At 71.8% G+C, this 56,796-nt stretch carries 51 protein-coding genes (1 of these 51 only partly in view); 37 read left to right on the top strand and 14 right to left on the bottom strand.

Annotated features, from left to right (window positions below; translation table 11 throughout):
• The 8 genes from tsf to ACXJKB_RS18855 all read left to right on the top strand — a co-directional run.
• On the top strand, positions 1–744 hold the 3' portion of the coding sequence (gene tsf, locus ACXJKB_RS18890; protein ID WP_457191096.1) for a translation elongation factor Ts. It extends 69 nt beyond the left edge of the window; the window shows 744 of its 813 coding nt (coding positions 70–813); its start codon lies beyond the left edge, outside the window; it ends in the stop codon at positions 742–744.
• A 221-nt stretch (positions 745–965) separates the two neighbouring features.
• Positions 966–1,685, top strand: coding sequence for a UMP kinase (pyrH, locus tag ACXJKB_RS18885; RefSeq protein ID WP_457191094.1), 720 nt, complete (start codon positions 966–968; stop codon positions 1,683–1,685).
• Positions 1,686–1,748: 63 nt separating this feature from the next.
• On the top strand, positions 1,749–2,303 hold the full coding sequence (gene frr, locus ACXJKB_RS18880) for a ribosome recycling factor (protein WP_457191102.1): 555 nt from the start codon (positions 1,749–1,751) through the stop codon (positions 2,301–2,303).
• A 12-nt stretch (positions 2,304–2,315) separates the two neighbouring features.
• On the top strand, positions 2,316–3,215 hold the full coding sequence (locus tag ACXJKB_RS18875; protein WP_457191092.1) for a phosphatidate cytidylyltransferase: 900 nt from the start codon (positions 2,316–2,318) through the stop codon (positions 3,213–3,215).
• A gap of 23 nt (positions 3,216–3,238) precedes the next feature.
• Positions 3,239–4,018: an SDR family oxidoreductase gene (locus ACXJKB_RS18870; RefSeq protein WP_457191090.1), complete on the top strand. Its 780-nt coding sequence runs from the start codon at positions 3,239–3,241 to the stop codon at positions 4,016–4,018.
• An 84-nt stretch (positions 4,019–4,102) separates the two neighbouring features.
• Positions 4,103–4,450: a hypothetical protein gene (locus ACXJKB_RS18865; RefSeq protein ID WP_300045724.1), complete on the top strand. Its 348-nt coding sequence runs from the start codon at positions 4,103–4,105 to the stop codon at positions 4,448–4,450.
• 55 nt (positions 4,451–4,505) lie between these two features.
• Complete coding sequence (rlmN, locus tag ACXJKB_RS18860) at positions 4,506–5,642, top strand: 23S rRNA (adenine(2503)-C(2))-methyltransferase RlmN (RefSeq protein ID WP_457191088.1); 1,137 nt, start codon at positions 4,506–4,508, stop codon at positions 5,640–5,642.
• 105 nt (positions 5,643–5,747) lie between these two features.
• Positions 5,748–6,965, top strand: a complete 1,218-nt coding sequence (locus tag ACXJKB_RS18855; protein ID WP_457191086.1) for a glycosyltransferase family 4 protein — start codon at positions 5,748–5,750, stop codon at positions 6,963–6,965.
• Here ACXJKB_RS18855 and ACXJKB_RS18850 read toward each other — a convergent pair.
• Both ACXJKB_RS18850 and ACXJKB_RS18845 read right to left on the bottom strand, forming a co-directional pair.
• Positions 6,943–8,037: an LOG family protein gene (locus ACXJKB_RS18850; protein ID WP_457191084.1), complete on the bottom strand. Its 1,095-nt coding sequence runs from the start codon at positions 8,035–8,037 to the stop codon at positions 6,943–6,945. The genes ACXJKB_RS18855 and ACXJKB_RS18850 overlap by 23 nt on opposite strands.
• 246 nt (positions 8,038–8,283) lie before the next feature.
• The gene (locus ACXJKB_RS18845; protein WP_457191082.1) at positions 8,284–9,177 is read right to left on the bottom strand and encodes a serine protein kinase RIO; all 894 of its coding nucleotides are present in this window, start codon (positions 9,175–9,177) and stop codon (positions 8,284–8,286) included.
• A gap of 200 nt (positions 9,178–9,377) precedes the next feature.
• Between ACXJKB_RS18845 and ACXJKB_RS18840 the strand changes: the two genes are divergently transcribed.
• Together ACXJKB_RS18840 and ACXJKB_RS18835 are read left to right on the top strand one after the other, a co-directional pair.
• A complete protein-coding gene (locus ACXJKB_RS18840; protein WP_457191080.1) occupies positions 9,378–10,826 on the top strand; it encodes a M1 family metallopeptidase in 1,449 nt (482 codons plus the stop codon).
• A gap of 2 nt (positions 10,827–10,828) precedes the next feature.
• A complete protein-coding gene (locus ACXJKB_RS18835) occupies positions 10,829–11,437 on the top strand; it encodes a hypothetical protein (RefSeq protein ID WP_457191078.1) in 609 nt (202 codons plus the stop codon).
• 4 nt (positions 11,438–11,441) lie between these two features.
• On the opposite strand, the gene ACXJKB_RS18830 is transcribed toward ACXJKB_RS18835, so the two are convergent.
• A complete protein-coding gene (locus ACXJKB_RS18830) occupies positions 11,442–12,692 on the bottom strand; it encodes an AAA family ATPase (protein WP_457191076.1) in 1,251 nt (416 codons plus the stop codon).
• Positions 12,693–12,713: 21 nt separating this feature from the next.
• Positions 12,714–13,778, bottom strand: coding sequence for a tetratricopeptide repeat protein (locus tag ACXJKB_RS18825; RefSeq protein ID WP_457191074.1), 1,065 nt, complete (start codon positions 13,776–13,778; stop codon positions 12,714–12,716).
• Between the two features lie 26 nt (positions 13,779–13,804).
• Here ACXJKB_RS18825 and dxr point away from each other — a divergent pair, with 26 nt between their 5' ends.
• The 6 genes from dxr to ACXJKB_RS18795 all read left to right on the top strand — a co-directional run bounded on the left by dxr (position 13,805) and on the right by ACXJKB_RS18795 (position 19,641).
• Positions 13,805–14,890, top strand: coding sequence for a 1-deoxy-D-xylulose-5-phosphate reductoisomerase (gene dxr / locus ACXJKB_RS18820; RefSeq protein WP_457191072.1), 1,086 nt, complete (start codon positions 13,805–13,807; stop codon positions 14,888–14,890).
• A 51-nt stretch (positions 14,891–14,941) separates the two neighbouring features.
• The gene (locus ACXJKB_RS18815; protein ID WP_457191070.1) at positions 14,942–16,288 is read left to right on the top strand and encodes a M50 family metallopeptidase; all 1,347 of its coding nucleotides are present in this window, start codon (positions 14,942–14,944) and stop codon (positions 16,286–16,288) included.
• A 162-nt stretch (positions 16,289–16,450) separates the two neighbouring features.
• Positions 16,451–17,602 carry a flavodoxin-dependent (E)-4-hydroxy-3-methylbut-2-enyl-diphosphate synthase gene (ispG, locus tag ACXJKB_RS18810; RefSeq protein ID WP_457191068.1) on the top strand — a complete coding sequence of 384 codons (1,152 nt, stop codon included), beginning with the start codon at positions 16,451–16,453 and terminating at the stop codon, positions 17,600–17,602.
• 49 nt (positions 17,603–17,651) lie between these two features.
• Positions 17,652–18,503, top strand: coding sequence for a GNAT family N-acetyltransferase (locus ACXJKB_RS18805; protein ID WP_457191066.1), 852 nt, complete (start codon positions 17,652–17,654; stop codon positions 18,501–18,503).
• A gap of 89 nt (positions 18,504–18,592) precedes the next feature.
• Complete coding sequence (locus tag ACXJKB_RS18800; RefSeq protein WP_457191064.1) at positions 18,593–19,186, top strand: RNA polymerase sigma factor; 594 nt, start codon at positions 18,593–18,595, stop codon at positions 19,184–19,186.
• Complete coding sequence (locus ACXJKB_RS18795; RefSeq protein WP_457191062.1) at positions 19,183–19,641, top strand: hypothetical protein; 459 nt, start codon at positions 19,183–19,185, stop codon at positions 19,639–19,641. Before ACXJKB_RS18800 ends, ACXJKB_RS18795 begins: the two co-directional genes overlap by 4 nt.
• Before the next feature lie 21 nt (positions 19,642–19,662).
• Here ACXJKB_RS18795 and ACXJKB_RS18790 read toward each other — a convergent pair whose 3' ends face one another.
• Positions 19,663–20,952 (bottom strand): S8 family peptidase, encoded by a 1,290-nt coding sequence (locus ACXJKB_RS18790; protein ID WP_457191060.1) that lies wholly within the window; start codon positions 20,950–20,952, stop codon positions 19,663–19,665.
• 79 nt (positions 20,953–21,031) lie between these two features.
• Here ACXJKB_RS18790 and ACXJKB_RS18785 point away from each other — a divergent pair, with 79 nt between their 5' ends.
• Positions 21,032–23,617, top strand: a complete 2,586-nt coding sequence (locus ACXJKB_RS18785) for a CHAT domain-containing protein (RefSeq protein ID WP_457191058.1) — start codon at positions 21,032–21,034, stop codon at positions 23,615–23,617.
• A 185-nt stretch (positions 23,618–23,802) separates the two neighbouring features.
• Here ACXJKB_RS18785 and ACXJKB_RS18780 read toward each other — a convergent pair whose 3' ends face one another.
• Positions 23,803–24,807, bottom strand: a complete 1,005-nt coding sequence (locus ACXJKB_RS18780; RefSeq protein ID WP_457191056.1) for a hypothetical protein — start codon at positions 24,805–24,807, stop codon at positions 23,803–23,805.
• 124 nt (positions 24,808–24,931) lie between these two features.
• On the opposite strand from ACXJKB_RS18780, the gene ACXJKB_RS18775 reads away from it, so the two are divergent.
• Both ACXJKB_RS18775 and ACXJKB_RS18770 read left to right on the top strand, forming a co-directional pair.
• Positions 24,932–26,710: a proline--tRNA ligase gene (locus tag ACXJKB_RS18775; RefSeq protein ID WP_457191054.1), complete on the top strand. Its 1,779-nt coding sequence runs from the start codon at positions 24,932–24,934 to the stop codon at positions 26,708–26,710.
• Between the two features lie 5 nt (positions 26,711–26,715).
• Entirely contained in the window at positions 26,716–27,441 is a 726-nt protein-coding gene (locus ACXJKB_RS18770) for an HAD family hydrolase (RefSeq protein ID WP_457191052.1), read from the top strand.
• A 281-nt stretch (positions 27,442–27,722) separates the two neighbouring features.
• Here the strand turns inward: ACXJKB_RS18770 and ACXJKB_RS18765 are convergent, their stop codons facing one another.
• Together ACXJKB_RS18765 and ACXJKB_RS18760 are read right to left on the bottom strand one after the other, a co-directional pair.
• On the bottom strand, positions 27,723–28,157 hold the full coding sequence (locus ACXJKB_RS18765; protein ID WP_457191050.1) for a ferritin-like domain-containing protein: 435 nt from the start codon (positions 28,155–28,157) through the stop codon (positions 27,723–27,725).
• A complete protein-coding gene (locus tag ACXJKB_RS18760; protein WP_457191048.1) occupies positions 28,154–28,669 on the bottom strand; it encodes a hypothetical protein in 516 nt (171 codons plus the stop codon). Before ACXJKB_RS18760 ends, ACXJKB_RS18765 begins: the two co-directional genes overlap by 4 nt.
• Before the next feature lie 116 nt (positions 28,670–28,785).
• Here ACXJKB_RS18760 and rimP point away from each other — a divergent pair, with 116 nt between their 5' ends.
• The 9 genes from rimP to ACXJKB_RS18715 all read left to right on the top strand — a co-directional run bounded on the left by rimP (position 28,786) and on the right by ACXJKB_RS18715 (position 38,110).
• Positions 28,786–29,283 carry a ribosome maturation factor RimP gene (gene rimP / locus ACXJKB_RS18755; protein ID WP_457191046.1) on the top strand — a complete coding sequence of 166 codons (498 nt, stop codon included), beginning with the start codon at positions 28,786–28,788 and terminating at the stop codon, positions 29,281–29,283.
• Positions 29,283–30,260, top strand: coding sequence for a transcription termination factor NusA (gene nusA / locus ACXJKB_RS18750; RefSeq protein WP_300045661.1), 978 nt, complete (start codon positions 29,283–29,285; stop codon positions 30,258–30,260). Before rimP ends, nusA begins: the two co-directional genes overlap by 1 nt.
• Complete coding sequence (locus ACXJKB_RS18745) at positions 30,238–30,663, top strand: YlxR family protein (protein ID WP_457191043.1); 426 nt, start codon at positions 30,238–30,240, stop codon at positions 30,661–30,663. The genes nusA and ACXJKB_RS18745 overlap by 23 nt, the downstream gene beginning before the upstream one ends.
• 99 nt (positions 30,664–30,762) lie before the next feature.
• The gene (gene infB, locus ACXJKB_RS18740; RefSeq protein WP_457191042.1) at positions 30,763–33,597 is read left to right on the top strand and encodes a translation initiation factor IF-2; all 2,835 of its coding nucleotides are present in this window, start codon (positions 30,763–30,765) and stop codon (positions 33,595–33,597) included.
• Between the two features lie 134 nt (positions 33,598–33,731).
• Positions 33,732–34,214: a 30S ribosome-binding factor RbfA gene (gene rbfA / locus ACXJKB_RS18735; RefSeq protein WP_457191040.1), complete on the top strand. Its 483-nt coding sequence runs from the start codon at positions 33,732–33,734 to the stop codon at positions 34,212–34,214.
• Entirely contained in the window at positions 34,214–35,086 is an 873-nt protein-coding gene (gene truB / locus ACXJKB_RS18730) for a tRNA pseudouridine(55) synthase TruB (RefSeq protein ID WP_457191038.1), read from the top strand. Before rbfA ends, truB begins: the two co-directional genes overlap by 1 nt.
• 158 nt (positions 35,087–35,244) lie before the next feature.
• On the top strand, positions 35,245–36,105 hold the full coding sequence (locus ACXJKB_RS18725; RefSeq protein ID WP_457191036.1) for a hypothetical protein: 861 nt from the start codon (positions 35,245–35,247) through the stop codon (positions 36,103–36,105).
• Positions 36,106–36,185: 80 nt separating this feature from the next.
• Positions 36,186–37,121, top strand: coding sequence for a bifunctional riboflavin kinase/FAD synthetase (locus ACXJKB_RS18720; RefSeq protein WP_457191034.1), 936 nt, complete (start codon positions 36,186–36,188; stop codon positions 37,119–37,121).
• Positions 37,118–38,110: a hypothetical protein gene (locus tag ACXJKB_RS18715; RefSeq protein ID WP_457191032.1), complete on the top strand. Its 993-nt coding sequence runs from the start codon at positions 37,118–37,120 to the stop codon at positions 38,108–38,110. Before ACXJKB_RS18720 ends, ACXJKB_RS18715 begins: the two co-directional genes overlap by 4 nt.
• A gap of 101 nt (positions 38,111–38,211) precedes the next feature.
• Here ACXJKB_RS18715 and ACXJKB_RS18710 read toward each other — a convergent pair whose 3' ends face one another.
• Genes ACXJKB_RS18710 through ACXJKB_RS18695 form a run of 4 tightly spaced genes read right to left on the bottom strand, consistent with a single transcriptional unit; the run spans position 38,212 to position 42,357 of the window.
• On the bottom strand, positions 38,212–38,454 hold the full coding sequence (locus tag ACXJKB_RS18710) for an HPr family phosphocarrier protein (RefSeq protein WP_135840713.1): 243 nt from the start codon (positions 38,452–38,454) through the stop codon (positions 38,212–38,214).
• Between the two features lie 44 nt (positions 38,455–38,498).
• A complete protein-coding gene (locus ACXJKB_RS18705; protein ID WP_457191030.1) occupies positions 38,499–40,631 on the bottom strand; it encodes a PTS fructose transporter subunit IIABC in 2,133 nt (710 codons plus the stop codon).
• Positions 40,628–41,593, bottom strand: coding sequence for a 1-phosphofructokinase family hexose kinase (locus ACXJKB_RS18700; protein ID WP_457191028.1), 966 nt, complete (start codon positions 41,591–41,593; stop codon positions 40,628–40,630). Before ACXJKB_RS18700 ends, ACXJKB_RS18705 begins: the two co-directional genes overlap by 4 nt.
• A complete protein-coding gene (locus tag ACXJKB_RS18695; RefSeq protein WP_457191026.1) occupies positions 41,590–42,357 on the bottom strand; it encodes a DeoR/GlpR family DNA-binding transcription regulator in 768 nt (255 codons plus the stop codon). Before ACXJKB_RS18695 ends, ACXJKB_RS18700 begins: the two co-directional genes overlap by 4 nt.
• 100 nt (positions 42,358–42,457) lie before the next feature.
• On the opposite strand from ACXJKB_RS18695, the gene ptsP reads away from it, so the two are divergent.
• The 4 genes from ptsP to ACXJKB_RS18675 all read left to right on the top strand — a co-directional run bounded on the left by ptsP (position 42,458) and on the right by ACXJKB_RS18675 (position 48,237).
• A complete protein-coding gene (gene ptsP / locus ACXJKB_RS18690; RefSeq protein WP_457191024.1) occupies positions 42,458–44,149 on the top strand; it encodes a phosphoenolpyruvate--protein phosphotransferase in 1,692 nt (563 codons plus the stop codon).
• Between the two features lie 113 nt (positions 44,150–44,262).
• Positions 44,263–45,999: an alcohol dehydrogenase catalytic domain-containing protein gene (locus ACXJKB_RS18685; protein ID WP_457191022.1), complete on the top strand. Its 1,737-nt coding sequence runs from the start codon at positions 44,263–44,265 to the stop codon at positions 45,997–45,999.
• Positions 46,000–46,135: 136 nt separating this feature from the next.
• On the top strand, positions 46,136–47,644 hold the full coding sequence (locus ACXJKB_RS18680; RefSeq protein ID WP_457191020.1) for a PTS mannitol transporter subunit IICB: 1,509 nt from the start codon (positions 46,136–46,138) through the stop codon (positions 47,642–47,644).
• A gap of 158 nt (positions 47,645–47,802) precedes the next feature.
• Positions 47,803–48,237 (top strand): PTS sugar transporter subunit IIA, encoded by a 435-nt coding sequence (locus tag ACXJKB_RS18675; protein ID WP_378543272.1) that lies wholly within the window; start codon positions 47,803–47,805, stop codon positions 48,235–48,237.
• A 5-nt stretch (positions 48,238–48,242) separates the two neighbouring features.
• On the opposite strand, the gene ACXJKB_RS18670 is transcribed toward ACXJKB_RS18675, so the two are convergent.
• A complete protein-coding gene (locus ACXJKB_RS18670; RefSeq protein ID WP_457191017.1) occupies positions 48,243–50,372 on the bottom strand; it encodes a molybdopterin-dependent oxidoreductase in 2,130 nt (709 codons plus the stop codon).
• A 129-nt stretch (positions 50,373–50,501) separates the two neighbouring features.
• On the opposite strand from ACXJKB_RS18670, the gene ACXJKB_RS18665 reads away from it, so the two are divergent.
• From ACXJKB_RS18665 to ACXJKB_RS18650, 4 genes are all read left to right on the top strand, one after another.
• Positions 50,502–50,768 (top strand): DUF6458 family protein, encoded by a 267-nt coding sequence (locus ACXJKB_RS18665; protein WP_191196801.1) that lies wholly within the window; start codon positions 50,502–50,504, stop codon positions 50,766–50,768.
• A 209-nt stretch (positions 50,769–50,977) separates the two neighbouring features.
• On the top strand, positions 50,978–51,253 hold the full coding sequence (gene rpsO / locus ACXJKB_RS18660) for a 30S ribosomal protein S15 (RefSeq protein WP_056906479.1): 276 nt from the start codon (positions 50,978–50,980) through the stop codon (positions 51,251–51,253).
• Positions 51,254–51,525: 272 nt separating this feature from the next.
• On the top strand, positions 51,526–53,763 hold the full coding sequence (locus ACXJKB_RS18655; RefSeq protein ID WP_457191014.1) for a polyribonucleotide nucleotidyltransferase: 2,238 nt from the start codon (positions 51,526–51,528) through the stop codon (positions 53,761–53,763).
• A gap of 111 nt (positions 53,764–53,874) precedes the next feature.
• A complete protein-coding gene (locus tag ACXJKB_RS18650) occupies positions 53,875–55,185 on the top strand; it encodes a M16 family metallopeptidase (RefSeq protein ID WP_457191012.1) in 1,311 nt (436 codons plus the stop codon).
• Positions 55,186–55,188: 3 nt separating this feature from the next.
• On the opposite strand, the gene ACXJKB_RS18645 is transcribed toward ACXJKB_RS18650, so the two are convergent.
• A complete protein-coding gene (locus ACXJKB_RS18645) occupies positions 55,189–55,704 on the bottom strand; it encodes a class I SAM-dependent methyltransferase (RefSeq protein WP_191196803.1) in 516 nt (171 codons plus the stop codon).
• Positions 55,705–55,820: 116 nt separating this feature from the next.
• Between ACXJKB_RS18645 and dapB the strand changes: the two genes are divergently transcribed.
• Entirely contained in the window at positions 55,821–56,564 is a 744-nt protein-coding gene (gene dapB / locus ACXJKB_RS18640; protein ID WP_457191100.1) for a 4-hydroxy-tetrahydrodipicolinate reductase, read from the top strand.
• Positions 56,565–56,796 lie beyond the last annotated feature (232 nt).

Genomic DNA, 56,796 nt, shown 5'->3' with positions numbered 1-56,796 from the left:
AAGAAGGCGCTGACCGAGGCGGACGGCGACTTCGACAAGGCCGTCGAGCTGCTCCGCGTCAAGGGTGCCGCCAAGGCCGCCGCCCGCGGCGCCGAGCGTGAGACCGCTGCAGGCCTCGTCGCCACCTCCGGCAATGCCCTGGTCGAGCTCAAGAGCGAGACCGACTTCGTCGCCAAGAACGAGGACTTCATCGCCAAGGCGCAGCAGATCGCCGATGTCGCCGACTCCGTCAAGGCCGCCGACACCGCTGCCCTCAAGGCCGCCGAGCTCGACGGCAAGACCGTCGGCGAGGTCGTCGAGGACCTCGCCATCACCATCGGCGAGAAGATCGAGCTGGGCGAGGTCGCCTACTTCGACGGCACCACCGTCACCTACATGCACAAGCGTGCCGCCGACCTCCCGCCCGCCGTCGGCGTGCTGGTGGAGTTCGAGGGCGACGAGGCTGCCGCCCGCGCCGCCGCGATGCAGATCGCCGCGATGAAGGCCCAGTACCTCACCCGCGACGAGGTCCCGGCCGACGTCGTCGAGTCCGAGCGCTCCATCGCCGAGCAGAAGACCCGCGAGGAGGGCAAGCCCGAGCAGGCGATCGCCAAGATCGTCGAGGGTCGCCTCGGTGGGTTCTTCAAGGAGATCGTCCTGCTCGAGCAGGAGTCGGTCACCGAGTCGAAGAAGTCGGTCAAGGCCGTCCTCGACGAGGCCGGCACCACCGTGAAGCGGTTCGCCCGCTTCGAGGTCGGCGCCTGAGCCACGCCTCACCCGATCACCGACGAGGGGTCGTACGCCACACGGCGTACGGCCCCTCGTCGCACCTACGGTGGCGGTGCCCCACCCACCCTCGGGACGTCGGAAAGGTGGCTCAGCCACCGCTCGTACGACGCCTCCCGCCCGCGCGGACAGTCCGGTTTCGTCGGCCCCCGTCCGGTCCGGTAGGTTTCGGATGACCCACCCAGTTTGGCTGTGAAGGGATGCACGTGGCGTACAAGCGAGTCCTGCTCAAGCTCTCCGGTGAAGTGTTCGGCGGAGGTGCGGTGGGGTTGGACCTCGACGTCATCAATGCCACGGCCGGCGAGGTGGCCGAGGTCGCCAAGTCGGGCGTCCAGATCGCGATCGTCGTGGGCGGTGGCAACTTCTTCCGCGGCGCGGAGCTCCAGCACCGCGGCATGGAGCGTGCCCGCGCCGACTACATGGGCATGCTCGGCACGGTCATGAACTGCCTCGCGCTCCAGGACTTCATCGAGAAGCACGGCGTCGAGACGCGCGTGCAGACGGCCATCACGATGGGCCAGGTCGCCGAGCCCTACATCCCGCGCCGGGCCATCCGGCACATGGAGAAGGGTCGCGTCGTGATCTTCGGTGCCGGCGCCGGCATGCCGTTCTTCTCCACCGACACCGTCGCCGCCCAGCGTGCGCTGGAGACGCGCTGCGAGGTGATCCTGATGGGCAAGCAGGGCGTCGACGGGGTCTACGACTCCGACCCCAAGACCAACCCCGACGCGGTGAAGTTCGACCAGCTGAGCTACGACGAGTACCTCGCGCGCGACCTCAAGGTCGCCGACGCGACCGGCATCGCCATGGCCCGCGACAACCAGATGGACATCGTCTTCTTCAACCTCTCCACCCCGGGCACGATCGGGCGGGCGGTGCGGGGTGAGAAGATCGGCACGCTGGTGAGCAGCACGGCCTGACCGGCCCGCCCCACCTGCCTGCGCCACCAGCACCACGACGTACGAGGAGAGAGAGCAACCGTGATCAACGACGTCATGAACGATGCCGACGCCAAGATGGGCAAGTCCGTCGAGGCGACGCGCGAGGAGTTCGCCGCCATCCGGGCCGGCCGTGCCAACCCGGCGATGTTCGCCAAGATCACGGCCGACTACTACGGCACCCAGACCCCGCTGCAGCAGCTCGCCAGCTTCTCCTCGCAGGACGCCCGCACCATCCTCATCCAGCCCTTCGACATCGGCGCGATGGGCAACATCGAGCGGGCCATCCGCGACTCCGACCTCGGCGTCAACCCGGCCAACGACGGCAAGGTGCTGCGCTGCGTCTTCCCCGAGCTGACCGAGGAGCGCCGCAAGGAGTACATCAAGCTCGCCAAGTCGAAGGCCGAGGACGGCCGCGTCTCGGTGCGCAACGTGCGCCGCACCGCCAAGCAGGCCCTCGAGAAGCTCGAGAAGGACGGCGAGGTCGGCAAGGACGACGTCACGGGTGCGGAGAAGCGCCTCGACGCGGTCACCAAGACCCACACCGACAAGATCGACGAGCTCCTCAAGCACAAGGAAGCCGAGCTGCTCGAGGTCTGAGCCACCCTGCCGATGACCACTCCTGATCCTCCGGCGGCGCCCGCCCCCCAACCGAACGCACCCAAGGACCACGGTCGCGCCGGTCGAGACCTGCGGGCTGCCGTCATCTCGGCGGTCGTCCTCGTCGCGGCGATCCTGCTGTCGCTGCTGTTCTGGAAGCCCGCGTTCATGGGCATCGTGGCGGTCGCCGTCGTGGTCGCGGTCTGGGAGCTGCACCAGGGGCTGGCCGCCAAGGGCATCGACATCCCCGAGCAGCCCCTGATGCTCGGTGGCGTCGTGATGGTCGTTGTCGCCTACGTCTGGGGCGCACCGGCGCTGGTCACCGCCACCGCTGTCACCGCGCTGGTCATCATGCTGTGGCTGCTGAGGCGCGGCGTCGACGGCTACGTCATGAACGCCACCGCGTCGGTCTTCACCCTCATCTACGTGCCGTTCCTGGCGTCCTTCGTGGCGCTGCTGCTCGGTGAGGGCGGCACCGCCCCCGCATTCGGCCTCGACCTCGACGACCCGGGCGTCCGCGGCGTCATCACCTTCATCGCCATCACCATCGCCTCCGACACCGGCGGCTACATCGCCGGCGTCCTCTTCGGTCGCCACCCGATGGCCCGCGTGATCTCGCCCAAGAAGTCCTGGGAGGGCTTCGCCGGCTCGATGGTCGCCACCATCGCGGTCGGTGTCTGGCTGGTGACGTCGTTCCTCGGCGGCGACTGGTGGGTCGGCGTCCTCCTCGGGGTCATTGCCGCGGTGATGGCCACGCTGGGCGACCTCTGCGAGTCGGTCATGAAGCGCGACCTCGGCATCAAGGACATGAGCCAGGTGATCCCCGGCCACGGCGGCCTGATGGACCGGCTCGACTCGCTGCTGGCCACCGTCGCCCCGATCTGGCTGGTCCTCTACTACCTCGTCTTCTGACGAGCCCTGCGACCGGACGTCCCATGCGCCTGCTCGTCACCGGTGGCCGCACCGGCTACCTCGGGCGCTACGTCGTTGCGGCCGCGGCGGGCCACGAGGTCGTCGCCGTGGGGTCCGCGGACGCCGACGTGCGGGACGCTGCGGCGGTGGAGTCGCTGGTCGAGCGGCACCAGCCCGACGCGATCGTCCACACGGCGTACGTCCAGTCCGACCGGTCGGTCACCGCGGACGGTGCGGCCCACGTGGCGGGCGCGGCCGCCCGGCACGGCGCCCGGATGGTGCTGGTCTCCAGCGACGTGGTCTTCGGCGGCTCCGACCGCCCCTACGACGAGACAGCACCGACGGACCCCGTCTCGCCCTACGGCGAGGCCAAGGTCGCCGCGGAGCGCGCGGTCCTCGACACCTGTGACGACGCTGTCGTGGCGCGCACCTCGCTCATCCTGGGCGACGGCGCGTCGCAGCACGAGGAGCTCGTCCGACGACTGGCGGCCGGCGCCGACGGCGCCCTCTTCGAGGACGAGCGCCGCTGCCCGGTCCACGTGGAGGACCTCGCCCGCGCGCTCGTCGAGCTCGCCGAGGGCGACGCCCAGGGCGTCCTGCACGTGGCCGGGGCCGACGGCATGAGCCGGCACGAGCTCGGTCGGCTCATCGCGCGTCGCGACGGCCTCGACCCCGACGTGCTGCGAGCCACGACGCGGGCGGCGCTGGCCGTGCCGGGCCCCGTCGACGTACGCCTCGACTCCTCGCGCGCGGCGGCGCTGCTGTCGACCCGGCTGCGGGGAGCCCGGGAGTTCCTGGCCTGACCGCGGCGCCTGCCGCCCGGACGGACCTCCCTGCCACCGCGCGCCCCGCGCGATGCGTGGCGGCCGAGCGCCTAGGCTGGTGGTGTGGAGACGCAAGAGCAGCAGGCGCACGAGGCGTCGCAGGAACGCCACTTCGAGTGGTGGCACCACAGCCACCCCACGTTCGCGGGCATCACCGGCTTCTTCGCCGGGATGCTCTTCGTCACCGCCCTGCCGGGGGCGTTCGCAGGGCTGCTCCGCCTGCTGTTCGACCACGACACGTCCGAGCAGCTGTTCCCGTTCGTGCTCCTCGCGCTGGCCCTGCCGATCGCGATGCTGATCAAGCGCAAGACCCGGCGGTTCGCCCAGTTCATGTTCGTGGGCATGGTCGTCACCGCCCTGGTCGTGGGCGGCGTCGCCTCGCTGGTGCTCTACTTCATGGCCGACGCCTGACCCGTCCGACCCGCTGAATGGCCCCGTCGACCGTCGGGGTGGGAGAATCGGCGCGATGTCCGAATCCACGCACGAGCCCATCAAGACCCTGCCCCTCGTCTTCGACGAGCCGCGCGGGCGCAAGAAGCCGCCGCGCCACCTCGCCGACCTCGACGAGGCGGGCCGCAAGGCGCTGCTGGAGGAGATGGGGCTGCCGGGCTTCCGGGCCAAGCAGCTCTCCACCCACTACTTCGGCCGGCTCGTCGACGACCCTGCCGAGATGACCGACCTCCCGGCCGGCCAGCGCGACGACCTCGTCGCGGCGCTGCTGCCCCACCTGATGACGCCGCTCCGCACGCTCGAGGCCGACAAGGGCACCACCCGCAAGACGCTCTGGAAGCTCTTCGACGGCGCCCTCGTCGAGTCGGTCCTGATGCGCTACCCCGAGCGCGCCACCGTCTGCGTGTCCAGCCAGGCCGGCTGCGGCATGGCCTGCCCGTTCTGCGCCACCGGCATGGGCGGTCTGCAGCGCAACATGTCGACCGCCGAGATCGTCGAGCAGGTCGTGGCCGGGGCCCGGTCGATGGCGCGCGGCGAGGTCCCCGGCGGTCCCGGTCGCGTCTCCAACGTGGTCTTCATGGGCATGGGCGAGCCGCTCGCCAACTACAAGGCGGTCGTCGGGGCCGTACGTCGCCTCACCGATCCCTCGCCGGCGGGCCTCGGCATGAGCGCGCGCGGCATCACCGTCTCGACCGTGGGCCTCGTGCCCCGCATCCGCCAGCTCACCGACGAGGGCATCCCCGTCACGCTCGCGCTGAGCCTGCACGCACCCGACGACGAGCTGCGCAACGAGCTGGTGCCGATCAACACCCGCTTCTCGGTCGCCGAGACCGTCGAGGCAGCCTGGGACTACGCCCGCGTCACCAAGCGCCGGGTCTCCATCGAGTACGCCATGATGCGCGGCATCAACGACCAGGCCCACCGCGCCGACCTGCTCGGCGAGGTGCTCAACTCCTACGGCGACTGGGGCTGGGTACACGTCAACCTGATCCCGCTCAACCCGATCGAGGGCTCGAAGTGGACGGCGTCCGACCCGGCCGACGAGCGCGAGTTCGTCCGCCGGCTCGAGGCGAAGGGCATCCCGACGACCGTCCGCGACACCCGCGGGCGTGAGATCGACGGTGCCTGCGGCCAGCTCGCCGCCAAGGAGTAGGCCGAGGAGCAGCCCCAGCACCACCGCCGAGACGTCGCGGTCCGTTCACGTGTCGTCCGTCCGCGGCGGGTCGTGCGTTGCGGCGACCTTCCTAGCGTCCGGGGCATGGACCTGCTCGAGAGGCGGCGTCGCAGCCGCACCGTCCCGGCCACCGTCGTCCCCCTCGCGCCCGACCGACCGGCGCCTGCCCGCGCCGGGCGGCTCCGCGTGCTCGTCGTCACCGAGTCGTTCCTGCCCCAGGTCAACGGCGTCACCAACTCCGTGCGCCGGGTGCTGGAGCACCTGGCGGCCGAGGGGCACGAGGCCGAGCTGGTCGCGCCGACCGGCCCCGCGACGTACGCCGGCTTCCCGGTGACCCTCGCCCGGGGCGCCTGCCTGCCGTTCTACGCCGACTTCCGCATCGGGCTGGAGACCCGGCGCCGGCTGCGCGCCACCATGGAGCGGTTCCGGCCCGACGTCGTGCACATCGCCTCACCCGCCGCGCTCGGCCTGCAGGCGGCGCGGGCGGCGCGATCGCTCGGCATCCCCACGGTCGCGATCTACCAGACCGACCTGGTCGGCTTCGCGGAGCAGTACGGCGTCCCCGGTGGCGCGCGGGTGATGGGGGCGCTCACCCGACGGATCCACCAGGGGGTCGACCGCACGCTGGCGCCCTCCACCGCGAGCATCGCGCAGCTCGGTGGGCTCGGCGTGCACGCGGTCGCCCGCTGGCCACGCGGCGTGGACCAGGAGCTGTTCGCACCGGCGCGCCGCGACGAGGCCCTCCACGCCGAGCTCGCCCCGGACGGCAGCCTCCTCGTCGGGTACGTCGGCCGGCTGGCCGCGGAGAAGGAGCTGGAGCTGCTGGCCCACGTCGACCGGCTCCCGGGCGTGCGCCTCGTGCTCGTCGGCGGCGGGCCCGAGGAGGCCCGGCTCAGGGCGCTGCTTCCGGACGCGGCCTTCCTCGGCGTCCTCCACGGCGAGGAGCTCGCGCGCGCCCACGCCACGCTCGACGTCTTCGTGCACACCGGGCGCCACGAGACCTACTGCCAGTCGGCCCAGGAGGCGCTGGCCAGCGGGGTGCCCGTGGTCGCACCGCGGTCCGGCGGGCCGATCGACGTCGTGCCCGACGGCGTCGCCGGTCACCTCTACGATCCCGGCGACGCGGCAGACCTGGTGGCCCACGTCGAGCGGCTGGTGGCGCACCCCGTGCTCCGGCGCCGGATGGCAATCGCCGCCCGCCAGAGCGTGCAGGGCCGGACGTGGCAGGCGGTCAACGAGCTGCTGGTGGACCACTACCGCGACGTCAGCCGGACCTCCGTCACCCGTCGCCGCGCCGGCTGAGCGTCTCCCGCACGACCTGCACGGCCTCCTCGACGGTGTCGACGAGGTGCACGTGCGGCTCCATCGCCCGCCCGGCGGCCAGCGCCCGGAGCAGCGGCCACACCGGCAGCTCCTCGGTCCAGTAGCGCCGGCCGAGCAGCACCATCGGCGCGACGGCGCTCTGGCCGGCGTAGTAGTTCTCGCAGGCGTCCTGGAAGATCTCCTGCACGGTGCCACCGGCGCCCGGCAGGAAGACGATGCCCCCGGTGCACACCTCGAGCAGCAGCGCCTCGCGCGGCGCGTTGGCGAAGAACTTCGCGATCGCGGTGGCGAAGACGTTGGGCGGCTCGTGGCCGTAGTGCCACGTCGGGATGCCGAGCGACTCCCGGCCGCCCGAGGTCGCGCCCACGACGTCGAGAGCGACCCGCGCCCAGGCACCCACGTCCGGCCGGAACGACGGCACCGTCGCTAGGCGTCCCAGTGCGTCGTCGAGGCCGTCGGGCAGGAACGCGCCGAGGTTGGCCGCCTCCATGGCGCCCGGACCGCCACCCGTGGCCACGGTGAGGTGGTCGCCGAGCGCGTGCCCGAGGCGCGCTGCGGCGGAGTACGCCGGGCTGCCGCGCTCCAGCGCGTGACCGCCCATGACGCCGACCAGGTCACGTCCGGCCACCCACGCCGCCAGGGCCGTGTCGACGTGGTGGTCGTGCAGCGCCATCGCCAGGGTGTCCTCCGGGCTGGTGCCGCGCCGCGACCAGGCGTAGGTCCGCGCGTCGAGGGTGTCGTGGTAGCGCGGGGCGTCGTAGAGGTCGCCGGGGGAGTAGAGCGTGGACCGGTAGGTGTCGACCGGGATGCCGGGGATCTCGGGCAGCACGATCGCACCGGCACGACGTACGACGTCGTCGTCGCCGTCGGTGAAGTCGCAGCCGAGGAACAGCGCACCGCCGAGCGACCTCTCGAGCAGCGCTGCCCCGCGCTCGGTGAGGTCCAGCCCGACGACGCGCCACCCGGCGAGCGAGCGGGCGCCGGCGGCGAGCCTGCGGTCGAGGTCGGGGAGGCTCGTGACGTCGATGACACGTCCGTGGGAGTGCTTCACGGGGCCAACCTAGGCTGACCGCGGTCGTGCTCCAGCGATCCCCGGCTGACCGGGGATCGCTGAAGTTGTCAGGCCGTGCACGGGCCGACAACCTACGGAAGAGCCTGACAACCCCTGACGACGCCGGCGCCAGCCCGGCTCAGATCTCGGTACGGGTCCTGACGCGGCTTCGTTCCTCAGCCGCGGGACCACTCGATCTGGCCGGGCCCACGCGGCGACCTCGTGCCTCGGTCGCCGCTGCCCGGCTCAGAACGCGTGCGCCATGAGCTCGCCGAACAGCTCCTGGTCGTCGACCTCGAGCCCGCGCGAGCGGAACCAGGCGCACATGTTGGCGCAGTCGCGCATCAGGAAGTCCATGCCGCGCGGGTTGCCGACGAGGTCCACCATCTGCGGCAGGTCGATGATCACGAGCCGGTCGGCCGCAGCCAGGGTGTTGTACGGCGACAGGTCGCCGTGGACCAGCCCCGCCTGGACGAGCGTGATCAGCGCGTCGCGCAGCTGGTCGTAGTAGCCCTCGACCACCGAGCGCTCCGGGCGGACCTGGGCCACCCGCGGGGCGGTCTCGATCTCCCCGTCGACGGTCACGGTGATCCACTCCATCAGGATCTCGGTCTCGTCGATCTGCACCGGGTAGGGGACGGGCAGGCCGAGGTCCCAGCAGCGGCAGAGTGCGTTCCACTCCGAGACGGCCCACTCGCCGGCCGCGACCTGCTTGCCCCACGTGGACTTCCGCTTGAGGGCGCGGTTGTCGCGGGACCGCTTCATCGAGCGGCCCTCGGTGTAGGACGCGGCGCGGTGGAAGGTCCGGTGGTCGGTGTCGCGGTAGCGCTTGGCTGCCATCACGACGGCGTCGTCCGGACGGTGCGGGTCCTCGCGCTCGAGCAGGAAGACGTCGGCCTCCTTGCCGGTCTTGAGGACGCCGAGCTCGGTGTCGATGGCGCCGCTGGAGGTCACGACCCAGTCGGGGCGCGGTTCGGGGCCCTTCATGAGGGCTTCGAGGTCCTGCCAGCGGGACCAGCGTTGACCCTTGCCGAGCTCGTCGGCGTAGGTGTCGTAGGTGAAGACGAACGACTCGTCGATGCCCTCGAGGGGCGAACGGTCGTCAGGCCGGAGGAAGTCCTCCGGGATGCGGTGAGTCAAGGTAGGTGCTCCGTTGGTGCGAGAGGTGGTCGGCGGACAGGCCGAGGACAGCGATGGACATGTCACGGCTCCTCTCGTCTCACGTGCACCGGCGTGCGGGTCGGCACGTGGTGGACGCACTCACACTCGCGGCGCGTCGCCCCCATGGTCGCTGGCCATGCGCGGCACCGCAACGCAATTAAGGGCGCTAGGTTCGGACGGTGACCACGCGACCGATCCACCGACCCGTCCTGTCCGCAGCCCTCGCGACGGCGGTGGCCGCCGGCCTGGCCGTCGGGGCGGGTGGTGCCACAGCGAGCGCCGGGGCCGCCACGGCGCCCGTCGACGGGGCGTCCGGCATCGGCGACCCCTACTGGCCGCTCGACGGCAACGGCGGCATCGACGTGTCGACGTACAAGATCGACAACCGCTACGCGCTGGAGTCCAAGCAGCTCAGCGGCACCACGAAGGTCAGGCTCACCGCGACCGAGGACCTCGCGAGCTTCTCGCTCGACTTCCTGCTGAAGGTGTCGAAGGTGACCGTCGACGGCGAGAAGGCGAGCTTCGACAAGACCGACGGCGGGCACGAGCTGCGGATCACCCCGGCGCAGCCGCTGGCGGCCGGCAGCAAGCACACCGTTGAGGTGGCGTACGACGACCACCCGGCGCGGTACTCCTACGCCGGGGAGCGCAACTGGCTGGCCAGTGAGACCGAGGTCGTCGCCATGAACGAGCCGCACATGGCGCCCTGGTGGTTCCCCGCCAACGACCACCCGCTCGACAAGGCGATCGTCGACGTAAAGATCACGGTCCCCAACGGCCGCGAGGTCGTCTCCAACGGCAAGCTGCGCGGCCGCAAGGTCGGCAAGCGCTCGACGCAGTGGCACTGGAGCGCCGACGAGCCGATGGTGCCCTACCTCGCGTTCTTCGCCGCCGGCGACTTCGCGATCGAGAAGGGCAAGCACCGCGGCCTGCCGTGGCTCGTCGCGGTCTCGAAGCAGCTGGGCGAGCGCGACCAGGCGGCCAGCATGCGGTTGATGAAGAAGACCCCGGCGGTCATCGCCGGCCTCGAGAAGGACCTCGGCGACTACCCGTTCTCGGTCGTCGGCGGCATCACGACCGGCCTCAACCCGGGTTTCGCGCTGGAGAACCAGACCCGGCCCACCTACCCGGCGGTCGGCGGCAGCGCCACGAGCCTCATCGTCCACGAGCTCGCGCACCAGTGGTTCGGCGACGACATCGCCGTCGAGCAGTGGTCCGACATCTGGCTCAACGAGGGCTTCGCCACCTTCATGGAGTGGCGCTGGGCCGAGGAGCACGGTGGCCGCTCCGCCGACACCATCTTCCGCCACTACTACGCCAACGTCGACGCGGGCTCCGCCTTCTGGAAGGTCGCGGTCGACGACCCGGGTGCGGCCAAGGTGTTCGACGGCGCGGTCTACGGTCGCGGCGCGATGGCGCTGCAGGCCCTGCGCAACCGGGTCGGGGACGAGGCCTTCTGGCGGGTCGTGCGCACCTGGATCCACGAGCAGCGCGGGGGCAACGGATCCACCGCGGAGTTCGAGGAGGTGGCCGCCCGGGTGAGCGGGCAGGACCTCGGCTCGTTCTTCGACACCTGGCTCCGCACGCTCGCGAAGCCCGCCGCCACGGCCGCCAACGGGCTCGGCTGACGATGACCAGCCAGACGACCGGGGTGACGTGGTTCCGGCCGCCCGTCGACGGCCACCCCGGCCTCCTCAACGCCTGCTACAACGCGCTCGACATCCACGTCGTCCGCGGCCGCGCCGACGACGTCGCGGCGCACCTCGACGGCACGGAGCGCACCTTCGCGCGGCTGCTCACCGAGGTGGCTGCGTGCGCCGGGGTGCTGAGCGCCTTCGGCGTCGAGGCCGGTGACCAGGTGGCGCTCGGGGCCGTGCCGCAGGGGACCGGCGTCGTGACCGTGCTCGCGGCCGCCCGGGTGGGTGCCGTCGTGCAGTACGACGACTCGCCCGGCGCCACCGGGAAGGTCGTGGTCCGCGGCAGCTCCGACGGCGTCGTCCTGTCGGCCGACGGCGAGGACATCCCGTGGGACGTCGCGATGCGCGCCGGTCGTACCGACCCGGCCGGGTGCGCCGACGTACCCGGCGACGCGGTCCTCTCCCGCCACGGCGCCGACACGCTCACGGTCCTCGACGCCCTCGGCGCGTCGGACGACCAGAACCTGCCGGTGCCGACCGGGGCCACGCTCGTCGACGTCGGCGGCCTGAGGTTCTGGTCGTTCGACGCGCCGCAGGACTAGCGGCTCAGCGTCGCTTGCGCAGCCACTTGGCGAGCTCGTCGTACTCCCCGGACGCGTTGGCGTAGAGCGCGACGTTGCGCGCGGTCTCGACCCACGGGCCGATCGAGGGGCGGATCTCGGACAGGGCCTGGTCGAAGTCGGTCATCCCGATCATCCGCACCTGCCCGGAGCCGACCGACTCCATCAGGGCGTTCTCCGAGGCCGACTCGCACAGGTGGGCGAGGTCGGCGCCGCTGAAGCCCTCGGTCGCCTTGGCGAGGCGGCGGGTGTCGATGCGCTCCACGGGCCGGTCGCGCAGATGGGTGCGCAGGATCGCCTCGCGCGCCTCGCGGTCGGGGGGCAGCACCAGCAGGGTGCGGTCCAGCCGACCCGGGCGGCGCAGCGCGGGGTCGACGTCCCAGGGGTGGTTGGTCGCCGCGAGCACGAAGACGCCCTCGTTGTCCGACCCGACGCCGTCGAGCTCGGTGAGCAGCTGGTTGACCGTCGTCCGCGCCCCGGAGCTGCGGTTGAGGGAGCGCTTGCCGCCGATGGCGTCGAGCTCGTCGAGGAACAGCACGCAGGGCGCCGACGTGCGGGCGACCTCGAACAGCTCCTTGACGTTGCGCTCGCTCTGGCCGATGTACATGTCGAGCACGTCGGCGAGCGACACGTGGAGGAACGACGCCCCCAGCTCGCCGGCGACGGCCTTGGCGAGGAACGTCTTGCCGCAGCCGGGCGGCCCGTAGAGCAGCAGGCCGCCGCGCAGCGACTTGCCGTAGAGCGCCCGCAGCTCGGGGTTGCGCAGCGGCGCGAGGAAGCTCGCCTCCAGGCGCTTCTTGACGTCCGTCAGCCCGCCGACGTCGGCGAGCCGCACCCCGGCCGCCTCGACGTCGTACGCCGACGGGCCGGGGTCCTCGGTGGTGCCGTCGACGAACATCGGGCCCACCGTCTCGCCGAGGTCGGACTCGGCGGCGTGCCAGTCGAAGGTCGACGGCTTCGCCGGAGGCGCGTCACCCGACGCGTCCGGTGACTCCGACGGCTCGGTCGGAGCCGCTGCGGGATCCGCCGCGGTCGGAGCGGTGCCCATCGCCCGCGCCATCAGCTCGCGTGCCTGCGTCGAGGCCGGGTCCTTGGCGAGCGCGGTCGCGACGTGCTCGACCGCCTCGGCGCCGCGGTCGGCCTCGACGAGCAGGCCGGCCAGGTGCAGCCGCAGCGGCAGGTCGTCGGGGGCGGCGCGCACGGCGGCGGCCAGGCTCTCGATCAGGCGCTCGTCCACGGCCCCACCCTAGGAGAGCCGTCAGCGGCCGCGCACGAGGTTGACGAGCGCCATGACCACCCAGCCGACCACGCAGATGAAGCCGACCGTGCGGAGGACGCCGGCCAGGACGATCCCGGCGCCCGCGGCGACGGCGTACGGCGCGAAGGCCATCACGACCACGGCGACCGACAGCAGCGCGAGCAGGGCGAGGAGGTACTTGCCCTGCCACCGCGTGCGCCGGAACAGCCCGCGACCCCAGCTCCCGACGCCCCGCGGCAGGTCGCGGACCACGTGCCGCACGAGGACGACCACCACCGCGACGTACGCCGCTCCCGCGAGCGCCCGCGACCACCACGGGGCGCCGGTAACGAGCAGGATGCCGAGCACGATGGCGGCGGCGAACAGCGACCACATCACCCGCCTGCCGAGCAGGAGGAGCACCGTGTCGAGGTTGTCGCGGACCTGCTTCTGCTGGGGGTCGCTGCCCACGGCCCCCCGGAGCAGGCCGGCCGCCCGGCCGAGCCGCCCGCGATCCATCTCCGACGCCGCGAGGTTGTTCTGGGCGAGCGTGTGCTGCGGGTCGAGCGCCATCGCGTTGCGGAACGCCGCCTGCGCGCCCTCGTGGTTGCCGAGGGCGTCGAGGCAGAGACCGACCAGGTTGTGGGCGTCGGGGCTGTGCGGCGCCGCCTCCACCGCGCGCCGCGCCGCCTCGTAGGCGTCGCGGGTGCGGGGACGGCGCAGGCTCAGCAGCGCGCGGGCGTACTGGTAGTGCGAGGTGAAGTCGTGCGGCGCCAGCCGGAGGCCGGACTCGGCGGCCGCGACGGCTCCCGTCCCGTCGTTGCGGTCGCACAGCACGTCGACCAGCACGTGGTGGGCCCCGGCGTCCTCCGGGTCGAGGGCGAGGGCGCTGCGCACGACCTGCTCCGCCTCGGCGTGGCGGTCCTGGCGGTTGAGGGAGCGGGCCAGCCCGAGCAGGGCCCGGCCCGACCCGGGGTCACCGGTCAGCACGTCGCGGAAGCGCTGCTCCGCCTCGACGTCGCGGCGCAGGTCGAGGAGCTGCTCGGCGTGGGCGAGTGCCCGCCAGTCCGCCCCTCCGCTGTCCACGGGGCCCATCCTGACAAACTGCAGGGGTGACTGCCCGCGACATCGTGATCCTCGGCTCGACCGGGTCCATCGGCACCCAGGCGCTCGACCTCGTCCGCGCCCACCCGGACCGGTTCCGCGTGGTCGGCCTGACCGCCGGCGGGTCCAACCCCGAGCTGTTCGCGGCCCAGGTCTCGGAGTTCGCGCCGGCGTACTCCGGTCTGGGTGAGGAGGCGTCCACCGAGGCCGCCGGGCGACCGTGCGACGTCGTGCTCAACGGCATCACCGGAGCCGTCGGTCTCCGCCCCACCCTGGCCGCCCTCGACGCCGGCACCACGCTTGCCCTCGCCAACAAGGAGTCGCTCATCATCGGCGGCCCGCTGGTGAAGGAGCGCGCGCGACCGGGCCAGATCGTGCCGGTCGACTCCGAGCACAGTGCCATCGCCCAGAGCCTCCGTGCCGGCTCCGCCGAGGAGGTACGACGCCTCGTCCTCACCGCGTCCGGGGGCCCGTTCCGCGGTCGCACGGCCGAGGAGCTCGCCGACGTCACCCCGGAGCAGGCGCTCGCGCACCCCAACTTCGCGATGGGGCGGGTGATCACCACCAACTCCGCGACGCTCGTCAACAAGGGCCTCGAGGTCATCGAGGCGCACCTGCTCTTCGACATCCCCTTCGACCGCATCGACGTCGTCGTCCACCCGCAGCAGCTCATCCACTCGATGGTCGAGTTCGTCGACGGCGCGGTGGTGGCCCAGCTCGGCCTGCCCACCATGCTGGTCCCGATCTCCCTCGGGATGGGCTGGCCCGACCGCGTCCCCGACGCCGAGACGCCGATCGACTGGACCCGGGCCGCGGACTGGCGCTTCGAGCCCCTCGACGACGTGGTCTTCCCCGCCGTCACCCTGGCCCGGACCGCGGGGGAGCGCGGCGGCACGGCGCCCGCCGTCTACAACGCCGCCAACGAGGTCGCCGTCGACGCCTTCCACGACGGTCGGCTGCGCTTCCCCGACATCGTTTCCACGGTGGCACACGTCCTGGACCGTCACGACGTACCATCGAAGGAGCACCTCACCGTCGACGACGTCCTCGCCGCGGACTCCTGGGCGCGAGCCGAGGCCGCGGCCCTCATCTGACGCTTCCCCGACGTCACCGACGTCCCCACCCCGAGAAGGACCCCCACGCACATGTCCGCCCTGCTCTACACCCTGGGTGTCGTCGCCTTCGTCCTGGCGATCCTCGTCTCGATCGGGCTGCACGAGTTCGGGCACCTCGTGCCCGCGAAGAAGTTCGGCTGCAAGGTGCCCCAGTGGTTCATCGGCTTCGGCCCCACGGTGTGGAGCAAGCAGATCGGCGACACCGAGTACGGCGTCAAGGCGATCCCGCTCGGCGGCTACGTCAAGATCGTCGGGATGCTGCCCCCGGGCGCGGAGGACCTCGTCGAGGAGACGACGTACGACGAGGACGGCGAGGCGGTCCACAAGGTCCGCCGCTCCAACACGGGCATCTTCACCCAGCTGATCTCCGACGCCCGGGCCGCGGAGTGGGAGTACGTCAAGGAGCACGACACCGACCGGCTGTTCTACCGCCTCCCGTGGTGGAAGAAGGTGATCGTGATGGCGGGCGGACCGATGGTCAACATCGCCATCGCGTTCGGCCTGTTCGCCCTGCTCTTCGCGACCTACGGCAACCCCCGCGACGAGGTCGTCGAGCCCGTCGTCGCCGCCGTGCCCGCGTGCGTGGTGCCCGTCGAGGAGCAGGGCCGTGCCTGTGCCGCCGACGACCCGCCCACGCCTGCGAAGGAGGCCGGGCTCCGGGCCGGCGACGAGATCCTCAGCTTCAACGGCACGCCGTTCAGCGACTGGGACAGCTTCCAGTCGCAGATCCGCGCCAACGCCGACGGCGACGCCGTCATCGAGGTACGACGCGGCGACGAGCAGCTGACGCTGACCACCAACACCACCGTCACGCTGCGCCAGACGTCGATGGAGGACCAGACCCTCACCGAGGTGGGCTTCCTCGGCGTCCAGCCCGAGACCCGGCTCGAGACCGGCGGCGTCGTCTACACCGCCAACCAGATGGAGACGATGGCCGTCGAGACGGTCAAGGCCCTCGGCCAGCTGCCGGTCAAGGTCTACGAGGTCGGCCGCGCCATCGTCGGCCTGCAGGAGCGCGACCCCGAGAGCCCGGTGTCGATCGTGGGCGGCGGCCGCTTCGCGGGCGAGGCGGCGGCCAGCGAGGCCTTCCCTCTGACCGAGAAGGTCGTCACGCTGCTGTTCCTCATCGCCAGCTTCAACTTCTTCATCGGCATGTTCAACTTCGTGCCGCTGCTGCCGCTCGACGGCGGCCACATCGCCGGTGCGCTCTACGAGGGCCTCAAGCGTGGCATCGCCCGGCTCCTCGGCCGCCCCGACCCCGGGCACGTCGACGTCGCCAAGCTGCTGCCGGTGGCCTACGTCGTGGGGCTCGCCATGCTGGTCATGGGCGTGGTCCTCATCGTCGCCGACATCGTCGTACCCCTGCGCCTGAGCTGACCCGTCCCGCGCCCGGGTGGGTGGGCCGCAGGCAAAGGTTCACGCAACCGCCTGAGCGGGCGCGGTCGCTGTGGAATCCTGCGACGGGCGCCGTTGCCCGGGCGTGCGCGGGAGGCGTGCCCGAGCAGCGGTGTCGCGCTGCCCGGCCCGTACGATGAGTCCATGACTTCCGTCGGCCTGGGCATGCCCGCCCTCCCGCCCCCCGTCCTGGCCCCCCGCCGCAAGACCCGCCAGATCAAGGTGGGCTCGGTGGGCGTCGGCAGCGACTCCCCGATCTCGGTCCAGTCGATGACCACGACGCTGACCTCCGACGTCAACGCGACCCTCCAGCAGATCGCCGAGCTCACCGCCACGGGCTGCGACATCGTGCGTGTCGCGTGTCCGAGCCAGGACGACGCCGACGCGCTGCCGGAGATCGCACAGCACTCGCAGATCCCGGTCATCGCCGACATCCACTTCCAGCCGAAGTACGTCTACGCGGCCATCGACGCCGGCTGCGCGGCCGTCCGCGTCAACCCGGGCAACATCCGCAAGTTCGACGACCAGGTCAAGGAGATCGCGAAGGCCGCCAAGGACCGCGGCACCTCGATCCGCATCGGCGTCAACGCGGGCTCGCTCGACAAGCGCATCATGGACAAGTACGGCAAGGCCACCCCCGAGGCGCTCGTCGAGTCCGCGGTCTGGGAGGCCAGCCTCTTCGAGGAGCACGACTTCCACGACTTCAAGATCTCGGTCAAGCACAACGACCCGGTCGTGATGGTCCGGGCCTACGAGCTGCTGGCCGCGGCCGGCGACTGGCCGCTGCACCTCGGCGTCACCGAGGCCGGCCCCGCGTTCCAGGGCACCATCAAGTCCTCGGTCGCCTTCGGCCACCTGCTCAGCCAGGGCATCGGCGACACGATCCGCGTCTCGCTGTCCGCGCCGCCGGTGGAGGAGGTCAAGGTCGGCCTCCAGATCCTGGAGTCGCTGAACCTCAAGCCGCGCCGCCTCGAGATCGTCTCCTGCCCGTCCTGCGGCCGCGCCCAGGTCGACGTCTACAAGCTCGCCGAGGAGGTCACCGCCGGGCTCGACGGCCTGGAGGTGCCGCTCCGCGTCGCCGTCATGGGCTGCGTCGTCAACGGTCCCGGCGAGGCGCGCGAGGCCGACCTCGGCGTCGCCTCGGGCAACGGCAAGGGCCAGATCTTCGTCAAGGGCGAGGTCGTCAAGACCGTCCCCGAGTCCCAGATCGTCGAGACCCTGATCGAGGAGGCCATGCGCATCGCCGAGGGCATGGAGCCGGTCGAAGGCGCCGAGGCGAGCGTCAGCGTCTCCTGACGCCCCCGGGGCGCGACAGCGAGCGGCTCGCTCCCACTAGGCTCCAAGCGTGTTGAGGACCCGCGAGCAGGTGCGCGTGCTGAGCCCGGGTGACCGGGACGCCTTCATCGCGCTCGCGGAGCAGGACCCGGTCGTCAACGTGTTCGCCGACTACCGCGCCCGGCTCACCAACCTCGACGAGCGGTGGCTCGGCGGACAGGTGTGGGGACGGTTCGAGGGGGACCGCCTCGTCGCGGGCTGCCACCTCGGGGCCAACCTCGTCCCGGTGCAGTGCACGCGGGACGACGTGGGCGCCTTCGCCGACGTGGCGCTGCGACGGCGCAACACCGTCGGCACCATCGTCGGCCCCGCCGCCGTCGTGGCGGCGCTCTGGGAGCAGATCGAGCCGCGCTGGGCGACGCCGCGGGAGATCCGTCCGGACCAGCCGCACCTCGAGATGCGGCGGGTCCCGACCATCGCCGCCGACCCCGGCGTGCGGGTCACCACCCCGCAGGACCTCGAGCGGCTCTACCCCGCGTGCGTGGCGATGTACACCGAGGAGGTCGGCGTCTCGCCCGAGAACGACGCGGGTGGGGGAGACCTCTACCGCGCGCGGATCCAGCAGCTGATCGGCCGCGGCTGGTCGATGGCGAGCTTCGACGACCAGGGCGTGGTCTTCAAGGCCGAGATCGCCTGCGTGACGCCGTACGCCGCCCAGGTGCAGGGCGTGTGGGTACGCCCCGACCGTCGGGGCGAGGGGCTCTCGACGAGCGGCATGGCGGCCGTGGTCTCCCACGTCATCTCCGCCGGCGTGGCGCCCGTGGTCTCGCTCTACGTCAACGAGTGGAACACCGCCGCGCGGGCGGCCTACGCACGTGTCGGCTTCGAGCAGACGGCGACCTTCGCGACGCTGATGTTCTAGGTCGGTCGAGCGCCGGAAAAGAAATCTTGTCCGGATGTATCACGCAGGGGTGTGCGCGTACCTGTGCTGTCATGGGGACAATGGTCACCATGTCAGAGGACCGAAGGGCTGAGGGGCAGTCCGACCAGTCACCGTGGGACATGGCAAGTGGGGCGTTCGTCGCCTGGCGTTCGGGGGACGCCGCAGCGATGGACGAGCTGGTTGCCACGATGACACCGGTCCTGTGGCACGTGGTGCGGGCATACGGGCACGACCGCCAGAACGCCGAGGACGTGATCCAGGCGACCTGGCTCGGTTTCGTACGCCTCCACCGGACCATCGAGGACCCGCAGGCGGTCGCGTCCTGGTTGATCACCTCAGCCAGGCGCGGCGCAGCCGCCCATGCCAGGGCCGCGCGACGTGCGACCCCGGTGCAGGACGAGACGCTGCACGCCGCACTCCCGGACGCGGAGTCGGCCGAGGCGCTCGCGATGCTCGACGACGAGGCGTCACGGTTGTGGGGGGCCGTGGCGACCGTCGACGAGCGCTGCCGCAAGCTGCTGAGAGTCGTGGCCTTCATGGACCGCCCCGACTACCAGTCGATCAGCCAGGACCTCGACATGCCGGTCGGGAGCATCGGACCCACCCGGGCCCGGTGTCTGGCGAAGGTCCGGACCGCTCTGATGAAAGGAGGCGAGCGATGACTGATGGGGACGCCGCTCTCCTCGAGGAACTGCGTGACATGTGGATGACCTACGACCCGCCGCCGCCCGGCCTCGTCGCGACGATGATCGCTGCCGTCGCTGCCGCCGACCTCGATGCGGAGTGGGAGATGCTCACCCTCGTCCGCGACTCGCGCGACGAGCCCGCTGCCCAGGTGAGGGGACTCGCCACGTCGCGCATCCTCTACTTCACCGCAGCCGAGGGCTGGTCGCTCGACGCCGAGCTCGACGACGGCCAGGTCCGCGGACAGCTGCTCGACTTCGAGGGTGACATGGGGTCCGTCGAGGTCGTGGTCGAGACCTCCGACGGGCATAGTTGGACCACCGCGCTCGACGAGGTGGGGTTCTTCGCCCTCGCCGCCGAGCCCACCGGGTCGGTGCGCTTCACGGTGCGCGACGCCGCGCGGTCGGCGACCAGTCGCTGGATCGAGCTCTGAGACGCCGGCCCTGCCCCGCCCTCAGGGGTGCGGGTAGGGCTGGCGCAGTTCCTGGTGGGGCCCGATCGTCGGGTCGGAGTCGGTCCTGGCGCGGCTCAGCACGGCGTCGCGCGCGTCCGGCGCCGACGCGCCCGTCTCGCTGATCTCGCGGGCGATGAGCGCCGCCACGACCGGCGCTGAGAACGACGTGCCGCTCCACCGCGCCATGCCGGTGCTGAACACCCGGATGTCGCCCTTGTCCGGCGTCTCGTTGCACTCGAACGTGCCGTCGGGGAACGCGTTGACCAGGTTGCGCCCCAGCGCGTAGACGTCGGCGGACACCCCGAAGTTGGAGAAGCTCGAGACGCGCCCGTCCCGGTCGAGCGAGCCGACGCCGACGCACCAGTCGAAGGCGGCGGGCCAGAAGGGGGCAGCCCAGGAGTCGTTGCCGGCGGCCGCGACGAGCACGCAGTCGCGCCCCTCGAGGTGCCGGCGGTGGAACTTCCGCAGGGCGATCGAGGGCCGGTCGCGGCGGGTCCGGCAGCCTGCCGAGAGGTTGATGACCTGCGGGTCGTGCCGCAGCGCCTGCTCGAGCTGCACGACGAGGTCGGACTCGAGGATCCCGCCCCCACCGACGCCGCCGATGGCGAAACCCTCGACGTAGATCCTCGTCTCCGGAGCCACGCACCGCACGACACCGGCGATGAAGGTGCCGTGGCCGGCGTACGGTCGCAGGTCGGGGCCGTTGAGCTCGTCGTCGCCCTTCACGCCCTTGAGCCACGGCGTCCGGGGGTCGGTCGCGGCGGGCGGGTGCCAACCCGTGTCGACGACGACGACGCTGACCTCTCCGCCCTTGCCCCCGGTCTTGTCCGCCTGCGGCGGCCACGGCTCGGTGAGCCCGGTCTCCTGGGGCTCGATCGCGGGGCACATGGCTCCTCCGCCGCCACCCGGGGACACGTGCACCCAGTGGTCGGGCGAGGCGGCCCCGGGACGCAGGCCGTTGTCCTCGAGGAAGTCGAGCACCTCGGGCACCGACTGACCGTCACGGCGCTCGGGCAGCACGTAGCGCACCACGTCGCCGCCGAGCAGCTCGACGTCGTCACGGCGCGGCTCGCCCGTGAGGATCCGGTCGCCGAGCTGCGCCACGAGGCCCTCGAACGCCTCGACGTCGTCGCCGTCCACGAGGACCCGGTCCGGGTGGAAGACGAAGGTGAAGTCGGCGGGGGCCAAGGTGTCCCAGGCCACCTCGCCCTCGTTGGCCTTCTGGAAGGCGCGGATCTGGTCGGTGGAGCGTCGTCGTCGGTCGTCGCCGATCTTCCAGTCACCTGACATGGTCCGACGCTAGCGGCGACCGGGTCTCGGGCCGAGGGGTTTGGCTGAGTTTTCTCTGGTCGTCCGCGAGGATGAGCGGGTGGAACGCGACGAGGCGGAGGAGCTGCTCCGCAACCTCTTCGTCGATCCCGGGGCGGCGCGTGTTCGTGCCGAGACGGTCCTGGTGCCGGACCCTGATCCGGCGCTGTCCTCCATCGGGCACCAGGTCGTGGGCATCGTCATCCGTGACCTCGGAGACATGGACGGGGCACTGCGGGAGTTGCGGACGGCCCTGCGCCTGGCGCGGCGGTCCGGTGAACCGGCCCGCGCGGCCGACGTGATGGCGACCCTGGGCATCTCCCTGTGCGTCGTCGGTCGCATGCATGACGGTCTGCGGCACCTGGACGAGGCGTCGACCATGCTCGACGGCGTACCCCTCGCGCGCGTGCTCCACCGACGCGCCTACGTCCTCGGGCACCTCCTGGCCCGCTTCGAGGAGAGTGCCGCGGACCTGCGGAGGGCCCGCGAGCTGTTCTCCGGCTCGGGGGACCAGGTGTGGGAGGCCCGCGTGCTCAACCTGCAGGCACTGGTCGACGTCAAGCTGGGCGAGGTCGAGTCAGCGGCCGAGGCGTTCGCGCGATTCGGCGAGATCTCGGCCTCCCTCGGCGACCTGTCCGGTGTCGCCGTCGCCGATCACAACACCGGGTGGCTGGCCTTCCTTCGCGGCGACCTGCCGCGCGCGCTCGAGCAGTACGCCGCAGCGGCCGCGTTCTTCGACTCGCGGGGCACGACGAACGTCGACCTCGTCCTCGACCAGGTGGCTGCCTACCTGTCCGGGGGGCTCGCCCAGGACGCCCTCGCCGTCGTCGAGTCCGCTCTCGTCGCCCGACCGCTGCAGCCGCGCGAGGAGGCTGACCTCCTGGTGGCGGTTGCCGGTGCGGCCCTGGCCGCGGACGACTGGGACCGTGCCGTGTCGGCTGCCGACGAGGGCTCGTCGCTGCTGCGCGCACAGTCCCGGCACGTCCATCGGCTGGAGGCCGACCTCCTCTCGATCACCGCCCGGGACCGCGCCGGTGAGCCACCCGCCCCGCTCATGCGACGGGCCGAGCGCGTCGTCACGGGGATGCGCGAGGCTCGTGCGCCCCAGCTGCCGCAGGCTCTCCTCGTCGGTGCAGGTCTGGCGAGCCGGGTCCGGTCGGCTCGTGCGGCCGGACTCGCGTCCGACTGGCTCGCCGAGGCGGCGTCCTACCGCCGCGCGACCACCGGTTCCGAGCGGGCGCTCGGCTGGCTGGCGCAGGCCAGGGAGCGCGAGCTGGCAGGTGACTCGGGGGGTGTGCTGCGCGCCTGTGAGCTCGGCCTGCGTGCGCTCGACGAGCACCGCGCCACCCTCGGCAGCCAGGAGCTCCGGGCTGGGTCTGCCGGCCATGGAGCGGCCCTGGCCGAGCTCGGCACCCGGACCGCGATGGCCGGCGGTGATGCGCGACAGCTCCTGAGGTGGTCCGAACGGTGGCGCGCCACGGCCCTCTCCACGCCCCTCGGCAGCGCACGCCACGACGCGAGGACCGCTGCCGACCTGGCGGCCCTCCGGGCCCAGCGCCAACGCCTCGACGACGCCCGCTCCGAAGGAGCGCCCACCGACGCGCTCGAGGCGCGTGCGACCCGACTCGAGCAGACGGTGCGCCGCCGCCTGTTGCAGGAGCGAGGATCCGGAGAGGCTGCCGCGGCCCTCGACGTCAGGTCGCTCCTCGAGGCGCTCACCGAGGACGACACGGTCCTCGTCGAGCTGGCCGAGCTCGACGGCGTCCTGCACGCACTGGTGGCGGGTCGCGGCCGCGTACGCCACCGGGTGGTCGGCGATGCAGCGGCTGCTGCCGCTGCCGTGGACTTCTCGTTGTTCACCCTGCGCCAGGCCGCTCGCGGGCGCCGGGCCCAGCTCGAGGTGGCCGGCGCCCGGCTCGAGCGCGCGTTGCTCGGGGGCGCGCTGGACGGCGTGGGGGAGCAGCGCGTCGTGGTCTGCGCGCCTGCGGCGTTGCAGGGCGTCCCGTGGGGCATGCTCCCGTCGCTGGCGCACCGACCCGTGACCGGTACGCCGTCGGCGCGGCTCTGGCTGCGGGCCCGGACGTCCGCCCCGGCGGACGACCGTCGGGTGATGCTCGTCGGGCCGGGGCTCGGCAGCGGTGGCGCCGAGGTGCCTGCGGTGGCCGCCCAGGACCCGCGGGCAGAGGTGCTCGACGGCGAGGCGGCGACCGTCTCGGCTGCCCTCGCGGCCCTCGACGGGGTGGCGCTGGCGCACATCGCCGCCCACGGTCGCTTCCGTGAGGACAGCCCGCTCTTCTCCTCGCTCACCCTCGCCGACGGACCCCTGCTCGTGCACGACCTCCAGGGCCTGGGGCGGCCGCCCCACCGGGTCGTGCTGTCGGCCTGCGAGTCCGGCGTCATGCAGCCCGTCGGCGACCAGGAGCTCCTCGGACTGGCAGCCGCGCTGCTGTCCATGGGCACCGCCGGCGTGGTCTCGAGCCTCGCCGAGGTCGACGACGCCGCGACCGTCGACGTGATGGTCGCGCTCCACGCCCGGCTCCGGCAGGGGGGCGGGCTCGGCGACGCGATGCTCGCTGCCCGCGAGGCTGCGGCGGGTGACTCCGTGCTGGCCGCCACCGCCGCGTCGTTCACCGTGCTGGGCATCTGACTGCGTGCCGCCGCAGGGTGGCGGCACATCGCACCCGGAGGGAACCGTTGGCTGCGATCTGCCGCCACCCTCTGTGACTGGTGCCTGCAGGGTGGCGGCACATCGCACGTCGAGGGGTACGCCGGCTGCGATCTGCCGCCACCCTCCGACGGACCGCAGCGAACACACGGCGGCGCTCAGCCGAGTCAGGGAGGCGTGACCTTCACGGGGTCGGTGGCGTTCTCACACTCCGCCAGCGTGCAGCGTACGGTCGCCGACTTCCGCGTGCCGTTGACCTCGAGCAGCACCGTGCCGGGGGACTCCCACTGCCAGCCGCTGAACCACCCCGTCGTCCAGGTGGCGAGTCGCTTCCCGCGGAGGGTGCGCAGGGTGATCCTGCCCGGGCCCACGCCGTCGGTGAGGATGTGGAAGGTCAGCAGCTGCGTGCCGTCCGGCGAGATGGCGGCGACGCGCTCCTTGCAGGACCGCCACACCGTCGTGCCCGGGTCGCTCAACCGCACGAGACGCGTGCACCCGCCGATGTAGGGGTCGTTGGTGGAGGTGGCGAGCAGGTCGTGCTCGATGCTGACGGCGCCGGAGGCGTCGCGCGTCACGGTCCGCACGCGGTCCGGCCCGACGCGCCAGAGCACGGTGCGTCGCATCGTCTGCACCACGACCCTGCGGTCGTCGGCCGTGACGGCCTGGGGCCAGCCGTCGAAGACCCGGCTGCGGACCTCGGAGCCGTCGGTCGCCGACCGCACCGTCACCGCCGCCCGGCGGTAGCCGGAGTCCGCGGTCGTCACCAGCCGCGAGCCGTCCTCGCTGAGCAGCGCCCAGCGGGACTCGAAACCGACGAAGATCGTGCGCACGGTCCCGTCGGGCTCGACCCGCACGATGCGGGCCCGCCGCTGCTCGCCGACCCGGTTGTTCGTCCACGTCGCGGCGATCCACGCGGCCCCCGACGCGCCGAGGACGTCTCCGTCGGTGCCCGGCAGCTCGATGCGGCGCTCCCCGTCGACGAAGACACCGTCCTCGAGGTGGGGGACAGCGATGTCCGCGCCACGTGCCAGCGCCTGCGGCTGCAGGTCGACGGTGGGCGCTGCCGCCCGCGCGGCGGGCAGACCGATCGCGGCGCTGACGGCGAGCGCGGTGAGGGCGCTGGCGAGTACGGGCCGCAGCGCGGCCCCGAGGACGGTGGTGGAGCGCGGCATGGTGGTTACCCCCGGAAAGGACGTGGTCTCATCGGGGAGACGCCGTCGGGGCCGTCGGGGTTGCCTCCGCCCACTCGGCAATCTGGTTCGCGGCCGCCACGGGCCCACCCCTATCGTTGCGCCCATGACTGGCCGCCTCCTCCGCATGTCGACCCTGTTCGTGCGCACGCTCCGTGACGACCCGAACGACGCCGAGGTGCCGAGCCACAGGCTGCTCGTCCGCGCCGGCTACATCCGCCGTGCCGCGCCCGGCATCTACACCTGGCTGCCGCTGGGGCTGCGGGTCCTGCGCAGGATCGAGGCCATCATCCGTGACGAGATGGACGAGATGGGCGCCCAGGAGCTGTCGTTCCCCGCGCTGCTGCCCAAGGAGCCCTACGACGCGACCCACCGGTGGACCGACTACGGCCCCAACATCTTCCGGCTCAAGGACCGCAAGGGCGGCGACTACCTCCTCGGACCCACGCACGAGGAGATGTTCACCCTCGTGGTGAAGGACCTCTACTCCTCCTACAAGGACCTGCCGCTCTCGATCTACCAGATCCAGAACAAGTACCGCGACGAGGCACGTCCCCGCGCGGGCCTGCTGCGCGGGCGCGAGTTCGTGATGAAGGACTCCTACTCCTTCGACATCGACGACGCCGGCCTGGCGGCGTCCTACCAGCTGCACCGTGACGCCTACATCCGGATCTTCGACCGGCTCGGGTTCGAGTACGTCATCGTCAAGGCGACCTCCGGCGCGATGGGCGGCTCGGCGAGCGAGGAGTTCCTCGCCAAGGCGGAGGTCGGCGAGGACACCTACGTCCGCTGCACCCACTGCGACTACGCCGCCAACGTCGAGGCCGTCGCCGTGCCCGCGCCGCCTGCGGTGTCGTACGACGACGCGCCCGCCGCGCACGCCGAGGACACCCCCGACACCCCCACCATCGACACCCTCGTCGCCCACCTCAACGAGGCCTACCCGCGAGACGACCGTCCCTGGGCGGCCGGCGACACGCTCAAGAACGTGATGGTCGTGCTCAAGCACCCCGACGGCACCCGCGAACCCCTCGCGATCGGCGTGCCCGGCGACCGCGACGTCGACCAGAAGCGCCTCGAGGGCCAGCTCGAGCCGATCGAGGTCGAGCCCATGGACGAGGCCGAGCTCGCCAGGCACCCGGCGCTGGTGAAGGGCTACATCGGTCCCGAGGCGCTGGGGGAGGAGTCGAAGTCCGGCATCCGGTTCCTCGTCGACCCGCGCGTCGTCGAGGGCACCCGCTGGGTCACCGGCGCCAACGTCCCCGGCTCCCACGTCATCGACCTCGTCGTCGGCCGCGACTTCACGCCCGACGGCACGATCGAGGCCGCCGACGTGCGCGACGGCGACGCCTGCCCCAACTGCGCCGAGGGCACGCTCGAGTCCGCGCGCGGCATCGAGATGGGCCACATCTTCCAGCTCGGACGCTCGTACGCCGAAGCGCTCGGGCTCAAGGTGCTCGACGAGAACGGCAAGCTCGTCACCGTCACCATGGGCTCCTACGGCATCGGTCCGTCCCGTGCCGTGGCCGCGATCGCCGAGGGCACGCTGGACGACATGGGCCTGTGCTGGCCGCGCAACGTCGCCCCCGCCGACGTCCACGTGGTGGCCGCCGGCAAGGACGAGGCGATCTTCTCCGCCGCCGAGGTGCTCGCCCAGGGCCTGAAGGGCGCCGGCGTCGAGGTGCTCCTCGACGACCGCGCCGGCAAGGTCAGCCCCGGCGTGAAGTTCAAGGACGCCGAGCTCATCGGCGTGCCGACGATCGTCACCGTCGGCCGTGGCCTGGCCGACGGCAACGTCGAGGTCCGCGACCGCCGCACCGGCGAGCGCGAGGACGTCCCGGTCGCCTCCGCCGTCGCCCGCATCACCGAGATCGTCCGCAGCTGACGCGCATGGCTCATGCGCGGATCGAGGCGGTCATCTTCGACTGGGGCGGCACCCTGACCCGCTGGCACGACGTGGACTTCCACGCCGAGTCGATGGCGCTCGCCCAGGCCGTACGACGTACGCCGTCGCCGGACGACGACCACCACGCCCACGCCGAGCGCCTGCACCGCGCCGGCGACGTCATCTGGGGACGCAGCCGCGACCACCAGCAGAGCGCCACCATCGCCGACCTCTTCACCGAGGGGGGCCTCGACCACGACCCCGACCTGCTCGCGGCCTACTACGAGTTCTGGGAGCCGCACACGCTCACCGACCCCGAGGTGCGGCCGATGTGGGAGGAGCTGCGCTCGGCGGGGGTGAAGGTCGGCGTGCTGTCCAACACCATCTGGCCGCGGGAGTGGCACGTCGGCTTCTTCGAGCGCGACGGGGTCTACGACCTCGTGGACGGCGACGTCTACACCAGCGAGATCCCCTGGACGAAGCCCTCGCCGCTCGCCTTCGGAGCGGCGATGGACGCGGTGGGCGTGAGCGACCCGGGTGCCTGCGTCTACGTGGGGGACCGGCTCTTCGACGACGTGTGGGGCGCTCACAACGCGGGGATGCGGGCGATCCACGTCCCGCTGTCGTCGATCCCCGCCAACCAGGTCGGCCACACCGAGGGCGAGCCGGACGCCACGATCACGTCCCTCCGCGAGGTCCCGGACGTCGTACGCCGGCTCGACGCCTCCTGAGGCGGGGCGGCCGCGACGTCCTGAGCGTGGCACTTCTGCAACTTCGTGCGTTGCAGGAACATGCAAGTTGATCCGGCTTTCGCATCTGGCGGATCGAATGCATGATTGTGCATGTCGCTCCACCACCCCCACAGGTTGGGCGACACAGGGTGATGCTGACCAACCCCATGGCGGTCCGCGTCCTCGGCTTTTGGGAGAGATCTCGGGACTTTCCCAAAGGCTGAGGCCGCGGGCCGCTTTCCCTGTGTCAGGGCACGGTGCGCCCACGGAGGACGAGCCGTTCAGGCCTGGTCGAGCTCGGGAGCTCCCGGCCACGTCTCGGCGGTCTGGCCGAGCTGGAGGCGCCACACCGCCGACCACGTCGCCTCGGTGAGCGCCCACTCGCGCACGGATGCCGTCGACTGCGCGACCAGCGCGAGCAGCACCTCGACGCTCGCGGCCTCGAGGTCCGCCGCGGCACGCTCGATCTGCGGCGGACGGAGCAGCGAGCCGTCGAGGTCGTACGCCACCTCGGCGGCCACGGGTTCGCCGCCGGCGTCGCGCACCATGAGCTGCAGCTGGTCGCGACGGGCGCGGTGGCGGCGGTAGCCGGACGTCAGGGTCTCGAAGAGCACGGGGGAGGTGGCCTGCGACGTCCGCGCGCCGAGGACGCCGTAGGTGTAGAGCGCGGCGTGCTCGTCGGCGAGGGTCGCCTGGAGGGCGTCGAGGACGGTCACGACGCCTCCTGCCCGGCCGCGGGGTCGGCGAGCGCCGCACCGTGCTGTGCGGTGGACGCGGCCATGCTGGCCAGCACGCGCGCCAGGTCGCCGCTGGCGGCGTCGACGCACCCACGGCGCACCTCGCGCAGCAGCCGCTGCTCCGAGCGACGCACCGCCGTCAGCGCCCCTGCCCGGTCGGCGGGGACGCGGGGCGGCGCCGGGGTCGGGACGTCCGCGTCGGCGACCGCTCCCTCGAGCACCTCGAGGTGAGCGGCGTGCGCGGTCGCCACGGGCTCCAGGAGGGGCGTCAGGTCGGGGACCGAGAGTGTCGCGGCCTCCACCACCGACCGGGCCCGGACCAGTGCCGCGACGACCGCGGTCACGAGCTCGGAGTCCTCCGGCGGAGGCGGCGCCGCGTCGGCGGACCCGTTGTCGCGAGACGGCGGATCGATGTCGCAGGCGGTCGCGACCAGGGGAGCGACGAGTGCCACGCCCACCGCCGTACGACGGGTCAGCGAGCGTCCGGGCACCCCCGAACCCTAGCCGCCCCGTGGTCCGGTCCGGACCGGCCACGGGTGTTTGTGGCGGCCCGGGTCGGGGCGGCTATCGTGGTCCCCGGACAACTACACAAGGAGGTCGCAACCCGATGAGCACCCCCCACCAGGACGCCACCCGGGACCGCATCGAGGCGGAGCTGGTCGACCCCTTGCAAGCGATGGACCTCGACGTCGAGGCCGTCGAGGTCACCCCCGCGGGCAAGCGCCGCGTCCTCCGCGTCGCCGTCGACAAGGACGGCGGGGTCACCCTCGACGACGTCGCCGACGCGACACGCGAGGTGTCGCGGGTGCTCGACGAGTCCGACGTGATGGGGGAGATGCCCTACACGCTGGAGGTCACCTCCCGCGGCGTCGACCGTCCCCTGACGCTGCCGCGCCACTGGCGCCGCAACGAGGACCGCCTCGTCAAGGCCACCCTCGCTGACGGGTCGAGCCTGACCGGCCGCATCCTGACGTCGTCGGAGGAGTCGGCGACCATCGACGTGTCCGGGGAGCAGCACGAGGTCGCCTACGCCGACGTGGCCAAGGCGCTCGTGCAGATCGAGTTCAACCGCAAGACCGAGAAGGCCGAGAAGAAGGACGACTGATGGACATCGACCTGAGCATCCTGCGCATGCTGGAGCGGGAGAAGGAGATCTCCTTCGAGGTGCTGGCCGAGGCCATCGAGCAGGCCCTGCTCACCGCCTACCAGCGCGCCACCGAGTCCTCGCACCCCGCGCGCGTCGAGCTGGACCGCAAGTCCGGTCACGTCACCGTCTGGGCGCGCGAGATCGACGAGGACGGCACGGCCGGTGCGGAGTACGACGACACGCCCCAGGGCTTCGGCCGGATCGCCGCGACGACCGCCAAGCAGGTCATGCTCCAGCGGCTGCGCGACGCCGAGGACGAGATCAAGTTCGGGGAGTTCGCCGGCAAGGAGGGCGACATCATCTCCGGGATCATCCAGCAGGGGCGCAACCCCGACGACGTGATGGTCGACCTCGGCAAGATCGAGGCCATCCTGCCGGTCAGCGAGCGCGTACCGGGGGAGAAGTACGTCCACGGCGAGCGCATCAAGTGCCTGGTCACGTCGGTCCGCAAGGGCATGCGCGGCCCCCAGATCACGCTCTCCCGGTCCCACCCCACCCTGGTCAAGAAGCTCTTCGCGCTCGAGGTGCCCGAGATCGCCGACGGCACCGTGGAGGTCGCCGCCATCGCCCGCGAGGCCGGCCACCGCACCAAGATCGCGGTGCACTCGACCGTCCCCGGCGTCAACGCCAAGGGCGCCTGCATCGGTCCCATGGGCCAGCGCGTGCGCAACGTGATGAGCGAGCTGCACGGCGAGAAGATCGACATCGTCGACTGGGCCGAGGACCCGGCCGAGCTCGTCGGGCACGCGCTCTCGCCGGCCCGGGTCACCTCGGTGGAGATCGTCGACCTGGCCGCACGCTCGTGCCGGGTGGTCGTGCCCGACTTCCAGCTCTCCCTGGCCATCGGCAAGGAGGGGCAGAACGCGCGTCTCGCCGCCCGGCTCACCGGTTGGCGCATCGACATCCGCTCGGATGAGGCTCCCGCGCCGGAGTAGCCCGGCCCCCGCGAACGCCCAGTTCGTAAACCACTGGTCACACCGGCTAGAGTGGAGGTCAGTGGCCACCACGACTGACACCCCTGCGCCCGGACCTGTCCGGACCTGTGTGGGTTGTCGCGCGAAGGCCGCTGCGAGCGAGTTGCTGCGTGTGGTTGCAGGCTCGGACGCCGAGGGCCGACCAGCCCTGGTGCCCGATCCGGACCGCCGGTCACCCGGCCGCGGGGCGCACGTCCACCCCACGCCCGAGTGTTGGCAGCTCGCGGTGCGACGCCGAGCGTTTCCCCGGGCCCTCCGCTCGGGCGAGGGGCTCAGCACAGCGCCGGTGGCCGACCACCTCGCCGAGATCCACCAGTCCGATTCACCGCAGCACCGAACAGAAACTGGAGCACGCAGCTCATGAGCACTCGATGAGTAACTCGTAATGAGTGTGCACACCCACTAGCTGTTCCGTTTCCCCTCTCCTTCTGGGGTCACGGACCAGAAGGAGACAGAAACAACCGTGGCAAAGACCCGAGTCCACGAACTCGCCAAGGAGTTCGGAGTCGAGAGCAAGTTCGTTCTCGAGAAGCTCAAGGAGATGGGGGAGTTCGTCAAGTCGGCATCGTCGACTGTCGAGCCGCCCGTCGAGATGCGCTTCAAGAAGCAGTACGGCGACGAGCTGAAGGCCGCAGCGGCCGCAGCCCCCGCCGAGACTGCGGCGGCCGACAAGCCGGCCGCCAAGAAGGCCGCGCCCAAGCCCGGCCCCAAGCCCGCACAGGCCCCTGCAGCCACCGAGACCCCCGAGGTCGTCGAGGTCGCTGAGGCCCCCGTGGCTCCCGAGGCCCCGGCCGAGGCGCCTGCCGAGACCGCGGCCCCGGCCGCCGAGCCAGCCGCAGAGCCGGCAGCGCCTGCTGCCCGGCCCGGCCCGAAGCCCGGTCCCAAGGCACCGGCCGCCGAGCCCAAGGCCCCGCCGGCCGAGCCCGAGGCACCTGCTGCCCCGGCAGCGAAGGCCCCGAGCCCCGCACCTCGCCCGGTCGGTCGTCCCGGCGCCCCGCGCCCGGGCAACAACCCGTTCGCCCCGAGCCAGGGCATGGGCCAGCGCCCCGCCCCGCGCACCGGTGGCGACGACAGCCGTCCGCCCCGTCCGCCGGCCGGCGGCGAGGGCCGTCCCGGCATGCCGCGCCCCAACCCGGCGATGATGCCGAAGTCCCCTGCGGCCTTCGGCAACGGTCCGGGCGGTCGTCCGGCTCGTGGCGGTCCCGGCGGCGGCCCTGGTGGCGGCCCCGGCCGTCCGGGTGCCCCCAGCCGTGGCGGTGCTCCGGGTCGTCCCGGCGCCGGCGCCCCCGGTGGTGCCCCCGGTCGTCCCGGTGGCTTCGGCCCGTCCGGTGGCGGTCGTCCCGGCGGCGGTCGTCCCGGCCAGCGTGGCCAGACCCAGGGTGCCTTCGGTCGCCCCGGTGGCCCGTCGCGCCGTGGTCGCAAGTCGAAGCGCGCCCGTCGTCAAGAGTTCGAGGCCATGGACGCCCCCACCCTGGGTGGCGTGCGGGTCCGCAAGGGCAACGGCGAGACCGTGCGTCTCCCGCGTGGCGCTTCGCTGACCGACTTCGCCGAGCGCATCAACGTGGACGCCGCTGCCCTCGTGCAGATGCTGTTCTCGCTCGGCGAGATGGTCACCTCGACCCAGTCGGTCGGTGACGAGACGTTCGAGCTGCTCGCCGAGGAGCTCAACTACGTCGTCCAGATCGTCTCTCCCGAGGACGAGGACCGCGAGCTGCTCGAGACGTTTGACCTCGAGTTCGGTGCCGACGAGGGCGACGAGTCCGACCTGGTCATCCGTCCGCCGGTCGTGACCGTCATGGGTCACGTCGACCACGGCAAGACCAAGCTCCTCGACGCGCTGCGTGACGCCAACGTGGTCGACAAGGAGGCCGGCGGCATCACCCAGCACATCGGTGCCTACCAGGTCCACACCGAGGTCGACGGCGACGACCGTCGCATCACCCTCATCGACACCCCGGGCCACGAGGCGTTCACCGCCATGCGTGCCCGTGGTGCCCAGGCCACCGACATCGCGATCCTGGTGGTCGCGGCCGACGACGGCGTCATGCCGCAGACGGTCGAGGCGCTCAACCACGCCAAGGCGGCCAACGTGCCGATCGTGGTGGCGGTCAACAAGATCGACAAGCCGGAGGCCGACTCCACCAAGGTCCGTGGCCAGCTCACCGAGTACGGCCTGATCCCCGAGGAGTACGGCGGCGACGCGATGTTCGTCGACGTCTCGGCCAAGGCCGGGCTCAACCTCGACAAGCTGCTCGAGGCCGTCGTCCTCACCGCCGACGCGTCGCTCGACCTGCGCGCCAACCCCGACCAGGACGCCCAGGGCCTCGTGGTCGAGGCTCACCTCGACCGCGGTCGCGGTCCGGTCGCCACGGTGCTCGTCCAGCGCGGAACCCTCCGCGTGGGCGACTCGATCGTGGCCGGTCCGGCGCACGGTCGTGTGCGCGCCATGCTCGACGAGCACGGCCAGGAGATCACCGAGGCCGACCCGTCGCGTCCGGCGATGGTGCTGGGTCTCTCGGCGGTGCCGGGTGCGGGCCAGAACTTCATCGTGGTCGAGGACGACCGCATGGCCCGCCAGATCGCCGAGAAGCGCGAGGCGCGCGAGCGGGCGGCCATGCAGGCCAAGCGTCGCGTGCGCCGCAGCCTCGAGGACTTCATGGCCTCCATGGAGAAGGGCGAGAGCCAGGAGCTCAACCTCATCCTCAAGGGCGACGTGTCCGGTTCGGTCGAGGCACTCGAGGACGCGCTGTCGCAGATCGACGTGGGCGACGAGGTGTCCCTGCGCGTGATCGACCGCGGTGTCGGTGCGATCACCGAGACCAACGTCGACCTCGCGGCCGCCTCCGACGCCATCATCATCGGCTTCAACGTCCGCCCGCAGGGCAAGGCGAGCCAGATGGCCGACAAGGAAGGTGTCGAGATCCGCTACTACTCGGTCATCTACCAGGCGATCGAGGAGATCGAGGCGGCGCTCAAGGGCATGCTCAAGCCCATCTACGAGGAGTCGACCCTCGGTCAGGCGGAGATCCGCGAGATCTTCCGCTCGTCCAAGGCCGGCAACATCGCGGGCTGCATGGTCACGTCGGGTCTCATCCGACGCAACGCCAAGGTGCGGGTCCTGCGCGACGGAGCGGTGGTGGCCGACAACCTCGACCTGTCCTCGCTGCGCCGCGAGAAGGACGACGCGTCCGAGGTCCGCGAGGGCTTCGAGTGCGGTCTGGTGCTCCGGAACTTCCAGGACATCAAGATCGGCGACATCGTCGAGGCGTTCGAGATGCGCGAGATCGCGCGCACCTGATCACCGAGCGGGCACCTCGTGCCCGTCTGTGTCACCGACCGGGCACTTCCTCGCGCACCAGCGCGAGGAGGTGCCCGGTCAGCACGTCCGGGCGCGAGGAAGTGCCCGGTCACCGAGTAGGAGAGACTGGAGCCATGACCAATCCCCGCGTCCGCAAGATCGCCGACCGGATCCAGGTGATCGTCGCCGAGATGCTCGAGCGTCGGATCAAGGACCCCCGCCTCGGCTTCGTCACCATCACCGACGTCCGCGTCACCGGTGACTCCCAGCAGGCCTCGGTCTTCTACACGGTGCTCGGCGCCGAGGACGAGCTGGCCAGCACCGCCGCCGCCCTCGAGTCGGCCAAGGGCGTGATCCGCTCCGAGGTCGCCAAGCAGCTCGGCATGCGCATCGTGCCGTCGCTGACGTTCATCCCCGACGCCCTGCCCGAGAACGCTCGCGCCCTCGACGAGGTGCTGGCGCGCGCCAAGCAGCAGGACGAGGAGGTCGCCGCCCGTCGCGTCGAGGCGTACGCCGGCGAGGCCGACCCCTACAAGAAGCCCCGCGTTGCCGAGGACGAGCTCGACGACGAGGACGACGACCTCGACGACCTCGACGCCGAGGACGACCGCGCCTGATGGTCGACCCCGGTCTGGTCGTCGTCGACAAGGCCCCGGGCATGACCTCGCACGACGTGGTGGCCCGGGTACGCCGGCTCGCCGGCACCCGCAAGGTCGGCCACGCCGGCACGCTCGACCCGATGGCCACAGGCGTGCTCGTGCTGGGCGTGGACCGCGCCACCCGGCTCCTCGGCCACCTCATGCTCACCGAGAAGGCGTACGACGCCACGGTGCGGCTCGGGGTCTCGACGACCACCGACGACGCCGAGGGTGAGGTCACCGCGTCCACCCCGGCGTCCCACCTGCAGCCGGGTCTGGTCCAGACGGAGCTCGAGGAGCTGGTCGGCGACATCCTCCAGGTCCCGACCGCGGTCTCCGCGATCAAGGTCGACGGCAAGCGGGCCTACCAGCGTGTCCGCGACGGCGAGCAGGTCGAGCTCAAGGCCCGGCCCGTGACGATCCACGAGCTGGTGGTGCACGACCAGCGCGTCGCCGGCGACTGGCTCGACGTCGACATCTCGGTGCGGTGCTCGTCGGGCACCTACATCCGCGCCATCGCGCGCGACGTCGGGGCGGCGCTCGGGGTGGGCGGCCACCTGACCGCGCTGCGGCGTACGGCCGTCGGGTCCTTCGACCTCTCCGTCGCCCGCACCCTCGAGCAGCTGACCGACGACTTCGCGGTCCTGCCGATCGCCGACGCCGCCCGCGCGAGCTTCGCCTCGCTCGACCTCGACGAGGACCAGGCCGGCGACGTGCGGGTCGGTCGTGGGCTCGACCTCACCCTCCCCGGGGACGGCCCCCACGCGGTGTTCGCACCCGACGGGCAGTTCCTCGCGCTCTACGAGCAGCGCGGGCAGCAGGCTCGATCGGTGGCCGTCTTCGTCGGATGACGGGGGCTTGACGGTCGGGGGGCAGGTCTGCCCCTCAGGGGTGGACGTCCCTGGTCTTGACCACCCGGTGGAGCGCTGGCCGGACCCGGTGCGGAGGAGCAGTGTAGGGGGCAGGTCTGGGTCGCAGGATGCGAGCCACTGCCCGAGGGAGGTACGGCATGTCCATCCATCGCATCGCCGCGCTCGGGGCCAGCATCATGGTGCTGACCGCAGGAGCGCTCACTGGTAGCACGGCCGGCGCAGCCGGTCAGGCCGCTCCGTCGGGGAGAGCAGCCGGCATGGTCGCCGTCAGCATCGACCGGGCGGGGGTCATCACGATGCCGACCGCGCTCCCACCCGGCGTCACCACGTTCAAGATCACCACGACCCGCAGGCAGGCGGGGCTCCAGCTGGTCGCCCTCGCTCCCGGCTACACGGTCGAGCAGGCGGCGCTCGACGTCGAGAACGGCCTCGACAAGAACAGGATCAAGGCCCTCAAGCGCTTCGAGGCCAACACCACGCTGTTGGGTGGGGCGAGCGCCTCGAGTGACAAGGCCGGCAAGCTCGCGGTCGACCTCGAGCCCGGCACCTACTACGCCGTCGACTCCAACAAGACCGGCTCGCCGTGGCTGCAGCTGTCCGTGGGCGGTGTCGACACCGGTGCCAGCATGAAGGTGGACGCGACGCTGACGGCGGTCGACAGCACGAAGTGGTCCAAGCGTCCTGCCGCCATCCCGCGCAACGGCTGGCTGAGGTTCAGGAACCGGGCCGACCAGAACCACTTCGTCGTCATGGTGAAGCTGTTGCCCGGCAAGACGCTGGACGACTTCGCCGACTTCCTGGAGAACGAGTCCGGGCCGCCGCCGGTGGACTTCCGGACCGGCATCGACTCGGGGGTGCTCAGCCCGGGCCACGACATGGCGATGAAGTACCGGCTGCCCGCCGGGAGCTACGTCCTGACCTGCTTCTGGCCCGACGCCTCGATGAAGGGCATGCCGCACGCGTTCATGGGCATGTACAGGGTCGTCAAGGTCCGCTGAGGCACACCGCGCAGCACGGACGTGCCCGTCGCCCCGGCCTGGGCGACGGGCACGCCTGCCGCTGCTACTAGGCTCGGCCCGTGCAGATCTGGCGAGACGTCGACGACGTGCCGGCCGACCTCGGCCGCACCGTGGTGAGCATCGGCAACTTCGACGGCGTGCACCTCGGGCACGCCCACGTGCTCCGCGAGGCGCGGGCCAGTGCCGCGCGCCTCGGCATCGACACGGTCGTGGCGGTGACGTTCGACCCGCACCCGATGGCGGTCCTGCGGCCCGAGCACGCCCCGCCGACCCTGACCTCGATCCACACGCGCGCCCGGCTGCTCGAGGGCGCCGGCGTCGACGCGATCCTGGTGATCGGCTTCGACCGCGAGATCGCGTCCTGGTCGCCGCTGGAGTTCATCGACCGGATCCTCGTCGACACGCTGCACGCCGGCGCGGTCGTCGTCGGCTCCAACTTCCGCTTCGGTGCCAAGGCCGCCGGCGAGGTCGCGACGTTGGTCGAGGCCGGGACGTCCCGCGACTTCGAGACCGTCGGCGTGGCGCTCGACGGCGGACCGCAGGTGTGGAGCTCGACCTATGTCCGCCAGTGCCTGGCCACCGGTGACGTCGCCGGGGCTGCGGAGGCGTTGGGCCGACCGTTCACCGTCCGCGGCACCGTCGTCGAGGGCGACAAGCGTGGCCGCGAGATGGGCTACCCGACGGCCAACGTCCCCATCCCGCCCGTCGACGCGGCCCCCGCCGACGGCGTGTACGCCGGCCGGCTGACCCGGCTCGACACGGGGGAGACCTACCCCGCCGCGATCTCGGTCGGCACCAACCCGACCTTCGACGGCGAGCGGGACCGTCGCGTGGAGTCCTACGTCCTCGACCGTGACGACCTCGAGCTCTACGGCGTCGAGGTCGAGGTCGCCTTCGTCGACCGGCTGCGCGGGATGGTCAAGTTCGAGGGCATGGAGGCCCTCATCGAGACCATGCACGACGACGTACGCCGCGCCCGGGACCTCCTGGCGTGACGCGGCACCACACCGGCGTCGAGGCCTGGTTCCTCTCGCACGGCCTGCCCTACTTCGTCGCCGAGGAGCGCGCCGCTGCCCGTGCCGGGCTGCGGCCCCGCCGCCTGGTCACCCTGACGCTCGTCCTCGTCCTGCTCGCCGCCGGCGTGGCGGCACTGGCCTGGGCCACCGACACGTCCTACGCCGTCGGCCCGGCGGTCTGGCTCTCGGCTGCGGGGCTCGCGCTGCTGTGGTACGCCGCGACCGCCCTGCACGCGCGCCCGATCCTGGGGTTCGCCCTCTCACGCACCCTGGGCAGCGTGCGCTTCCTGGTGCCGATGGCCTCGCGCGCACTGCCGCTGCTGCTCGTCTTCGTGACCTTCCTCTTCGTCAACGCCGAGGCGTGGCAGATGACCACGAACCTCCCGTTCGGACTGCTGTGGTTCACGGTCCTGCTGATGTTCGGCCTGGCGGTGCTGTTCCTGCTCGTGCGGCTGCCCGAGGAGGTCGACCGGGTCGACGACGAGGTGGATGACGACTTCGTCGTGCGCGCATGCGCTGGCACGCCGCTGGAACAGGCGAGCCGGGAGGTCGCCGCGGACCCGAGCATCGACCCGCAGGACCATGCGCAGGTCTCCGGCTTCGAGCGCTGGAACCTCATCCTCGTGCTGCTGGTCATCCAGACCGTGCAGGTGCTGCTGCTCTCGGTGACGGTGTTCGTGTTCTTCATGCTGTTCGGCTCGTTGGTGATGGAGACGGAGACCCAGCTGGCCTGGACCGGCGCGGACACCGTCGGCCAGGCTCCGCTGCTGTCCCACGTCTCGCTGTCGCTGGTGAAGGTCTCGCTGTTCCTCGCGTCGTTCAGCGGCTTCTACTTCACGGTCTCTGCCGTCACCGACGACACCTACCGCCGGCAGTTCTTCTCCGTGGTCGAGAGCCAGCTCGCGCGGGCCGTCGGGATGCGCGCGGTCTACCTCGCCACCCGGGAGCGGGACGGCCACGGCGCCTGACCGGCGTGCCGAGCCCGGACACGCGCGTGGGCGGTGCCCCAGCCACCTCTCCGACGTACGGAATGTGGCTGGCGCACCGCCCACGACGGTGAAGCCTGAGGTCAGGCGTCGAGGTCCTGCTCGACCAGCGCGGCGATCGTGTCGACCGCGGCCTGGTCGTCACCGGCGACCTCGACCGTGTCACCGTTGCCGGCGCCCAGGGTCATGATCATCAGCGAGGAGCTCGCGTCGACGCCGTTGATGGTGACGTCCGAGCCGAGCTCGGCGGCCTTCTCGGCGATGATCGCGGCGGGACGGGCGTGGAGGCCGACGGCGGAGCCGACGACGACGGACTTGCTGGGCATGGTTCTCCTCAAGGGTATGGACTGGGGTCGGACGGGTGACGTGCTCAGACAGTAGCGACGTCGGTGTCGGGCTTGCCGATGCTCTTGAGCGCGATGACGGCAAAGGCACCGACGACCACGCCGGCGGCGAGCGCGATCAGGTAGCCGAGGACGTTCTCGACGGCGAACAGCACGAAGATCCCTCCGTGCGGGGCCCGCACGCCGACCTCCATCGCCATCGACAGCCCGCCCGTGACGGCGCTGCCGGCCATGATGCCCGGGATGACGCGCAGCGGGTCGGCCGCGGCGAAGGGGATGGCACCCTCGGTGATGAACGACAGTCCCAGCAGCCAGCCGGCCTTCCCGTTCTCGCGCTCGGGGATGCTGAACAGCCCGGGCCGAACGACGGTGGCCAGCGCCAGGGCGATCGGCGGGACCATGCCCGCCAGCATGACCGCGGCCATGATCTGGAGCTCGGGTGCGTCGCTGGCCAGTGACGCGCCCCCGACACCGACGGCGGCAAAGGTGTAGGCGACCTTGTTGAGCGGACCGCCCATGTCGAACGCCATCATCAGGCCAAGGACGATCCCGAGGAGGATCGCGCTGCTTCCCGACATCGAGTTGAGCCCCTCGGTCAGCTGCTCCATGAGCCAGGAGATCGGCCTGCCCAGCACGATCAGCATCGTCAGGCCGGCCAGCACCGACGCGAACAGCGGGATGACCAGGACCGGCATCAGGCCGCGGGCCCAGGTCGGCACCTTCCAGCTCGCGATCCAGTGGGCCGCGATGCCGGCCAGGGCGCCGCCGATCATCGCGCCGATGAACCCGGTGGCCGGGTAGGCGACGCCGTCGGAGGTCTGCACGTTGAACAGGTTGGCCGAGAGGCCACCGAGGACGAAGCCCGGTGCGATGCCGGGGCGGTCGGCGATCGCGTAGGCGATGTATCCGCCCAGGGCTGGCAGGAACAGCGCGAAGGCCGTCTTGCCGATGATGAAGAAGAGCGCCCCTATGTAGGCCATCAGTCCGGAGTTGAACAGCGCGTGGTCGAGCCCCAGTGCCTCGGGGTCGGGGAGGTTGAAGAGGCCGTTGTTGACGGCGATGTCACCGTAGGGGCCGACGATCTCGTAGCCACCGAGCAGGAAGCTGAGAGCGATCAGCAGACCGCCCGCGGCCACGAACGGGATCATGTAGGAAACGCCGGTCATCAGGACCCGCCGGACGCGCCCACCCCACGACTCCTCGGCTACGACGCCACCCCCGCCCGAGGCCTCGCCCTCCACGCGCGGCGATCCCGCTGGATCGGCGGCGTAGCGCAGCGCCTCCGCGATCATCGCGTCGGCATCGTCGATCGGGCGCTTCACGCTCGAGCTCACCATCGGCTTCCCGGCGAACCGGCCGCGGTCCCGCACGCCGACGTCGACGGCGAAGATCACCGCGCCGGCGCGGGCGATCGTGTCGTGCGGCAGCGGCGTGGCACCCACCGAGCCCTGGGTCTCGACCGCGATGTCGACCCCGGCGCGCTCAGCGGCGGCCTCGAGGGCCTCGGCGGCCATGTAGGTGTGGGCGATGCCGGTCGGGCACGCGGTGACGGCGACGAGCGACGTCGTGGCGGGAGCAGCGGTGGCTGTCGCGGCAGGAGCCGCGGCGCCGGCGTGCTGCCCGGCGGCGGTCGTCTCCCCGCCACCGGCGACGGCTGCTCCGGCGGGCGCACCGGACGCCGGGGCGGCGTGCTTCGGGGCCGGCGCGGGCTCGCCGAGCTCGTGGGCGACCAGGTCGACGACCTCCTCGTCGCTCTCCGCGGCCCGGAGCGCGTCGGTGAAGGCGGGCTTGACCAGGGCGCGGGCCAGCTTGGTGAGGATGGTGAGGTGGTCGGCGTCGCCGCCGGCCGGCGCGGCGATGAGGAACGCCAGGTCGGCCGGGCCGTCCTTCGCGCCGAAGTCGACGGGCGGCTCGAGGCGCGCGAAGGCGAGCGTCGGCACCTCGACCCCGGCCGTGCGGCAGTGCGGGATCGCGATGCCGCCCGGGAGACCGGTCGCGGAGGTGGACTCGCGCGCGAACGCGTCCTCGATGAGCTGGTCCTTGCTGGTGGCTCGGCCGGCGTCGTCCACGACGCCGGCGAGGGCGCGGATGACGTCGTGCTTGTCCGAGCCCCAGTCGGCGCCCAGCCGGACGAGGTCGGTGGTGATCAGTGAGGTCATGCTGTGCCTCCCGTGGAGGGGGTGAGGGCGGTGACTCCGACGAGCTCCGTGCGGAGCTGCGACGGTTGGGGGATGGTGGTACCGGGGAGCCCTGCGGCGGCGCTGCCGTAGGCGACGGCCAGTGCGAGGCGCTCCGGGGCGGGCAGCCCCCGGATGTCGCCGAGCAGGTAGCCGAAGAGGCTGGAGTCGCCGGCACCGACGGTGCTGACGACTGTGGTGGGGGGCGGGGTCGCGTGCCAGGCGCCGTCGGGCGTCACGAGCACGGCGCCGTTGCCGCCGAGGGTGGCCAGCACGGCTCCGACGCCGCGTTCGATGAGCTGGCGGGCGGCCGCCGCGGTCGCGCGGGGGTCGGACTCCAGCTCGTCGGCGTCGCCGCCGGTGAAGGAGGCGAGCTCCTCGCCGTTGGGCTTCATCAGGTCGGGCGCGGAGTCCGGCAGCGCGTCGACGAGCGCCTGCAGCGGGGCCTCGCTGGTGTCGACGGCCACGCGGCCGCCCACCTCGCGCAGTCGTCGTACGAGCTCGGCGTAGAACCCGGGAGGGGCGCCTGCGGGCAACGACCCGGCGAGCACCGTCCAGTCGGCGCTCGAGGCGCGGACCAGCACGGCCTGCGCCATCAGCTCGAGGTGGAGCGGGAGCACGGCGGCGCCGGGGGAGTTGAGCTTGGTCGTCGTGCCGTCGGGCTCGGTGATCGTGAGGTTGACCCGTACGTCGCCGGCGGGTCGCACCGGCCGGCAGTCGATGCCCGCGCCCAGCAGCTCGATGACGAAGGCGTCGTCCTTGGCGGCGGGTACGACGGCGATGCTGGGGATGTCGGCGGTGACGGCGGCCCGGGAGATGTTGACGCCCTTGCCTCCCGCCTGCGAGGTCACCGACGCCACCCGGTGCACCTGGCCGCGAGCCAGCTCGCCGTCCAGGGCGACCGTGCGGTCGATGCTGGGGTTGGGGGTGAGGGTGAGGATCATGCGACCACCACCTCGATCCCGGCGCTCTCGAGCGCCCGGAGGTCCGCAGGCTCCACGTCGCTGTCGGTGACGAGGACGTCGAGGCTGTCGAGGGTCGCGAACCGCACGGCCGTCTCGACGCCGAGCTTGGTGGAGTCGGCGAGCACGACCGTCTTGCGCGCGCAGGCGATCATCGCGCGCTTGCTCGCCGCCTCGTCGCTGTCGGGGGTGGTGAGCCCGTGGCCGACGGTGAGCCCGTTGGTGGCGATGAACGCCACGTCGGCGCGGAGGTCCGCCAGGGCGGCGACGGTCTCGGCGCCGACCGCGGCGTGGGTCGTGGGCCGCACCTTGCCGGGCAGCAGGTGGAGCTCGATCTGGGGCAGCCCGGCCAGCCGGGTCGCGACCGGCACGGCGTGGGTGATGACGGTCAGCCGGTGGTCGCGGGGGAGGGCGGCGGCGAAGCGCGCGGTGGTGCTGCCCGCGTCGATCACGATGACCGAGTCCGGGGGCGGCAGCAGGGAGACGGCTGCATTGGCGATGGCCTCCTTGGCCTGAGTGTTGGACTGGTCGCGCTCACCGATGCCTGACTCGATGACGGTGAGCGAGCCGGCCGGGACCGCGCCGCCGTGGACGCGTCGGACCAGTCCCATCCGATCGAGCGTGGACAGGTCGCGGCGCACGGTCTCGGTGGTGACCTCGAACTGCTCCGCCAGCTGGACCACCGAGAGCCGGCCGCGCCGACTGATCAGGTGGGCCATCGCCTGCTGGCGCTCTTCCGCGTACATCCGGTCCACCTTCCACGTACGTCGACGAACGATCTGTGTATGTGTTGTTTTAGTCCCGAATGTGTTGCTTGTCAACAACCCGGTGTTCTACGGTGTGTCCATGACCACATCCGCCGACCCATCCGCGACCACGCTCAGCGGGACCCCGGTCGTCCCGGGAGTCGCCGCCGGACCCGTCCTCCACGTGCGCGGCGAGGTGTCGCCCGACGCGATCGCCCGCTACGGCGACGGCGACTTCGCCGACGCCGACGCCGCGCTGACGGCCTACGACGACGCCGCGGCCGCGGTCGCCGAGACCTTCACCGCCAAGGCGGCCTCCGCCCAGGGCGCGGCGGCCCAGGTTCTCACCGCGAGCGCCGGGCTGGCCCGCGACAAGGGCCTGCGCTCGGGCGTCGCCAAGAACCTGCAGGCCGGGCAGGGTCCCGTCACCGCGGTGCAGGGAGCGGTCGAGCAGTTCGTCACGATCTTCACCAACATGGGCGGCCTGATGGCCGAGCGCGTCACCGACCTGCGCGACATCGAGCGGCGCGTGGTGGCCCACCTGGTGGGTGAGCCCGCCCCCGGCGTGCCGACCCCGAGCGAGCCGTCGATCCTGGTGGCCGAGGACCTGGCCCCGAGCGACACGTCCGGCCTCGACCCCGAGCTGGTCACCGCCCTCGTCACCGAGCGCGGCGGCGCCACCAGCCACACGGCGATCATCGCCCGCCAGCTCGGCATCCCGTGCGTGGTCGGCGCCGCCGGCATCATGGCGGTCCCGGCCGGGGCCTTCGTGGTCGTCGACGGCGAGGCCGGCACCATTGAGCAGGGCGCCGACCCCGAGGCGGCCCGCGCGCGCGTCGAGGAGAGCCGTCGCCTCCGCGAGGAGCTCGCCAGCTGGAACGGCCCCGCCGCGACGTCCGACGGCATGCCGGTCAAGCTGCTCGCCAACGTCGCCGACGGCCCCTCCGCCGAGTCCGCGGGGGTCGAGCCGGTCGGGGGAGTGGGCCTGTTCCGCACCGAGCTGTGCTTCCTCGACCAGAAGGAGGAGCCGACCGTCGAGGAGCAGGCGGAGATCTACAGCGCGGTCCTCGCGCCCTACGCAGACGGCCGCTACGTCGTCGTACGCACCCTCGACGCCGGCTCCGACAAGCCGATCGCGTTCGCGACCCACGAGGGCGAGGAGAACCCCGCCCTCGGTGTCCGCGGACTGCGGCTCAGCTTCGACAACCCCGGCCTGATGGACCGCCAGCTCGACGGCATCGCCGCCGCGGCCGAGCGGACCGGCACCGAGACCTGGGTGATGGCGCCCATGGTCGCCACGGTGGCCGAGGCCGCCGACTTCTCCGCCAAGGTCCGCGCGCGCGGGCTCAAGGCCGGCGTGATGGTCGAGATCCCCAGCGCCGCGCTGCTCGCGCACCGGATGCTCGAGGTCGTCGACTTCCTCTCGATCGGCACCAACGACCTCACCCAGTACGCCATGGCCGCCGACCGGATGGCCACCGACCTCGCGCACCTGACCGACCCCTGGCAGCCGGCCGTGCTCCAGCTCATCGCGATCACGGCCCACGCCGGCACCGAGGCCGGCAAGCCCGTCGGCGTCTGCGGCGAGGCGGCGGCCGACCCGCTGCTCGCCACGGCGCTCATCGGGATGGGCATCACGTCGCTCTCCATGGCCGCGCGCGCCGTACGCCCCGTGGGCGCGCAGCTCGGCAAGGTCAGCTTCGAGACGTGCGAGGCGGCGGCCGAGGCCGCCCTGGGTGCTCCCGACCCGATGGCCGCGCGAGCCGCCGTCCGGGAGCTGCTCGGTCACTGAGCGTTGATGGACCCCCGCCTCGTCAGGCGGGACCAGCCTCGGGAGATCGGCCTCCGGCCCGTGGCTCTGGTGATGTCCCCGGAGGCGCCGTCCACCTCAACACGGAGGAACCCATGACATCAGCGTACGACCGCTACCGCGCGGCCGATCTCGACCTGCCGGAGGAAGCCTGGGCCTGGAACCTGTGGGGCGCGGGCGAGGACAACATGGGCAAGGACGGCGCGCCCGAGCTGGTCGCCATCCCCGAGACCGACGCCGACCACATGCTGGTGCGCATCGACAGCGTGGGCCTCTGCTTCTCCGACGTGAAGATCATGCGTCAGGGCGGCAGCCACCCGAAGCTCTACGACCGCGACCTGGCGAAGGAGCCCACCCGGCTGGGGCACGAGGTGAGCCTCACCGTCATCGAGGTCGGTGACCACCTCCAGGACCAGTACCACGCCGGCCAGCGGCTGGCCGTGCAGCCCGACATCTACCAGGACGGCAAGAGCACGGCCTACGGCTACACGATTCCCGGCGGACTGATCCAGTACCACCTCATGGGTGCGGAGATGCTCGAGACCGACGACGGCGCCTGCCTGCTGCCGCTCCCCGACACGATGGGGTACGCCGAGGGCTCCACGCTGGAGCCCTGGGGCTGCGTGATGGCCGCCTACACCCAGCGTCGCCGCCTCGAGCCCAAGGCCGGCGGGACCATGTGGATCGTCGGCCGGCCCGGCGACGAGCGCGACTACCTCTTCTCCTCCGGCCTGGACGCCCCGGCCACCATCGTGATGACCGACGTGCCCGCCTCGGTGGCGGAGCTCGTGGAGCGCACCTCGGCCGACACGGTCGTGCGCAACGGCATCGGCGCCGACGACTACCAGGCACTGGTGGACGAGCTGACCGACGGCGCCGGCTTCGACGACATCGTCATGCTCGATCCTCGTTCCGCGGCGACGGCGGGTGCCGTGGCCAAGCACATCGCCCGGCGGGGCACCCTCAACATGGTGGGCGAGACCGCTCTCGACGGCCTGGTGGACACCGACGTGGGCCGTCTGCACTACGACTACACCGCCTACCTCGGCGGCCGGGGCCCGGACATCGCCGCCTCGTACGGAGAGGCGCGCAACCGCTGTGACCTGCGTCCGCAGGGCACGACGGTCTTCGTGGGCGCCGGCGGCCCCATGGGGCTGATGCACGTCCAGCGGGCCATCCAGCAGCCCGACGGCCCCCGGACGATCGTCGCCACTGAAGTGAGCGACGAGCGCCTGAAGGCCCTCGAGGACCGTCTGGCCCACCTGGCGGCGAGCAACGACTGCGAGCTGCTCACCTTCAACTCGCAGACGTCGGAGGAGTCCCTCCACGACTTCGTCATGGGGATCACCGACGACCGGGGGGCCGACGACGTGGTGGTCAGCGTCCCCATCTCCGGCGTGATGGCCGAGGCCGACACCCTGATGAACGCCGACGGCATGCTGGTCTTCTTCGCCGGTGTCCCCAACGGCACGCTCGCGCCGCTGAACCTGAGCGCGGTGTACCTGGACAACGCCCAGTACACCGGGACGTCCGGACTGACCATCCACGACCAGCAGCAGGTGGTCGACCTGGCCAACCGGGGTGAACTCTCCCCGGGATCCATCGTGGGCGCCGTCGGCGGCATGCGCGCGGCCAAGGACGGGCTCCAGGCCCTGGTCGACGGCAGCTACTCCGGGAAGGTCCTGATCTTCCCCCAGATCCACGACCTCCCGCTCATGGGGCTCGACGAGCTGAAGGAGAAGCTCCCGGACGTCGCCGCGAAGCTGGGACCCGGCGACACCTGGAACGACGAGGCGGAGAAGGCGCTCTTCGACAGCCAGCTGAGCGGCTAGCGCCGCCTGTCCGGGGCAAAGCCACAAGGTCGGGCACAAATCGTGCCCGAATGCTTGGCAACATGCCCGAACGTGAGGTTTAATCGCGACATCATGTGATGGGGGTCACCCCCGCGTTCGACTGGAGGACATCAGCATGGCCACAACATTCACGGCCCCCACCGGCTCCGGTGCCAGGGTGCGCGTGCAGAAGTTCGGCACCTTCCTCTCCAACATGATCATGCCCAACATCCCGGCACTGATCGCGTGGGGACTGCTCACCGCCCTGGTCATCGACGTCGGCTGGCTGCCGAACGCCGACCTCGCCACGATGGTCGGCCCGATCATCCACTACGCCCTTCCGATCCTCATCGCCGCGACGGGCGGCCGCATGGTCCACGGCGACCGCGGTGCCGTGGTCGGTGGCTTCGCGGTGATGGGAGCGATCGCCGGCTCCGACCTGCTCGTGGCGAACTTCAACGCCGACCTGCCCGCGGGCGACGCCCCGCTCGGCCAGGTGCACATGTTCATCGGCGCGATGATCCTCGGCCCCCTGACGGCCTACATCATGAAGCGGCTCGACGCCCTCTGGGACGGCAAGGTCAAGGCCGGCTTCGAGATGCTCGTCAACATGTTCTCGGCCGGCATCCTGGCGTTCGTGATGGCGATCGTCGGGTTCTGGGTCGTCGCTCCCGTGGTCAACGAGGTCATGGAGGTCCTGGGCAACGCGGTCGAGTGGCTGGTGGACAACAACCTGCTGCCGCTGACCTCGATCGTCATCGAGCCCGCGAAGGTCTTCTTCCTCAACAACGCCATCAACCACGGCGTCCTGACCCCGCTGGGTCTCACCGAGGCCGCGGACACCGGCAAGTCGGTGCTGTTCCTGCTCGAGGCGAACCCCGGTCCGGGCCTCGGCCTGCTGCTCGCCTACTCGTTCTTCGGCCGCGGTGTGCCGAAGGCGACCGCCCCCGGCGCGGCGATCATCCAGTTCTTCGGCGGCATCCACGAGATCTACTTCCCCTACGTGCTGATGAAGCCGCGCCTGATCCTCGCCATGATCGCCGGCGGCATGACCGGCGTCGCGATCAACGTGGCGTTCGACGTGGGCCTCCGGGCGCCCGCGGCCCCGGGCTCGATCTTCGCGGTGTACGCACAGACCGCCAGGGGTGACTACCTCGGAGTGACCCTCGGCGTCTTCGGCGCCGCGGCCGTCACGCTCGTCGTGGCGTCGCTGCTGCTGAAGATGGACAAGTCCGACGACGAGGGTGACCTGACCGCTGCGACCGCGCAGATGGAGGCCACCAAGGGCAAGAAGTCGTCGGTCGCCGGCGCCCTGACAGGTGGCGTGGCCACGGCCACCGCCACCGCCACCCGCGAGATCCGCAACATCGTCTTCGCGTGCGACGCGGGGATGGGGTCCTCGGCGATGGGTGCCTCGGTGCTCCGCAAGAAGATCCAGGACGCCGGGCACCCGGAGGTGACGGTCGTCAACAAGGCGATCGCCAACCTCGAGGACAGCTACGACCTCGTGGTCAGCCACCAGGACCTCACCGACCGGGCCCGCCAGAGGACACCGTCCGCCGAGCACGTCTCGGTCGACAACTTCATGGCCAGTCCACGCTACGACGAGATCGTGGAGATGGTCCGCGAGAACAACCGGACCTGACGCCCGGACGGTCGAGCCCGGCCCTCCCCCCGGGGAGGCCGGGCTCGACCCTTCGGCGACCACCCTCCGCCGCGAGCGTGTGGTCTGATGATTTCCACCCAGGATCTCCAGCCAAGATTTTCCAGCCAACCCGACACTGCGAGGAAGAGAGACGCCCCATGAGCGACGTACTGAGCAGGGAGGCCATCGTGCTCGGCGGCCAGGCCACGGACAGGGACGCAGCGATCACCGAGGCCGGTCGGCTGCTGGTCGCGAGCGGCGCGGTCGACGAGGCCTACGTCGACGCCATGCACGAGCGCGAGACCTCGGTCTCCACGTTCATGGGCAATGGGCTCGCCATCCCGCACGGCACCAACGAGGCGAAGGCGCTGATCCGCCACACCGCGATCTCGTTCGTCCGCTACGACCAGCCGATCGACTGGAAGGGCAGCCCGGCCCGCTACGTCGTGGGCATCGCGGGTGCGGGTGACGACCACCTGACCGTGCTGCAGGCCCTCGCCGGCGCGTTCACCGACGACGCCAGCATCGCCGCCCTCGACGCGGCGCAGACCCCGGACGACGTGCTCGCCGTCCTGGGCGACGTCAGCGCCTGAGGCGGTCAGACCGCAGTGACGGCGACGGGTACGCCGTTGAGCGCGGCGTTCCCCGACACGTCGAGCAGCTCGGGGTCGGTGAGGTCGTTGACGGAGACGCCCGGCACCTCGCGGCTGCGTGACATCAGGACGCCGTCGCCCGCGTGGCCGTAGCCGTGGGGGAGCGAGACCACGCCCGGCATCAGGTCGTCCGACGCGGCCACCTCCACCTCCACCGACCCGACCCGCGAGGTGACCCGCACGCGCGAGCCGTCCTCGATGGCACGCTGCGCCAGGTCGTCGGGGTTCATCAGCAGCTGGTGGCGCGGCCGGCCACGGGTGAGCCGCTCGGAGTTGTGCATCCAGGAGTTGCAGTCGCGCTGGTGGCGGCGGCCGATGAGGACCAGCTCGTCGGCTGCGGGAGCCGGGACGCGCGCGAGACGGGCCACGTCCTCCACCACCAGGGCGGGCGCCAGGTCGACCCGCTTGCTCCGCGCCGGCAACCGGTCGGGCAGCTGGCCGCCGCGGAGCGGACCGAGGTCGACGCCGGCCGGTCGCCTGCGGAGCTTGGCCAGGGTGACGCCGCTCGACCCGCGGCGCAGCAGCTGCCCGATGAGGAAGGTGGGGCTCGCGGTCAGCCGGGCCCGTTGCACCAGCCGCTTCTTGAGCGGGGCCTTGCGGTCCAGGCGCGCTGCCGTGCGCAGGGTGATCTCGCGGAAGACCTCCCAGTCGTGGCGCTGGTCGGGCTCCTTCTCGAAGACGGCCGGGGTGAAGCGGGCCGTGTTGCGCACGGCCAGCAGGTGGAAGACGAGGTCGTAGTGGTCGCGCTCGAGCGCCGTGGTGGGCGGCAGGATCACGTCGGCGTGCCGGGTGGTCTCGTTGACGTAGATGTCCACGGCGGCCATGAAGTCGAGGTCGCGCAACGCGCGGTCGAGCCGGGCGCCGTCGGGCGTCGACAGCACCGGGTTCCCGGCGACAGTGAGCAGGGCCCGGACCTGTCCCTCGCCGGGCGTCTCGATCTCCTCGCGCAGCGCCGCCACGGGAAGCTCGCCGGCGGTCTCCGGCAGCCCGCGCACCCGCGAGCGCCAGGCGTCGTGGTGGCCGCGGCCGATCAGCCCCGTGCCCACAGCGTCGATCGCCGGGGTCGTGAACATCGCTCCGCCGGGGCGGTCGAGGTTGCCGGTGAGCACGTTGAGGCAGGTCACCGCCCACTGGCACACGGTGCCCCACGGGCCGGCGGACACGCCGATCCGGCTGTAGACGACGCCGGAGTCCGCGGCCGCGAGCTCGCGGGCGAGGCGGCGGACCTCCGCCGCCGGCAACCCGCTGACCGCCTCGGCGCGCTCGGGGGTGAACCCGGCGACGAGCTCGACCACCGTGTCCAGCCCGTCGACGTACGACGCCACGGTGGGCAGGTCGTTGGGCGAGGCCTCGGCGGTGAGGACGTGCAGCATCGCGAGCAGCACCCACGCGTCGGTGCCCGGTCGGACGAAGTGGTGCTCGTCGGCCACCTTGGCGGTCTCGGTGCGGCGCGGGTCGAGGACGACCATCCTGCCGCCGCGCGCCCGCAGGTCGCGCAGGCGCTGCGGGAAGTCGGGCACCGTCATCAGCGAGCCGTTGGAGGCCATCGGGTTGCCGCCGACCACGAGGAACCACGACGTGCGGTCGATGTCGGGGATCGGCAGGAAGAGCTGGTGGCCGAAGACGAGGTGTGCCACGAGCTGGTGGGGGAGCTGGTCGACCGAGGTGGCGGAGTAGCGGTTCCTCGTCCGGAACGACTTGAACATCGCAGTGCCGTGCGTCATCGACCCCAGGCTGTGGGCGTTGGGGTTGCCGAGGTAGACGCCGAGCGCGTCGTCGCCGTGCTCGTTGATCACGCGCGCGAGGTTGTCGGCGACCAGGTCGAACGCCTCGTCCCAGCCGATCTCCTGCCACCGGGCGTGGTGGCCATCGCCGACACGACGGACCGGGCGCCGCAACCGGTCGGGGTCGGCGTACACGTCGGCGATCGCCACCCCCTTCGGGCAGATGTGCCCGCGGGACAGGGGATCGGCCGGGTTGCCGCGCACGCCGACGACGTCACGCCCCTCGATCGTCAGCTCGAGGCCACAGATCGCCTCGCAGAGGTTGCAGACACCGATCCGCCTCTCGCCCATGTGTGGATCGTCGCACGCCGCACCTCCCACAGGGGGATGACAGCGCAGCGGTCGCGCGCCAGACTCGGCCGAGCCCGGGCCGGGCCACAGGGCCGCCGGGCAGCATCCACCAACAGAACGGAGCACGTCATGGGTTTCGGAGGGCCGATCGGCCTGATCGTCGTGGGACTGATCCTCGCGCTGGCGTTCAACCAGCAGCAGGTGGGTCCCCTCGAGGTCACCACCCTGGGATGGATCCTGGTCCTGGCCGGGGTGCTGTGGCTGGTGCTCACGCTGATCCAGCAGAACACCAAGCGGCAGCACACCACGACCGCCACCACCACCGACGCCCAGGGTCGCCAGGCGTCGACGCAGCGGACCACCGAGTCCGACCCGCCGGCCCCGCCGGCCGTCTGAGCCGCTCGCGGTCCACGTGAACAGGAGCCCCCGCCGGACACGGCGGGGGCTCCTGCGGCGTCGGGCGTGGATTGGGGGAGCCGAGCCGCTCGTTGGTACGCTCGACCGGTTGCCCAGGAGGGCGACACGCCGTCACGACGGCCGCGGAACCAGAGTGCCCCGGTGAACAGGCCCGGGCGCGCCGCGCAACGAGAACCGAAGGAGCCCCCATGTCGATTGGTACCGACGCGGAGACCAAGAAGAAGATCATCGCCGAGTACGCCCTGACCGAGGGTGACACCGGTTCCCCCGAGGTCCAGATCGCGCTGCTCAGCCACCGCATCTCGCACCTCACCGAGCACCTCAAGACGCACAAGCACGACCACCACAGCCGTCGTGGTCTGCTGCTGCTCGTCGGCCAGCGCCGCCGCCTGCTCAACTACCTGCAGAAGACGGAGATCGAGCGCTACCGCTCCATCGTCGAGCGCCTCGGCCTCCGCCGCTGAGTCACGGAGCGGCTCCCCGCCACGGGGAGCCGCTCCTCTCACATCCGGGCCGCGCCGCGCTAGTGTCGTCCCGGCACAACTGAAACAACACCCAACAGGAGCGACCCGCCTCGTCGCCCGGTCCTCGGTAGTGGCCTTCAGATCCCCGCCCTCGGGCGCGTCGATCTGCGGGCCTCGATCGAAGACCGGCCCCGCGGGACCTTCGATGGTCCACCGCATGAGGGGTGGACGCCGCGGATCGCTCCGCGAAGAGAAAGCAGGATCCTGCTTCCATGAGTGAACCCATCATCTCCGCTGTCGAGACCGTCCTCGACAACGGCAAGTTCGGCAAGCGCACGGTCAAGTTCGAGACCGGCCTGCTCGCCCGCCAGGCCGCCGGCTCCGTCACGGCCTACCTCGACGACGAGACCATGCTGCTCTCGGCGACGACCGCGGGCAAGACGCCCAAGGACCACTTCGACTTCTTCCCCCTGACGATCGACGTCGAGGAGCGGATGTACGCCGTGGGCCAGATCCCCGGCTCCTTCTTCCGCTCCGAGGGTCGCCCGGGCGAGGACGCGATCCTCACCTGCCGCCTCATCGACCGGCCGCTGCGCCCGACCTTCAAGAAGGGCCTGCGCAACGAGGTCCAGGTCGTCATCACCGTCATGGCGCTCGACCCCGACATGCCCTACGACGTGCTGGCCATCAACGCCGCGTCGCTGTCGACCCAGCTCTCCGGCCTGCCGTTCTCCGGCCCCGTCGGCGGCGTCCGCGTGGCGCTCATCGACGGTCAGTGGGTCGCGTTCCCCAGCCACTCGCAGCTCGAGTCGGCCGTCTTCGACATGGTCGTCGCCGGTCGCGTCACCGAGACCGGTGACGTCGCCATCATGATGGTCGAGGCCGAGGCGCCCGAGGACACCATCGCCCTCGTGCAGGGCGGCGCCCAGGCGCCGACCGAGGAGGTCGTGGCCGGTGGCCTCGACGCCGCCAAGCCCTTCATCAAGCAGCTCGTCGAGGCGCAGGCCCAGCTCGCCGCCGAGTCCGCCAAGCCGGTCCAGGACTTCCCCGTCTTCCTCGACTACGAGGACGACGTCTACGCGGCCGTCGAGGCCGCCGCGAAGGACGACACCGCCGCCGCGATGACCATCGCCGACAAGCAGGAGCGCGAGCTCAAGGTCGACGAGATCAAGGCCGCGCTGGTCGAGAAGCTCTCCGGCCAGTTCGAGGGTCGCGAGAAGGAGATCGGCGCGGCGTTCCGCTCGCTCAACAAGGCGCTGGTCCGCCAGCGCGTGCTGCGCGACAAGATCCGCATCGACGGCCGCGGCCTGGCCGACATCCGTCCGCTGCACTCCGAGGTCAACGTGATCCCGCGCGTCCACGGCTCGGCGCTGTTCGAGCGTGGCGAGACCCAGATCCTGGGCGTCACCACCCTCAACATGCTCAAGCTCGAGCAGCAGCTCGACACGCTGTCGCCGGAGAAGCACCGCCGCTACATGCACAAGTACGTCTTCCCGCCGTTCTCCACCGGCGAGACCGGTCGCGTGGGCTCGCCCAAGCGCCGCGAGGTCGGCCACGGTGCGCTCGCGCGCCGCGCGATCCTGCCCGTGCTTCCGTCGCGCGAGGAGTTCCCCTACGCCATCCGCCAGCTCTCCGAGGCCATGGGCTCCAACGGCTCCACCTCGATGGGCTCGGTCTGCGCCTCGACCCTGTCGCTGCTGCAGGCCGGTGTGCCGCTGAAGGCCTCCGTCGCCGGCATCGCGATGGGCCTCATCTCCGACGTGGTCGACGGCGAGACGCAGTACGTCGCGCTGACCGACATTCTCGGCGCCGAGGACGCGTTCGGTGACATGGACTTCAAGGTCGCCGGTACGCGCGAGTTCGTCACGGCCCTCCAGCTCGACACCAAGCTCGACGGCATCCCCGCCGAGGTGCTGGCGTCCGCCCTCAACCAGGCCCGCGACGCGCGTCTGGCGATCCTCGACGTGATGGCCGAGGCCATCGACGCCCCGGAGGAGATGTCGGTGCACGCGCCGCGCATCATCACCGTCCGCGTGCCCGTCGACAAGATCGGCGAGGTGATCGGTCCCAAGGGCAAGGTCATCAACCAGATCCAGGACGACACGGGCGCGACGCTGTCCATCGAGGACGACGGCACGGTCTACATCGGTGCGACCAACGGCGAGGCAGCCGAGGCCGCCAAGGCCGCGGTCAACGCGATCGCCAACCCGACGATGCCCGAGATCGGCGAGCGCTACCTCGGCACCGTGGTCAAGACGACCAACTTCGGTGCCTTCGTCTCGCTCATGCCGGGCAAGGACGGCCTGCTCCACATCAGCAAGCTCCGCGCCCTGGCCGGTGGCAAGCGCGTGGAGGCCGTCGAGGACGTGCTGTCGGTGGGCCAGAAGGTCCAGGTCTCGATCGCCGAGATCGACGACCGCGGCAAGCTCTCGCTGGTCCCCGTCGTCGACGAGGCGGAGGGTGACTCCGAGGAGTCGGTCGACGCCCCCGAGGCCGTCGACGCCGAGTGACCTGACGCTCCTGCTCCACCCACGACCGGTCGGCCGTCTGGCCGGCCGGTCGTGGCGCTTCACCCCCTGCGCCACTCGTGAACCGCCCCTGCTCCGCCCGGAAGGACCCCTGTGCAGAAGAACGGCACCACCCGCACCCTCCACACCGTGAAGGACGCCGACGGCGCGGTCACCTCGCGCGTACGACGTACGGTCCTGCCCAGCGGCCTGCGCGTCGTCACCGAGCAGATGGCCGGCACCCGCTCGGCGAGCATCGGCATCTGGGTGGCGGTCGGCTCGCGCGACGAGACGCCCGCGCTGCACGGCTGCTCGCACTTCCTCGAGCACCTGCTCTTCAAGGGCACCCCCGAGCGCACGGCGATGGACATCTCCGTCGCGCTCGACGCGGTCGGCGGCGAGTTCAACGCCTTCACGACCAAGGAGTACACGGTCTTCCACGCGCGGGTCCTCGACGAGGACCTCGGCACCGCCGTCGACGTGCTCGGTGACATGGTCACCGCCTCGACCATCACCGCGGCCGACGTCGAGGCCGAGCGCGACGTCATCCTCGACGAGATCGCCATGCACGACGACGACCCGGACGACGTGGTGCACAACCTCTTCGCGCACCAGGCGTGGGGTGACACCCCGCTCGGTCGCCCGATCGCCGGCACCGACGCCTCGATCACCGCGATGACCCGCGCCCAGATCCAGCGCTTCTACCGGCGCCACTACCGCCCCGACAACATGGTCGTGTCGGTCGCCGGCAACATCGACCACGCCACCGTCGTACGCCAGGTGCGGCAGGCGTTCGGTCGCGGCGGCTTCCTCGAGGGAGCGGCCGACCCGACGCCCTCAGTGCAGTCCGAGCGCGCCCGCAAGGTGACCCCCGGCGAGGCGCGCACCATCCGCCCGCAGGAGCAGGTCAACCTGGTCCTCGGGGTCAAGGGGATGACCCGCACCGACCCCCGCCGCTACACCCTCGGCGTGCTCAACACCGCCCTCGGCGGCGGCACCTCCTCGCGGATGTTCCAGGAGGTGCGCGAGCTGCGCGGCCTGGCCTACTCCGTCTACTCCTTCGCCAGCCACCACGCCGACGCAGGTGTCGTCGGGGTCTCGGTCGGCTGCTTGCCCGGGAAGTACGCCGCCGTGCTCGAGACCGTGCGCAGCGAGCTGGCCAAGGTCGCGGCCGAGGGCCTGACCGACGAGGAGGTCGAGCGCGGCAAGGGCCAGCTCAAGGGCGGCCTCGTGCTCGGCCTGGAGGACTCCGGCTCGCGGATGTCGCGCATCGGCAAGGCCGAGCTCGTCCACGACGAGCTGCTCACGATCGACGAGGTGGTCGACCGGATCGAGGCCGTCACCCCCGAGGACGTCGCCACGCTCGCCCGGGAGCTCTTCACCCAGCCCGAGCTGCTCGCCGTCGTGGGGCCCACGAAGTCCTGACGCTCAGCGCTTGGCGATGATCCCGATGACCGGGGGAGCCTTCTGCTCCACGACGCTGACCCGGAAGCCGCCGCGGAGGAGGTTCTCGGAGGCCTTCTTCACGATGTTGGGCACCAGCTCGGGACGGGCGGCCTCGTAGAAGAGGTAGACCGCGCCCCCGGGGACGACGCGCTCGTGCAGGAGGGCGACCTCGTCGTCGCAGGGGCGCACCCAGAACAGGTTGACGTTGAACGCGAAGACCTTGTTGAGGCGCTTGACCGGGACGCGGAGCGTGGCGAGGTCGATCTGGCGCACGACGAGCCGGCCGGCGTCGACGTACTTCTGGTTGCGGCGCTTGGTGCGGTCCACGCCCGACTCGGATCGGTCGATCGCGAACAGCTTGCCGGTCTCCAGCTTGGCGCAGATCGCCTCGGCGCCGGCGCCGGGACCGCAGCCGATCTCGAGGACCTGGTCGGCCGGTTGGACGTCCATGAGGTCGACGGCCCACTTGATGCGCGGCGGGATGGTCGAAGCAGGCATGGCCCACAGCCTGCCAGACGGCTGTTCGCGCGTCAGCCACCGCCACACACCGATACGCACAGGCCGATACGGTTGACCGCGTGAGCACAGGAGACGATGCACAGGTCCGGGCACAGATCCGGGTGGGCGTGCTGGGCGCCCGCGGCAAGGTCGGCTCGGAGGTCTGCCGGGCCGTCGACGGGGCCACCGACGCCGAGCTGGTGGCCTCGGTGGACGCCGGCGACGAGCTCGAGGAGCTCGCCCGGGCTGGCGCCGAGGTGGTCGTGGACTTCACCCACCCCGACGTCGTGATGGACAACCTGCGCTTCTGCATCGAGCACGGCATCCACGCCGTCGTCGGCACGACCGGCTTCGACCAGCCCCGGCTCGACCAGCTCGAGGCCTGGCTCGCCGACGCCCCGGGTGTCGGCGTGCTGATCGCCCCCAACTTCTCCATCGGCGCGATCCTGATGATGCGCTTCGCCGCGCAGGCCGCCCCGTTCTTCGAGTCGGTCGAGGTCGTCGAGCTGCACCACCCCGACAAGGCCGACGCCCCGTCCGGCACCGCGCGGCGCACGGCTGAGCTGATCGCCGCCGCCCGCCGCGACGCCGGCAGTGCCCCGATGCCCGACGCGACGTCCACCGGCCTCGAGGGCGCGCGTGGCGCCGACGTCGACGGCGTCCGTGTGCACGGCCTGCGCGTCCGCGGCCTCGTGGCGCACCAGGAGGTCATCCTCGGGACGGCCGGGGAGACCCTGACGATCCGCCACGACTCCCTCGACCGGGTCTCGTTCACGCCCGGCGTGCTCACGAGCATCCGCGCCATCGGCGACCACCCGGGCCTCACCGTCGGGCTCGACGCCTTCCTCGACATCGGCTGAGTCCCGGAGCCGAGCGCCCTTCCCGGAGCGCCAGCGGGCGTAACCCGCCGTCGCGGCCGCTCGTTGGGGAGGGTGTCGGGCCCACTCGGGTGCCCGGCCCACCTCTCGGAAGGCCCCATCCATGCGCAGAACCGCAGGACTCGCCGCGCTCGCCGTCGCCGCCGCCACCGCGGCGGCGCTGCCGCTGACCACCGCCTCGACCGCGCAGGGCGCGCCCGCGGCGGTCCGGGCC

The organism is Nocardioides sp. P5_E3 (genome assembly GCF_054049275.1).
Note: the sequence above shows the minus strand (reverse complement) of the source record. Positions and strands in the feature narration are given on the sequence as shown.

What these genes read in the sequence shown, in the direction of transcription:
- pyrH (WP_457191094.1), top strand. Translation starts at nt 966, where the DNA reads ATGCACGTGGCGTACAAGCGAGTCCTGCTCAAGCTCTCCGGTGAAGTG.
- ACXJKB_RS18875 (WP_457191092.1), top strand. Translation starts at nt 2,316, where the DNA reads ATGACCACTCCTGATCCTCCGGCGGCGCCCGCCCCCCAACCGAACGCA.
- ACXJKB_RS18870 (WP_457191090.1), top strand. Translation starts at nt 3,239, where the DNA reads ATGCGCCTGCTCGTCACCGGTGGCCGCACCGGCTACCTCGGGCGCTAC.
- rlmN (WP_457191088.1), top strand. Translation starts at nt 4,506, where the DNA reads ATGTCCGAATCCACGCACGAGCCCATCAAGACCCTGCCCCTCGTCTTC.
- ACXJKB_RS18855 (WP_457191086.1), top strand. Translation starts at nt 5,748, where the DNA reads ATGGACCTGCTCGAGAGGCGGCGTCGCAGCCGCACCGTCCCGGCCACC.
- ACXJKB_RS18835 (WP_457191078.1), top strand. Translation starts at nt 10,829, where the DNA reads ATGACCAGCCAGACGACCGGGGTGACGTGGTTCCGGCCGCCCGTCGAC.
- ACXJKB_RS18815 (WP_457191070.1), top strand. Translation starts at nt 14,942, where the DNA reads ATGTCCGCCCTGCTCTACACCCTGGGTGTCGTCGCCTTCGTCCTGGCG.
- ispG (WP_457191068.1), top strand. Translation starts at nt 16,451, where the DNA reads ATGACTTCCGTCGGCCTGGGCATGCCCGCCCTCCCGCCCCCCGTCCTG.
- ACXJKB_RS18800 (WP_457191064.1), top strand. Translation starts at nt 18,593, where the DNA reads ATGTCAGAGGACCGAAGGGCTGAGGGGCAGTCCGACCAGTCACCGTGG.
- ACXJKB_RS18795 (WP_457191062.1), top strand. Translation starts at nt 19,183, where the DNA reads ATGACTGATGGGGACGCCGCTCTCCTCGAGGAACTGCGTGACATGTGG.
- ACXJKB_RS18790 (WP_457191060.1), bottom strand. Translation starts at nt 20,952, where the DNA reads ATGTCAGGTGACTGGAAGATCGGCGACGACCGACGACGACGCTCCACC.
- ACXJKB_RS18780 (WP_457191056.1), bottom strand. Translation starts at nt 24,807, where the DNA reads ATGCCGCGCTCCACCACCGTCCTCGGGGCCGCGCTGCGGCCCGTACTC.
- ACXJKB_RS18775 (WP_457191054.1), top strand. Translation starts at nt 24,932, where the DNA reads ATGACTGGCCGCCTCCTCCGCATGTCGACCCTGTTCGTGCGCACGCTC.
- ACXJKB_RS18770 (WP_457191052.1), top strand. Translation starts at nt 26,716, where the DNA reads ATGGCTCATGCGCGGATCGAGGCGGTCATCTTCGACTGGGGCGGCACC.
- rimP (WP_457191046.1), top strand. Translation starts at nt 28,786, where the DNA reads ATGAGCACCCCCCACCAGGACGCCACCCGGGACCGCATCGAGGCGGAG.
- nusA (WP_300045661.1), top strand. Translation starts at nt 29,283, where the DNA reads ATGGACATCGACCTGAGCATCCTGCGCATGCTGGAGCGGGAGAAGGAG.
- ACXJKB_RS18745 (WP_457191043.1), top strand. Translation starts at nt 30,238, where the DNA reads ATGAGGCTCCCGCGCCGGAGTAGCCCGGCCCCCGCGAACGCCCAGTTC.
- rbfA (WP_457191040.1), top strand. Translation starts at nt 33,732, where the DNA reads ATGACCAATCCCCGCGTCCGCAAGATCGCCGACCGGATCCAGGTGATC.
- truB (WP_457191038.1), top strand. Translation starts at nt 34,214, where the DNA reads ATGGTCGACCCCGGTCTGGTCGTCGTCGACAAGGCCCCGGGCATGACC.
- ACXJKB_RS18725 (WP_457191036.1), top strand. Translation starts at nt 35,245, where the DNA reads ATGTCCATCCATCGCATCGCCGCGCTCGGGGCCAGCATCATGGTGCTG.
- ACXJKB_RS18710 (WP_135840713.1), bottom strand. Translation starts at nt 38,454, where the DNA reads ATGCCCAGCAAGTCCGTCGTCGTCGGCTCCGCCGTCGGCCTCCACGCC.
- ACXJKB_RS18705 (WP_457191030.1), bottom strand. Translation starts at nt 40,631, where the DNA reads ATGACCTCACTGATCACCACCGACCTCGTCCGGCTGGGCGCCGACTGG.
- ACXJKB_RS18700 (WP_457191028.1), bottom strand. Translation starts at nt 41,593, where the DNA reads ATGATCCTCACCCTCACCCCCAACCCCAGCATCGACCGCACGGTCGCC.
- ACXJKB_RS18695 (WP_457191026.1), bottom strand. Translation starts at nt 42,357, where the DNA reads ATGTACGCGGAAGAGCGCCAGCAGGCGATGGCCCACCTGATCAGTCGG.
- ptsP (WP_457191024.1), top strand. Translation starts at nt 42,458, where the DNA reads ATGACCACATCCGCCGACCCATCCGCGACCACGCTCAGCGGGACCCCG.
- ACXJKB_RS18685 (WP_457191022.1), top strand. Translation starts at nt 44,263, where the DNA reads ATGACATCAGCGTACGACCGCTACCGCGCGGCCGATCTCGACCTGCCG.
- ACXJKB_RS18680 (WP_457191020.1), top strand. Translation starts at nt 46,136, where the DNA reads ATGGCCACAACATTCACGGCCCCCACCGGCTCCGGTGCCAGGGTGCGC.
- ACXJKB_RS18675 (WP_378543272.1), top strand. Translation starts at nt 47,803, where the DNA reads ATGAGCGACGTACTGAGCAGGGAGGCCATCGTGCTCGGCGGCCAGGCC.
- ACXJKB_RS18670 (WP_457191017.1), bottom strand. Translation starts at nt 50,372, where the DNA reads ATGGGCGAGAGGCGGATCGGTGTCTGCAACCTCTGCGAGGCGATCTGT.
- ACXJKB_RS18665 (WP_191196801.1), top strand. Translation starts at nt 50,502, where the DNA reads ATGGGTTTCGGAGGGCCGATCGGCCTGATCGTCGTGGGACTGATCCTC.
- rpsO (WP_056906479.1), top strand. Translation starts at nt 50,978, where the DNA reads ATGTCGATTGGTACCGACGCGGAGACCAAGAAGAAGATCATCGCCGAG.
- ACXJKB_RS18655 (WP_457191014.1), top strand. Translation starts at nt 51,526, where the DNA reads ATGAGTGAACCCATCATCTCCGCTGTCGAGACCGTCCTCGACAACGGC.
- ACXJKB_RS18645 (WP_191196803.1), bottom strand. Translation starts at nt 55,704, where the DNA reads ATGCCTGCTTCGACCATCCCGCCGCGCATCAAGTGGGCCGTCGACCTC.